General features: G+C 56.7%; 52 protein-coding genes (1 of these 52 running past the window's edge). 30 read left to right on the forward strand and 22 right to left on the reverse strand.

Features of this window, described 5'->3' with window-relative positions; all coding sequences use genetic code 11:
- Positions 1–1,133 (forward strand): hypothetical protein (locus tag WCS52_04465; GenBank protein ID MEI6166425.1); only part of this gene is annotated, 1,133 nt, incomplete at its 5' end.
- Between the two features lie 563 nt (positions 1,134–1,696).
- Here the strand turns inward: WCS52_04465 and WCS52_04470 are convergent.
- Together WCS52_04470 and WCS52_04475 are read right to left on the reverse strand one after the other, a co-directional pair.
- The gene (locus WCS52_04470; GenBank protein MEI6166426.1) at positions 1,697–1,984 is read right to left on the reverse strand and encodes a hypothetical protein; all 288 of its coding nucleotides are present in this window, start codon (positions 1,982–1,984) and stop codon (positions 1,697–1,699) included.
- Positions 1,981–3,231 carry an XRE family transcriptional regulator gene (locus WCS52_04475; GenBank protein MEI6166427.1) on the reverse strand — a complete coding sequence of 417 codons (1,251 nt, stop codon included), beginning with the start codon at positions 3,229–3,231 and terminating at the stop codon, positions 1,981–1,983. Before WCS52_04475 ends, WCS52_04470 begins: the two co-directional genes overlap by 4 nt.
- Positions 3,232–3,550: 319 nt before the next feature.
- Between WCS52_04475 and WCS52_04480 the strand changes: the two genes are divergently transcribed.
- Together WCS52_04480 and WCS52_04485 are read left to right on the forward strand one after the other, a co-directional pair.
- A complete protein-coding gene (locus WCS52_04480) occupies positions 3,551–4,783 on the forward strand; it encodes a pyrophosphate--fructose-6-phosphate 1-phosphotransferase (GenBank protein MEI6166428.1) in 1,233 nt (410 codons plus the stop codon).
- Positions 4,784–4,892: 109 nt separating this feature from the next.
- The gene (locus tag WCS52_04485; protein ID MEI6166429.1) at positions 4,893–6,098 is read left to right on the forward strand and encodes a 6-phosphofructokinase; all 1,206 of its coding nucleotides are present in this window, start codon (positions 4,893–4,895) and stop codon (positions 6,096–6,098) included.
- Between the two features lie 22 nt (positions 6,099–6,120).
- Here WCS52_04485 and WCS52_04490 read toward each other — a convergent pair whose 3' ends face one another.
- From WCS52_04490 to WCS52_04510, 5 genes are all read right to left on the reverse strand, one after another.
- The gene (locus tag WCS52_04490) at positions 6,121–7,347 is read right to left on the reverse strand and encodes a PHP domain-containing protein (GenBank protein MEI6166430.1); all 1,227 of its coding nucleotides are present in this window, start codon (positions 7,345–7,347) and stop codon (positions 6,121–6,123) included.
- Positions 7,348–7,517: 170 nt separating this feature from the next.
- Positions 7,518–9,203 carry an alcohol dehydrogenase catalytic domain-containing protein gene (locus WCS52_04495; GenBank protein MEI6166431.1) on the reverse strand — a complete coding sequence of 562 codons (1,686 nt, stop codon included), beginning with the start codon at positions 9,201–9,203 and terminating at the stop codon, positions 7,518–7,520.
- A 22-nt stretch (positions 9,204–9,225) separates the two neighbouring features.
- A complete protein-coding gene (locus WCS52_04500) occupies positions 9,226–11,259 on the reverse strand; it encodes an SDR family NAD(P)-dependent oxidoreductase (protein MEI6166432.1) in 2,034 nt (677 codons plus the stop codon).
- A gap of 118 nt (positions 11,260–11,377) precedes the next feature.
- The gene (gene lpdA, locus WCS52_04505) at positions 11,378–12,787 is read right to left on the reverse strand and encodes a dihydrolipoyl dehydrogenase (GenBank protein MEI6166433.1); all 1,410 of its coding nucleotides are present in this window, start codon (positions 12,785–12,787) and stop codon (positions 11,378–11,380) included.
- 10 nt (positions 12,788–12,797) lie between these two features.
- Positions 12,798–14,342: a 2-oxo acid dehydrogenase subunit E2 gene (locus WCS52_04510; GenBank protein MEI6166434.1), complete on the reverse strand. Its 1,545-nt coding sequence runs from the start codon at positions 14,340–14,342 to the stop codon at positions 12,798–12,800.
- A gap of 141 nt (positions 14,343–14,483) precedes the next feature.
- On the opposite strand from WCS52_04510, the gene WCS52_04515 reads away from it, so the two are divergent.
- The 4 genes from WCS52_04515 to WCS52_04530 are packed head-to-tail and all read left to right on the forward strand — an operon-like array spanning position 14,484 to position 21,664.
- Positions 14,484–15,335 carry a DeoR/GlpR family DNA-binding transcription regulator gene (locus WCS52_04515; protein ID MEI6166435.1) on the forward strand — a complete coding sequence of 284 codons (852 nt, stop codon included), beginning with the start codon at positions 14,484–14,486 and terminating at the stop codon, positions 15,333–15,335.
- A 22-nt stretch (positions 15,336–15,357) separates the two neighbouring features.
- Positions 15,358–17,826, forward strand: a complete 2,469-nt coding sequence (locus WCS52_04520) for a thiamine pyrophosphate-dependent enzyme (protein MEI6166436.1) — start codon at positions 15,358–15,360, stop codon at positions 17,824–17,826.
- A gap of 40 nt (positions 17,827–17,866) precedes the next feature.
- The gene (locus WCS52_04525) at positions 17,867–19,378 is read left to right on the forward strand and encodes an FGGY-family carbohydrate kinase (protein MEI6166437.1); all 1,512 of its coding nucleotides are present in this window, start codon (positions 17,867–17,869) and stop codon (positions 19,376–19,378) included.
- A 21-nt stretch (positions 19,379–19,399) separates the two neighbouring features.
- Positions 19,400–21,664 (forward strand): hypothetical protein, encoded by a 2,265-nt coding sequence (locus WCS52_04530; protein ID MEI6166438.1) that lies wholly within the window; start codon positions 19,400–19,402, stop codon positions 21,662–21,664.
- Positions 21,665–21,791: 127 nt separating this feature from the next.
- On the opposite strand, the gene WCS52_04535 is transcribed toward WCS52_04530, so the two are convergent.
- From WCS52_04535 to WCS52_04555, 5 genes are all read right to left on the reverse strand, one after another.
- Entirely contained in the window at positions 21,792–22,064 is a 273-nt protein-coding gene (locus tag WCS52_04535) for a hypothetical protein (protein MEI6166439.1), read from the reverse strand.
- Positions 22,061–23,527 carry an amino acid permease gene (locus WCS52_04540; GenBank protein ID MEI6166440.1) on the reverse strand — a complete coding sequence of 489 codons (1,467 nt, stop codon included), beginning with the start codon at positions 23,525–23,527 and terminating at the stop codon, positions 22,061–22,063. The genes WCS52_04535 and WCS52_04540 overlap by 4 nt, the downstream gene beginning before the upstream one ends.
- A 79-nt stretch (positions 23,528–23,606) precedes the next feature.
- Complete coding sequence (locus tag WCS52_04545) at positions 23,607–24,530, reverse strand: hypothetical protein (GenBank protein MEI6166441.1); 924 nt, start codon at positions 24,528–24,530, stop codon at positions 23,607–23,609.
- A gap of 35 nt (positions 24,531–24,565) precedes the next feature.
- A complete protein-coding gene (locus tag WCS52_04550) occupies positions 24,566–25,705 on the reverse strand; it encodes a DUF362 domain-containing protein (GenBank protein ID MEI6166442.1) in 1,140 nt (379 codons plus the stop codon).
- A 205-nt stretch (positions 25,706–25,910) separates the two neighbouring features.
- Positions 25,911–26,777 (reverse strand): AraC family transcriptional regulator, encoded by an 867-nt coding sequence (locus tag WCS52_04555; protein ID MEI6166443.1) that lies wholly within the window; start codon positions 26,775–26,777, stop codon positions 25,911–25,913.
- A gap of 125 nt (positions 26,778–26,902) precedes the next feature.
- On the opposite strand from WCS52_04555, the gene deoC reads away from it, so the two are divergent.
- Positions 26,903–27,667, forward strand: a complete 765-nt coding sequence (gene deoC / locus WCS52_04560) for a deoxyribose-phosphate aldolase (GenBank protein MEI6166444.1) — start codon at positions 26,903–26,905, stop codon at positions 27,665–27,667.
- A gap of 58 nt (positions 27,668–27,725) precedes the next feature.
- Here deoC and WCS52_04565 read toward each other — a convergent pair whose 3' ends face one another.
- The 4 genes from WCS52_04565 to WCS52_04580 form a co-directional block, all read right to left on the reverse strand.
- Positions 27,726–28,673, reverse strand: coding sequence for a ketose-bisphosphate aldolase (locus WCS52_04565; protein MEI6166445.1), 948 nt, complete (start codon positions 28,671–28,673; stop codon positions 27,726–27,728).
- 102 nt (positions 28,674–28,775) lie between these two features.
- Entirely contained in the window at positions 28,776–30,137 is a 1,362-nt protein-coding gene (locus WCS52_04570; GenBank protein ID MEI6166446.1) for an MATE family efflux transporter, read from the reverse strand.
- Entirely contained in the window at positions 30,130–30,882 is a 753-nt protein-coding gene (locus WCS52_04575; GenBank protein MEI6166447.1) for an RNA methyltransferase, read from the reverse strand. The genes WCS52_04570 and WCS52_04575 overlap by 8 nt, the downstream gene beginning before the upstream one ends.
- A gap of 52 nt (positions 30,883–30,934) precedes the next feature.
- Complete coding sequence (locus tag WCS52_04580; protein MEI6166448.1) at positions 30,935–31,771, reverse strand: PTS sugar transporter subunit IIA; 837 nt, start codon at positions 31,769–31,771, stop codon at positions 30,935–30,937.
- Between the two features lie 373 nt (positions 31,772–32,144).
- Between WCS52_04580 and WCS52_04585 the strand changes: the two genes are divergently transcribed.
- The 7 genes from WCS52_04585 to WCS52_04615 all read left to right on the forward strand — a co-directional run bounded on the left by WCS52_04585 (position 32,145) and on the right by WCS52_04615 (position 38,669).
- Positions 32,145–33,515 carry an ammonium transporter gene (locus WCS52_04585; GenBank protein MEI6166449.1) on the forward strand — a complete coding sequence of 457 codons (1,371 nt, stop codon included), beginning with the start codon at positions 32,145–32,147 and terminating at the stop codon, positions 33,513–33,515.
- Positions 33,516–33,564: 49 nt separating this feature from the next.
- Complete coding sequence (locus tag WCS52_04590) at positions 33,565–33,906, forward strand: P-II family nitrogen regulator (protein MEI6166450.1); 342 nt, start codon at positions 33,565–33,567, stop codon at positions 33,904–33,906.
- An 89-nt stretch (positions 33,907–33,995) separates the two neighbouring features.
- Complete coding sequence (locus WCS52_04595) at positions 33,996–34,793, forward strand: hypothetical protein (GenBank protein MEI6166451.1); 798 nt, start codon at positions 33,996–33,998, stop codon at positions 34,791–34,793.
- A 100-nt stretch (positions 34,794–34,893) separates the two neighbouring features.
- A complete protein-coding gene (locus WCS52_04600) occupies positions 34,894–36,612 on the forward strand; it encodes a carbohydrate binding domain-containing protein (GenBank protein ID MEI6166452.1) in 1,719 nt (572 codons plus the stop codon).
- A 79-nt stretch (positions 36,613–36,691) separates the two neighbouring features.
- Positions 36,692–37,042, forward strand: a complete 351-nt coding sequence (locus WCS52_04605) for a cupin domain-containing protein (protein ID MEI6166453.1) — start codon at positions 36,692–36,694, stop codon at positions 37,040–37,042.
- Positions 37,035–38,201 (forward strand): iron-containing alcohol dehydrogenase, encoded by a 1,167-nt coding sequence (locus WCS52_04610; GenBank protein MEI6166454.1) that lies wholly within the window; start codon positions 37,035–37,037, stop codon positions 38,199–38,201. The genes WCS52_04605 and WCS52_04610 overlap by 8 nt, the downstream gene beginning before the upstream one ends.
- Positions 38,202–38,294: 93 nt before the next feature.
- Positions 38,295–38,669 (forward strand): hypothetical protein, encoded by a 375-nt coding sequence (locus WCS52_04615; GenBank protein ID MEI6166455.1) that lies wholly within the window; start codon positions 38,295–38,297, stop codon positions 38,667–38,669.
- A 54-nt stretch (positions 38,670–38,723) separates the two neighbouring features.
- On the opposite strand, the gene WCS52_04620 is transcribed toward WCS52_04615, so the two are convergent.
- Positions 38,724–39,356: a hypothetical protein gene (locus tag WCS52_04620; protein MEI6166456.1), complete on the reverse strand. Its 633-nt coding sequence runs from the start codon at positions 39,354–39,356 to the stop codon at positions 38,724–38,726.
- 397 nt (positions 39,357–39,753) lie between these two features.
- On the opposite strand from WCS52_04620, the gene WCS52_04625 reads away from it, so the two are divergent.
- From WCS52_04625 to WCS52_04635, 3 genes are all read left to right on the forward strand, one after another.
- Positions 39,754–40,365: a DUF6088 family protein gene (locus WCS52_04625; protein MEI6166457.1), complete on the forward strand. Its 612-nt coding sequence runs from the start codon at positions 39,754–39,756 to the stop codon at positions 40,363–40,365.
- Complete coding sequence (locus WCS52_04630; protein MEI6166458.1) at positions 40,365–40,574, forward strand: hypothetical protein; 210 nt, start codon at positions 40,365–40,367, stop codon at positions 40,572–40,574. The genes WCS52_04625 and WCS52_04630 overlap by 1 nt, the downstream gene beginning before the upstream one ends.
- 871 nt (positions 40,575–41,445) lie before the next feature.
- Positions 41,446–42,054 carry a PIN domain-containing protein gene (locus WCS52_04635; protein MEI6166459.1) on the forward strand — a complete coding sequence of 203 codons (609 nt, stop codon included), beginning with the start codon at positions 41,446–41,448 and terminating at the stop codon, positions 42,052–42,054.
- Positions 42,055–42,062: 8 nt separating this feature from the next.
- On the opposite strand, the gene WCS52_04640 is transcribed toward WCS52_04635, so the two are convergent.
- Complete coding sequence (locus WCS52_04640) at positions 42,063–42,350, reverse strand: hypothetical protein (GenBank protein MEI6166460.1); 288 nt, start codon at positions 42,348–42,350, stop codon at positions 42,063–42,065.
- A gap of 312 nt (positions 42,351–42,662) precedes the next feature.
- Here WCS52_04640 and WCS52_04645 point away from each other — a divergent pair, with 312 nt between their 5' ends.
- The gene (locus tag WCS52_04645) at positions 42,663–43,952 is read left to right on the forward strand and encodes a LacI family DNA-binding transcriptional regulator (protein MEI6166461.1); all 1,290 of its coding nucleotides are present in this window, start codon (positions 42,663–42,665) and stop codon (positions 43,950–43,952) included.
- Positions 43,953–44,280: 328 nt separating this feature from the next.
- On the opposite strand, the gene WCS52_04650 is transcribed toward WCS52_04645, so the two are convergent.
- Positions 44,281–44,727, reverse strand: a complete 447-nt coding sequence (locus tag WCS52_04650) for a hypothetical protein (protein ID MEI6166462.1) — start codon at positions 44,725–44,727, stop codon at positions 44,281–44,283.
- Positions 44,728–45,239: 512 nt separating this feature from the next.
- On the opposite strand from WCS52_04650, the gene WCS52_04655 reads away from it, so the two are divergent.
- Positions 45,240–46,559 (forward strand): ATP-binding protein, encoded by a 1,320-nt coding sequence (locus tag WCS52_04655; GenBank protein MEI6166463.1) that lies wholly within the window; start codon positions 45,240–45,242, stop codon positions 46,557–46,559.
- A 773-nt stretch (positions 46,560–47,332) separates the two neighbouring features.
- The gene (locus WCS52_04660) at positions 47,333–48,412 is read left to right on the forward strand and encodes a hypothetical protein (GenBank protein MEI6166464.1); all 1,080 of its coding nucleotides are present in this window, start codon (positions 47,333–47,335) and stop codon (positions 48,410–48,412) included.
- Positions 48,413–48,472: 60 nt separating this feature from the next.
- Here WCS52_04660 and WCS52_04665 read toward each other — a convergent pair whose 3' ends face one another.
- Positions 48,473–49,048, reverse strand: a complete 576-nt coding sequence (locus tag WCS52_04665) for a hypothetical protein (GenBank protein ID MEI6166465.1) — start codon at positions 49,046–49,048, stop codon at positions 48,473–48,475.
- A 265-nt stretch (positions 49,049–49,313) separates the two neighbouring features.
- Between WCS52_04665 and WCS52_04670 the strand changes: the two genes are divergently transcribed.
- From WCS52_04670 to WCS52_04710, 9 genes are all read left to right on the forward strand, one after another.
- On the forward strand, positions 49,314–49,820 hold the full coding sequence (locus tag WCS52_04670) for a hypothetical protein (protein MEI6166466.1): 507 nt from the start codon (positions 49,314–49,316) through the stop codon (positions 49,818–49,820).
- Positions 49,817–50,026 carry a helix-turn-helix domain-containing protein gene (locus tag WCS52_04675; GenBank protein MEI6166467.1) on the forward strand — a complete coding sequence of 70 codons (210 nt, stop codon included), beginning with the start codon at positions 49,817–49,819 and terminating at the stop codon, positions 50,024–50,026. Before WCS52_04670 ends, WCS52_04675 begins: the two co-directional genes overlap by 4 nt.
- A complete protein-coding gene (locus WCS52_04680) occupies positions 50,023–51,297 on the forward strand; it encodes a site-specific integrase (protein MEI6166468.1) in 1,275 nt (424 codons plus the stop codon). Before WCS52_04675 ends, WCS52_04680 begins: the two co-directional genes overlap by 4 nt.
- Positions 51,298–51,691: 394 nt before the next feature.
- A complete protein-coding gene (locus WCS52_04685; protein ID MEI6166469.1) occupies positions 51,692–51,991 on the forward strand; it encodes a hypothetical protein in 300 nt (99 codons plus the stop codon).
- Between the two features lie 11 nt (positions 51,992–52,002).
- Complete coding sequence (locus WCS52_04690; protein MEI6166470.1) at positions 52,003–53,487, forward strand: DNA polymerase III subunit beta; 1,485 nt, start codon at positions 52,003–52,005, stop codon at positions 53,485–53,487.
- A gap of 71 nt (positions 53,488–53,558) precedes the next feature.
- Positions 53,559–53,774 (forward strand): hypothetical protein, encoded by a 216-nt coding sequence (locus tag WCS52_04695; GenBank protein ID MEI6166471.1) that lies wholly within the window; start codon positions 53,559–53,561, stop codon positions 53,772–53,774.
- A 10-nt stretch (positions 53,775–53,784) separates the two neighbouring features.
- Positions 53,785–54,201: a hypothetical protein gene (locus tag WCS52_04700; protein MEI6166472.1), complete on the forward strand. Its 417-nt coding sequence runs from the start codon at positions 53,785–53,787 to the stop codon at positions 54,199–54,201.
- Between the two features lie 53 nt (positions 54,202–54,254).
- Positions 54,255–55,112: a PD-(D/E)XK nuclease family protein gene (locus WCS52_04705; protein ID MEI6166473.1), complete on the forward strand. Its 858-nt coding sequence runs from the start codon at positions 54,255–54,257 to the stop codon at positions 55,110–55,112.
- A 5-nt stretch (positions 55,113–55,117) separates the two neighbouring features.
- Positions 55,118–55,309, forward strand: coding sequence for a JAB domain-containing protein (locus WCS52_04710; protein ID MEI6166474.1), 192 nt, complete (start codon positions 55,118–55,120; stop codon positions 55,307–55,309).
- Between the two features lie 75 nt (positions 55,310–55,384).
- Here the strand turns inward: WCS52_04710 and WCS52_04715 are convergent, their stop codons facing one another.
- Positions 55,385–55,960, reverse strand: coding sequence for a hypothetical protein (locus tag WCS52_04715; protein ID MEI6166475.1), 576 nt, complete (start codon positions 55,958–55,960; stop codon positions 55,385–55,387).
- 44 nt (positions 55,961–56,004) lie between these two features.
- On the reverse strand, positions 56,005–57,671 hold the 3' portion of the coding sequence (locus WCS52_04720; GenBank protein MEI6166476.1) for a penicillin-binding protein 2. 22 nt of this gene lie beyond the right edge of the window; 1,667 of the gene's 1,689 nt are visible here — the last part of the coding sequence; the start codon falls outside the window, past its right edge — the gene reads right to left on this strand; its stop codon occupies positions 56,005–56,007.

Raw genomic sequence — 57,671 nt, forward strand, 5'->3', positions numbered from 1 at the left:
TCCTCACCTTGGTCTTTTCCTTTCCCAAAGTGACAACCTATTTCAGGACGCGACCCGCCACCCCGGTCTCCCGTCCCTTTATGTTCACGGCCACCGGCACCTGCGGGGCCGCCTCCTACGCCGTCCTGCAGGTGCAGGATGGGGCGACCAGCTATGGGCTCCTCACCAACACCTTCACCTTCGGCGCGCCCAGCGTCACCTACACCCAATATTTCGACAGCGTGACCGTCCCGGCCCTCCCGGCCGGCTGGACCACGACCACCTCAGGGATCGGCGTAGCGTGGGTCACCTCCACAGCCACTCGCGACACCCTGTCAAACTCTGTCTTCGCCTCCGAGGCCGATGATATCGGACTGAGCTACCTGATATCCCCGGCCATCCCCATAACGACCACCTCCGCCCAACTTGATTTCCGCCATAAGTATTCCCTGGAGAGCGGATATGATGGCGGAGTTCTTGACATCAGTATCGGCGGGGGCGTCTGGCAGGATATTCTGGCCGCCGGGGGCTCCTTTATCTCAGGCGGTTATACGGACGTCATCACGTCCGGATCCGGCGATCCCCTGGCCGACCGACAGGCCTGGTCCGGAACCTCCATCAGCTTTACGGGGTGTTCCGTCCTCCTGCCAGCCAGCGCCTCCGGCCATACGGTTCAATTCCGGTGGGGACTTGGTTCAGATAACTCCACGTCCCAATTGGGATGGTATCTGGATACCCTCAGCATCTCTATCCGCTCCTGCCCGGACGCGCCTGCTCCGTTTCAGGCCTGGCAATTCCGCAGTTTCGGCACCATCACGGGCGCCAACACCAGCGCCAGCGCGGACTGGGATCACGACGGGTTATCCAACACCAACGAGTTTCTGTGTGGCACCCTTGCGACCAATCCCGCCAGCCGCCTGAATATCGAGGGGGTCAGCTTCGTCAGCTCCAACCGGTACGGCCTCACCTGGCAATGCGTGACCGGGAAGAGCTACCAGATTGCCTATGCAGGGGCAGTAGCCGGCACCTGGCTCACCAACCTCCCCGCTTCCCGCGTGACGGCCGCCGCCGGCATGTCCATGATGAGCTACACCGACACCACCGTCACAGCCTCCACCTCCAACCGGTTCTATCGGGTCCAATTGAGCCCGTAGATTTTCAGCACATCACGCTCAACCAATGTTTACAAGCTTTAGCACACTCATTAGTCTGCCCGCGGTGGCAGCCGACGTCCTCGGCGGCTGATTGACGACAACTACGTGAAATCGGTGGTGGCAGCCGACGTCCTCGGCGGCTGATTGACGAAAACTACGTGAAATCGTTCGCCGGGACGTCGAACGCCACCTGGAGATGATGAACTTGATGGGGAAAAGCCAACCGGAAAGGCCCGCAGGCGCACACGTATGCGGGCCTTCTATCCGGCACCCCAGCCGCGATTTCGCTGCCGGCATACTGGCTGACATGAAAGGCCCGCGCGCACATGTACGCGGGCTTTAATTGAACCGAAATACCACCGCGGCTACGTAGCCGCCGCTGTTAAGCGGTGGCCGGATCATGTCTGGGTCCTGATGCTGGCGGGGTCACAAGCATCGAGATTGCCTCATCCCTGGCCAATCAAAATGGGTCAGTTTGGCAATCCAGTCGACTGGACTGGAATTTCAATTTTCCTAGAAAACTGTGGCAAAAAAGGGCTCAAAACCGTTGGAACCAGATTACCCTAGCCGACCGACAGGATGACATCAAGATTAAAGTATTCGACCAGATAAGTTTTCCCGTCCAAGGCAGTTGTTGCATTTTTTGCAACAACTGATCCCCGGTTTAACTCATTCTGTTTGAATATGTTGGAAATATGGCGCGAGACAACGAACTTATCGCGATCAAACAAATCAGCGATCTGCTGTAGGTTCAGCCAAAGCGTCTCACCCCGGATACTGATTTCCAATTCAGGCCGACCGTCCTTGGCGCGGTAAATAACTATTTCATTCTGGGCTTCCGTCTTCTTCATGTATTCACCCCTACCCTCTTGGATTCATTCCCGTTTTTATCCACGGCGATCCCCTCCGACAACCCTTCCATCTTCAACCCCCGCAGGGTCCGCCCAATGGCGGCGGCCTCTTCGGCGGTCTCCTTGTTACGGGAGGCGATGGAGAGCAAGTCGCCCAGTCGGCCGTTGGGTGACAGGATCCGGCGGGTGGCATCGGGTTCACCATACCCTGTGCGCTGATAGTGCGCCTCAATCCGGCCCTTCAACCCGGTGGCCGCCTTTTCGTCAATCAACTGCAACTCACCTAGCCGGATCAAAAAGGATTGCGCCGAGACACCGAAGCGGTGCTTGAGGCGCAACAACAACTCGTAGGTCCAGCCGTCCGGCTTGATCCCCAATTGCGCCACGCTCGCCCGCACCGCCGTGGCCGGCATCAGGAACAAGGCCGCAAACTGACGGGCCGCATGAATATCATCCAGCAGCCCCGGCCCCGCCTCCCCCGCCGGCAGTCCGCCATAGGCGCTTCGCGTATGAATGTAGATGCAGGCCAGCCGTTTGATGAGTTCGAATAACTGACGCTCGGCATTCATCCCCTGCCTCACCAGCAGGAAAGCGTTGGCATTCTTGGCATCGTAAAACGACACACTCTGAAGCCGGTCGGGCAAAGGACAAAAAACGATCCGTAAGCCGGCATTCTCCAGGAGTTCCAAATAATCGAACACCACGGCCGGCCCGACCCCCAGGACCTGCCGGACTTGCTGGGCCCACATCTCCACCCCGGATACGGTACGCGAAAAGGGAACATAGAGCGGAATATGGGCAATCTTCTGCGCCCCGCACAGGTCTTCCAATGCCAGGAATGACCGGATGACCAACTCCACATTTGCCCGTTCGCCCTCGCCCAGCGCCGGATCGTCAGGGAGCGCCGCCATGACGGCCGAAGGCCAGGCCCCTGCGGCCGATGCCGCACCGAAGGAAGCCGTAGATTCAGCCACATACCTCGGCACAGCGGGCCCGGCGGACTCCGCCTGACGCGCTCCCAGGCCGAGCAGGGAATCCACACTGGTATCGAGGACTTCGGCTAGGCGATACAGAACGCGGCCGGACGGAATATGCCGCCCCTTTTCCAACGCATTCATCGGGCCGGCACAAATGCCGATCCGTCTGGCCAATTCGGCCTGCGTCAGGTGGCGAAGCCGCCTTAACGCCTTGATCCGCTCCCCTATGACCGCCCCCAAGGGATCAGTTATCAATGTCGCTGTATTCATGTTTGTGTTTATTGCACTAAATACTATTAATGTAAACATTAATTTATTACGGATGCAGCCTTTTATTTTGGCTCCCACTGTGGGGTGGATGTCCCCATCCACTGATTGCCAGTTGGGTCTGGAGACAGGAGGATGAGGACATCCGCCCCACAACTTAGAGAGGCGCTCAACCCTCGCTCCTCTTTAAAGCAATTTTGTGTATTTTGTTCACTCTGTCGAAATTTCTTGCTGAAGTGCCTGTATCCGTTCTTGTAAAAAAAGTCCCTTTTTTCTATAAATTCCGCTCCTCGAATTGGAAAATTTACATAAAGGAGCATCTATGAGTAAGCAGGTTAAAAAAGTCGGTATTTTAACGGCAGGCGGTCTGGCCCCCTGTCTGAGTTCAGCCATCGGGTACCTGATCGACGAATATAGTCGCGTCGCCCCCCACATTGAGATCATCGGCTATGTCAACGGCTACATGGGCCTGCTGAAAGGCCAGAGCATCACCGTCACCCCGGCCACCCGCGCGAAGGCCCTCTATTTGACCGAACACGGGGGCAGCCCGATCGGGAACAGCCGCGTGAAGCTGACCAACATCAAGGACTGCATCAAGCGGGGTCTGGTCAAGGAAGGTCAGGATCCGCAGAAAGTGGCCGCTGACCAGCTCGTCAAGGACGGCGTGGATGTCCTGCACACCATCGGGGGTGATGACACCAACACCGCCGCCGCTGACCTGGCCGCCTTCCTCGCCAAAAACAACTACGGCCTGACCGTGGTCGGACTTCCCAAAACCATCGACAACGACGTCTATCCCATCCGCCAGAGCCTGGGGGCCTGGACCGCCGCCGAAGAAGGCGCGCGTTTCTTCGCCAACGCGGTGAAGGAAAACACCGCCAACCCGCGCATGCTGATCGTCCATGAGGTCATGGGCCGTAACTGCGGCTGGCTCACCGCCGCCACCGCCGAGGCCTATCGCAAGTTGATGGACAGCTTCCATTACCTTCCCGAATTCGGACTGACGCGTGAACGCGAAGAGGTGCATGCCGTCTACGTGCCTGAAATGGCCTTCGACGTCAAAGCCGAAGCCGCCCGCCTGCGCCAGGTCATGGATCAGAACGACTGCGTCAATATCTTCGTCTCCGAGGGCGCGTGCCTTGACAGCATCATCGCCGAGCTGGAGGCCAAGGGCGAAGAGGTGCCCCGTGACGCCTTCGGCCATGCTCGCCTGGACAAGGTGAATGTCGGCAACTGGTTCGCCAAGCAGTTCGGCGACATGCTGGGCGCCGAGAAAACGATGGTCCAGAAGAGCGGCTATTACAGCCGCGCCGCCGCACCGAACGCCAAGGACAAGGCCCTGATTCAAACCTGCGCCAAGAAAGCGGTTGAATGCGCCCTGGCCGGCATCAGCGGGGTCGTGGGTGAAGATGAGGACAAGAACAACGAATTGCGCGCCTGCGAATTCCCCCGCATCAAGGGCGGCAAACCGTTCGACATCGCGGTCCCCTGGTTCAAGAACTTACTGGCCGCCATCGGTCAGCCGGCAGGAACCAAAGTCGCGGTGAAACACTAAAGCTGAAATTTCCTTCCTAATCGTAATCTTAATCCTCTCTGGGGCATGAGATTAAGATTAAGATTAAGATTAAGATTAAGATAGAAAACCAAACGAAAGAGAACTGATCATGGCCAAGGGAAATATGTTAATCGGACAGAGCGGTGGACCGACCGTGGTAATCAACCAGAGCCTGGTGGGCGCCATTCTTCAAGCCAAGAAGATGAAGGACATCGGCGGCATCTACGGGGCCCTGCACGGCATGAAGGGAATCCTGGAGGAGAACTTCATTGATCTGCGGAAAGAAAGCCTCAAGACGCTTGAGCAGGTGGCCAATACCCCGGCCTCCGCACTCGGCTCCGCCCGTAAAAAACCCACCGACGAGGAGTGTGCCAAGGTGTTCGGCATTCTCAAGAAGTATAACATCCGTTACTACTTCTACATCGGGGGTAACGACTCCGCTGAGGCCACCCACATCATCAATGAGCAGGCAAAGAAAGTGGGTTACGATCTGCGTTGTTATCATATCCCCAAGACGATTGATAACGACCTGCGCGAGAATGACCACACCCCCGGCTTCGGCAGCGCCGCCAAGTTTGTGGCCACCGCCATGATGGGCGATAATCTGGATTGCCGCGCCCTGCCCGGCGTCAAAGTCAACGTCATCATGGGCCGCAACGCGGGCTTCCTGACCGCGGCCGCCGCCCTCGCCCGTGTCTATCCGGATGATGGCCCCAACCTGATCTATCTCCCCGAACGCCCGTTCTCCATGGACAAGTTCACGCAGGACGTCGCCGCCGTCCACAAGAAACTCGGACGCTGTGTGATCGCGGTCTCGGAAGGGATTGCGGATGCCGATGGCACCCCCATCGCCGCCAAGTTCTCCAAGGAAGTGGATTCCCATGGCAATGTCCAGCTCAGCGGCACCGGCGCCCTGGGTGACCTGCTGGCCACGGAGATCAAGAACCGGACCTCCATCACCCGCGTGCGGGCCGATACGTTCGGCTACCTGCAGCGCTCCTTCCCCGGCGTCGTTTCGGAGGTGGATGCCAAGGAAGCCCGCACCGTCGGCATGCTGGCCGTCAAGGCCGCCCTCAACGGTAAGGAACCCAGCGGTTCCATCGCCATCCGCCGCAAGCCGGGCAAAAAGTATGCGGTATATTTTGAGCGCGTGCCCCTGGCCAGCGTATCAAAGGAAACCCGCCACATGCCGGATGCCTTCATCAACAAGCAGGCGAATGATGTCACCCAGGCCTTCTTTGATTACGCCCGTCCCATCGTCGGCAAACTGCCGGAAATCGGCCGTTTCAAAGGTGTGAAAGTTAAAAAGAATTGAGATGACGTGGTAGTGGGGTCGATCAGGCCGCAAACTTGCCGGGGAACAACTGATTCGCCACGGTCAGGACCTCTTCGGGATGGCCGGGATCCATGGCTGCGCCCACCTTGGCATAAACCTGTATCCGGTCGGCCAGGGGCACGGCGGCATAGGGATTCGCCGGATGGAAAAGATTGAACCGCACCTCAAGACTCGCCAGTTTTTCATGGGCAATCAACGCCCAGGTGGCCCCAATCAAGTGGCGGAAAGCCGGCTGCATGATCTCGGGACAACTGAAGGACTGACGCGAGGAATTGATATCCACCCCTGAAATTTCCATCAGGCCATGCCGGGCACACAGGCCCTGCACCCGCTGTAACTGGACCAGACTGTTACGAGGAGGCATATAGGTGACCGCCCGGAAGCCCAGCGTCACCAATTCTTCAAACAGCAGATCCAGATAGTCATCCTCAAACTTCTCGGCCTTCTTATCGCCCGTGGGCGACGCCGTCACATCACCCAGATAGGCATAGGCGGGGATCGCCCCGATCTGGAGCGCAAAATTCACCGCCTGCCGGACGGGGATACATTCATCGGACCCCGGTTGGATAAAAAAGGAGGGCAGGAACGAGGCTTTCAGGATACCCAGCAGATCGTAGAGATAATGCGGATTCGCCGAATCACTCAGCACCGCCACCATCTTCGCTGGCAACTCGAGTTGCAGGGAGTCCTTGAGAAACCCTACCACCCGTCCCTCGCACCCATACCGATCGATCAGTTTCCGGGCCAGCGCGGCCAGAATATGCCGCTCGGTGATCGCCCCGCCTTGCGCCGCCAGGGAGTGGGCGTAGACATCGCGTTCAAAATCTATCACCGGAACACCTAAGGCATTCAGGCGTTCGTTCAGCAGGGCCACCATGGCCCGATTCCGCCGGTTGCGGGCGTGTTGCATCGGCTCCAAAAACCGGGCGACCCGGGGTATCGCCGGACGGGGAATCCCGTGAATCGCCATGTAGGCAATGGATAGGGAGTCCGGGTTATTTATTTTGCGTCCGGCCAACCCTGTATTAAGGCAATCGACACGCAGTTCAAACCCCGCCGTGGACCCGATCCCGATAATCTTGCAGGCCTCCAGCATTTCCTCCGCTCCGGCAATGGAATCGTGGTCCATGATCCCCGCGGCCTTGAGCCCGGCCTGCGCCGCCTGCCAGGCGGCCGCCGTGGGCGAATAGGGCGAGAACGAGTACCGGGTATGGATGTGATTATTCACTTCCTCCGTACACGGCAATGCAACCCCCGCGTCCCGCTGCGCCTGCACCATTACACGCAAATGCTGAAGCCGCGATTCTTTCGAATCACTGTTTAGCGAAGCTAAGGTCATAAGTTAACGTCCCCTCACCCTAGCCCTCTCCCTCAAGGGGAGAGGGAATAGAGACACTCTTATTTTGCACCCTTCAGCAGTTCCTGTTCCGCCGCCAGCGACCAGTTGCCATGATCGAGTTTTGCAGCCACCGCAGGGTGGTCCTTGGCCAGGGCGTTCAAGGGGACCAACCCGAGCGAATGCAAGGCCGGATAGATCACAATCTTGCCCGCCAGGGTCCGGTTCTCAACCGCCGCCAACCCTTCGAGGGCACCTGCCATGCCGGAAACGGCATCCACCGAACTGTTGGTATCCAACTGCCCGGCCACCACTTTCCCCAGCACAATCTTCATATCCCGGATCGTCGAACCACTGGTCCCGAACATGTAACACCGGTTCCTGATATAGGTATCGAGATCCAGTTCGTGTTTCACATTGGCAGGGATTCCCGCGAAGATGTTGATCAGACTCCCCGGGGCACTGTTCTTGATCGCATCGGCCACCAGGGCCCCGATCGGCGCCATCACCACCTGATAGGTGAACGGCCCCTTCAGGGTTTCGTTTTTCGGGTTCAACGTGCCAATCGTCGCCTGATGGGCCGCCGCCATCGGCCGCGCCTTATTCATCAGGTTGGCCAAACGGACATCATCAAAGTCAACCGCGGTCATCACCACTCCAGGCTGACCGGCACACAAATCGCGAATGACATGCATCTGCCCCATCGGGCCGCCGGCCCCGGTCACGCAGATCGTATCGTTCGCCCGGATTTCACCGGTCGGGGGAATCACCTTGTAGGAGTCAGCCGCGGACGTTGACGTCGTCCCGATCCAGCGCGTCATCCCGTAATGAACCCGGCCCACGCCGAGCGACACCGGTGCGCCAATCCGCCCCCCGCCGGTGACAATATTGATCAGGCCGCAGGTCGCCAATTTATCACTCAGCAGCTCGATGATCTTTTTGTCTTTGCCAAAATAGATAATATCGTCAAAGGATTCATTGGGAAGTTCCGCCACCGTATTCACGCGTGTGACCGGGACCTTGAACTGCTTCGCCAGCGTCTTATCACATTGATCCGCACACACGGCCACGATTTCCGCCGGCAGTCCCTTGGGCGACAGGCTCTCCGCAATCCCCGCCATCCGGTGGTCGCCATCCACCACCACCGCGAGTTTCCCGCCCGCCTTGATCGTCTGCCGCTCAGGAGTGACATACGAGTTCTCGACACAGGCCCAAGGCTCAACCAGCGCAATGGCCGAGGCACTGAGGGCCTCGGGCGCGGGAATCAGGAAACGTTCGCCGGAAGCCGGGTCCACAATCACCCGCTCATCCATCACCACATACTCCTGAAGGGCCCCTTCAAAATTATATCCGAACGCCGCATTCGATCCGGCGGTCAGGAACGGCCGGTAGTCGGTCTGAACCAGACACCGCTCGCCGACCTTGTGCTGCTTCACCTTGTCCCCCACCGCCACGATCCGGATCACCGTTTCATGGCCGGGCACCGTCGGTTTCCCGCCGGGCACATAGCTGGGAATTTCCTTCAGAACCTCCGGAGCCAGGCCACTGATGACCTCGCTTTTCCGGGGATGCTGGGAAAACTGTTTGAGGAGTTTCAGGTCGGAAAAACACAGGCAGACGGACTCAATCTGGCCGAGCACCTGATAGGGACCGGGCGCCACCACGGGTTTGGCGGTATTGAGCGTGAGCTCACCGGGTCCGACGAGTTGGACGGCATACTGGGTTTTGGGAAGAGCGGTTGCGGACATAGGGGTTCTCCTTATTATTTAATTAAGACAGCATCACCTGGCCACCGGTTACCGGAACCGCCTGACCCGTTTCATACGTTTGTTCCATGATATAATAAATCGCCTTCATCACATCTTGAGCCATACAGCCACGGCGCATCGGCACCTTGTTCTCATAAAAACGCCGCACGTCATCAATCGTTTTGGCGCCGGGCACCTTTTTGGTGTTCAAATACTGGACAAACAACCCGTTCACCGGATCGGACCAGAGCGGGCCATCAAAGAAATTGCCGGGGCAGATGGCGTTCACCTTGATGTTGTCCTCGATCAACTCCATGGCAAAGGACTGGGTCAGGCCGATGCCGCCGAACTTGCTGCCGGCATAGGCCCCGTTTTTATTGGATCCCTCCAGCCCGGACTTGGAGTTGATCTGAATAATGTCGCTCCAGTATTGCGGGTTAGCCAGATGCTGAACCGCCAGCACCGGCGCGGCCTTCTGCACACACAGGAAATAGCCCTTATAGTTCACCGCAGTCACAAAATCGAAATCCTCGGCCTTCAGTGTTTTTACACTTCCCGCTTTAAGCACTCCTGCATTGGATACAAAGGCGTCAAATCCACCGAAGGCCCGGATCACCACCTGCATCGCCGACTCGATGGACGCCGCATTGGTAACATTCGCCGCGACCCCGATCATGCGACCCGCCCCATATTGCTGCGCCAGCCCCTCGGCCGCCGCGACCGTGCCGCCCACATTCAAATCCAGCAACGCCACATGGGCTCCCTCGGCCGCCAACTGTTTTGAAATTTCGAAGCCGAAACCCTGCGCCGCGCCGGTCACGATGACCACCTTGCCTGCGGCCCGCCCCGCCTTACGACCCGCCTTGGCAATCTGCTTCCGATAGGACTCCACTTCCCAGTCCTCAATAAAGGAGCGCTGTGCCTCGGGCAGATATTGGATGCCGCCCAGTGTCGCAACCCCGGCCATGATCGTGAGGGCATCCGTATACACCTGCCGCGTGGTAGTCGCCTGGGCGATATCATCACCTGCCGCAAACATTCCCACCCCGCCCACCAGGACCACCCGGGGATTGCAGCGATAGCTTTTGACGTAGGCTTTGACCGCTTTGCGCAAGGCGTCCACCACATTGGCCGCCGTCCGCTCTTTGGGACAATCGAACCACAGGGGAAATGAGTTGCAGTAGACAATATGATCGGGCGTCAGGGTGCCGGACGTCACCCATTGTTTGCCCTTGGGATGCGCCACCACACTCTTCACGGCCTCGGAGTCATCAAAGGCCACGATCTTGAGGGTTTCCCCCTCCGCCAGCAAACCGCGCAAGGCCGGGCCAATCAGAGTGATGGCCTGCGCCGTTTCCGGGGTCGATGCAATCAACTGCGTTTCGGTAGGGCGAGGCGTCCCTGCCGAGCCGTCTTTGATCTTGCCCGTAATCGTGGCAATCAGTTTGTCGGTATGCGCACGAATTTCAGCGGCACTGTCGCCACAGACAATCAGCCCATGGTTCTGGATGAACACCACCGGCGGAAACTTTCGCCCGGTACGTCGGAGGTAGGCATTCATCTCCTTCTGCACTAATTGCGCCAGCACAAACCCGGGATCGCAGACGGGGATCCAAAGCACGTCATCCCCGAACCAGGCGCGGGTCAATTTGGCGCCACCCTTGGAGCAGGTCAGCATATTCACCAACGTGGAATGGGTATGAACCACCAGCGTGGAGGGCAGTAGATGATGGAGAACGCTTTCAACTGAAGGACGCTGGTTTTTCTCAGGATAAATGCGGGCGGCCAAAATGGCGGCCTTGAATTGCTCTTCCCGGCGCCGGGCATTGGCATCCAGTTTGCTTTCAAGCAGGACGGTCAATGCCGTGCGATCGAGTTCCACAAACCCGTCTTCGGTAATGGTGGCCAGGGCATGACCACTGGCTTTAACAAAAAGCCGATCGCCCACCTTAAGGGACGTATTCCCCCCCCCAGCCAATACAAAACTGGAATCTACCCCGTAAAAGCGGGACAGCTCAATCAACGAATCCAAACCCTGCTGTGTTTTCTTCGCCATTTTCATTTTCTCCATACTCGTAATCGTAATCCTAATCTTAATCGTAATCTCTCTTACCTAATGCCTAATCAGAACCGATTAGGATTAAGATTACGATTAGGATTAGGAGTTTATTTTATCACCCTGCCGCCACCCGCAACACCTTACGGGGCGGCAAATGCAACGCCATACCCAAGGCATCCTCGGCCGCCTCCTTGACACTCTCGCCGATCGTCGGGTGGGCAAAAACCACCTCGGCCAATTCCTGCACGGTCACCTTCTTATGAAGCATGGCCCCTGCCGACGCGATACACTCGGTGGCATTGTGCCCCAACATGTGAACGCCCAGCAGTTCGCCGGTCTCCCGGTGACGGAGCACTTTGACAAAGCCTTCGGTGTGACCGACCGCAATCGCCTTGCCCAAGGCCGCCAGAGGGAACAGACCAATGGCAATCGGAATGCCGGCCTTTTTGGCCTGGGCCTGCGTCAGTCCCACCGCACCGATTTCCGGGAACGTATACACCGCCGAAGGAATCGGCGACGTGAACGCGTGGGCATGGCCCATGGCATTCTCCACAGCGGCCACCCCCTGTGCCGAAGCGGCATGGGCAAGCAGACAGCGGCCATTGGCATCCCCGATGCAGTAGATGCCTTTCACGGGGGTTTCCATATGATCATCCACCCGGACAAAACCACGGTCCGTAGTCAAGCCGACGGTTTCCAGCCCGATGTCGGCGGTATTGGGGCGGCGCCCGATGGAGAGCAGGACGCGGTCGGCCTCCACCGTCTGCCCATTGCTGAGCACGGCCTTGACCGTGTCACCCACCGTCAACGTCTCGACCTTGGTGCCGGTGAAACATTGGATGCCACGCTTGGTAAAAGCCTTCTGGAGGGGCTCGCCCAGACTTTCATCCAGTTCGGGCAGAAGCCGGGGCATCAGTTCAACGACCGACACCTCTACGCCGAATTCACGCATCATACAGGCAAACTCACAGCCGATCACGCCCCCGCCGACAATCAGGAGGCGGACCGGGAGGGTCTTCCAGTGCAGGGATTCGTCACTGGTGCAGACCCGCTCGGGATCGGTGGGCCAACCGGGAATCCGCGCCGGAATGGAACCCACGGCCAGGATAATTTTGGCGGCGGTGATCTCTTCAGTACCGGACTTGGTTTCAATGGTGATTTTACCCGGCCCATTCAGCTTTCCGCGCCCCTGGATGAAGGTGGCTTTCCGCGCCGCCAGCAGGGACTTGATGCCTCCCCGCAGGGTTTGCAGAACCTTGTCCTTGCGGGCCTGGATCGCCGGCCAGTCAAAGGTCACCTCGCCCGCGACCTTGACCCCCATCGACGCCGCGCCGCGGATGGAATGAATCAATTCCGCGGACGCCAGCAGCGCCTTGGAGGGAATGCACCCCACGTTCAGACAGGTTCCCCCGAGATGGCCCTGTTCCACAATCGCAACCGTTGCCCCCATTTGGGCGGCTTTCAAGGCGGCCACATACCCGCCGGGACCGGCGCCCAAAACGACCATGTCAAAGTGTTTGCTCATAAGAATCTCCTTACACCAACTGCGCCGGGGTCTCCAGCAACTCCCTCAACCGGGCCATGAATTTTGCCGCCGGCAGTCCATCCACCACCCGGTGATCGGCGCTCAGGGTCACCGTCATCACCTTACCCGCCCACATCGCGCCATCCTGCACCACCACGGTTTCCCGCATGGCCCCCACCGCCAGAATAGCCGCTTCAGGGGGGTTCACAATGGCCGTAAACTGCTCGATGCCGAACATCCCGAGATTGGTGATGGTGAAGACGCCCTTGCCCATATTTTCGATCTTGCCGGTTTTGGCAGATTGGGCCAGACGCCGCGTTTCAGAGGCCAACTCCTTGATGGACAGCGTATCCGCCCGCAGGATCACCGGAACCACCAGCCCTTCATCCATCCCCACCGCAATCCCGATGTTGACGTCGTTGAACTCCACCATCTCATCATTTTCAATCCGACTACGGAAGGCGGGGAATTCCCGGACCGCCTTGGCGCACGCCTTGGTCACAAAGTCGTTGAGCGAGCATTGATACTTACTCTTTTCCGACTTCTGCAACTCGGCCATCGGCACGGCATTGACCGTCATCTGCATATAGAAATGGGGAATATTCTGCTTTGAGGCCAGCAAGTTACGGGCGACTGCCTTGCGCATCGGGGTCAACCGGCGGCGCGACGCCTGGCCCGTCACGGCGGCAGGGGCCGCCGCAGGGGCGGAGGACGACACAGAGGGCGTCCCGCCAGCGTTGGAAGCAGGTACCGCCTGGGCAGGAAGGTCGCGTGATGTGATACGGCCACTGGGGCCGGAACCGGTCCCGACCGAGGCGAGATCAATCCCGCGCTCTCCGGCGATCTTGCGGGCGGCCGGTGAGGCTTTAACCGGACCGGAGGCCGGCGTCACAACGGGTGCCGTAACGACCGGCACGGACATGGCCGCCCTGGGCACAGCGGAAGCCACCGGCGCAACGGACTGGGCGGCGACATCGGCCGGAATGGCCGCATGAGCATCCCCGATCAAGGCGATGCGCGTGCGGATCGGCACCGTGGTACCGGCTTGAACCAGAATTTTACGAAGCGTGCCCTCATGCCCGGCCTCGACTTCCACCACCGCTTTATCCGTCTCCACTTCGAGCAGAATCTCCTTGGCCTGAACCTTGTCTCCCTCACTCTTCAACCAACGGACAATGGTCCCCTCTTCCATCGATTGCCCGGCCTGGGGCATCAGCACATCCGTCATCGTCCCGCCTGTTGCAGCGGCAGGCGCGGGCGCAACCGCAGGGGATGGGGAAACGGATGCGGCAGCGCCGCCCTCGGCAGGAATCGGTTCATTGGCCTCGCCAATCAAGCCCACTTTGGTACGGATGGGGACCATTTGACCCACCGGGATAATGATTTTCCGCAGGATTCCGTCATGCCCGGCTTCCACCTCCACTACGGCCTTGTCGGTTTCCACCTCGAAAAGAATATCCTTGGCCTGAACCTTATCGCCTTCGTTCTTGAGCCACCGGACGATGGTTCCTTCTTCCATGGATTGACCGGCCTGAGGCATTTGGACTTCAAACATAAGCTGCTTCTCCCTGAAAATTACGAATTTCGTGATGTCAATGAAACCAGTTCTACTTGAATAATGGTGAAACTATGCCGTTGCGCTGTGAATATGTCAAACAAATATTTGCAACATTTTGTTGACAAACATGCAACACTTATGGCAAATATTGACACAGTTTTCACGAAAAGGGAGCATTTAGCCGTGGTTTACTCAGGAAAACAGCGAAAAGAGTACATTTTGGAGCGGATCTACCGGAACGGTCATGTTCTGGTTAAAGATCTGGCCACCGAAATGGCTATTTCCGAGGCGACCGTACGGCGCGACCTGAAGACGATGGCGGATGCGCAGGAAGTGGAACTGATCTACGGCGGTGCCACCCTGAAACGCCATGCTGATTTTTCATTCCGATCGAAAAACATCCGGAATATTGAAGCCAAGCGCAAAGTGGGTGAACTGGCCGTCACCCTGATTCATGATGGCGACCAGATTTTCCTCGATTCAGGAACCACCACGTTCCAGATGGCAGGCCTGTTGAAAGGCAAGCGCAGTTTGTCCGTAATCGCCAATTCCATCCGACTGGCCGAGGAATTGTCGCAAATCCCGGACGTCAATTTCATCATGCTTGGCGGCCAATACCGGGCGGACCGCATGGACACCATCGGCCCCCTGGCCATGGAGGCCATGGAACAATTGCGCGGCTATCGGGCCTTTATCGGGGCCGACGGAGTGGGCATGGATTTCGGACTGGCGGCGAGCGATATCGAAAGCTCACATCTCTACCGGCTCGCGGTCCGCCATGCACGGGAAACGATCCTGGTCCTGGACCATACCAAATTCGAATCGCCCTCTCTCTATAAGATTGTAGGCTGGGATGCGATCTCCACCGTGGTGACGGATCAAATGCCCACGCCCGAGTGGCAGAATTTCTTTAAAGATAAGAACGTGTCGTTGGTGACGCCAGAAGTGACAAAAGAGAATTCAGAATTCAGAATCCAGAATCCAGAATAAACACAGAAAAAAGGAAACCAGAATGCCTAAACATCAGATGATCATGCCGGACGACGTGCGCCGGGCCGGGTTTGTCGAGTTCCAACCGATTCCCGTGAACCAATACAACAAGACGGTCAAGGACGAGGTGAAGCAGTACGGGAAGGATGAACTGAAACGCATCCAACGCGACATGGTCGTCATCCGCGGCTTCGAGACGATGTTGAACGAGATCAAGCTGCAGGGCGCCTACAAGGGCATTGCCTATAATCACCGCGGGCCGGCCCATCTCTCCATCGGGCAGGAATCCGCCGCCGTCGGGCAGGCCTATCTGCTCGATGTGGATGACCACATTTACGGCAGCCATCGCAGCCACGGCGAAATTCTGGCGAAGAGCCTGTCGGCGATCCAGAAACTGGACGATGACACGCTGCTGAAGATCATGAAGACGTTTTTTGACGGCGCCTGTCTCCGCGTGGTGGAGAAGGGCTTTAATGGCAGCGTCAAGGAACTCGCCATTGACTTCCTGCTGTACGGAGCCCTCGCCGAGATCTTCGGACGCGACGCCGGCTTCAACAAGGGCATGGGGGGCTCCATGCACGCCTTCTTCACCCCGTTCGGCGTCTATCCCAACAACGCCATCGTGGGCGGCTCGGGTGACATCTCGGTGGGCGCTGCCCTCTTCAAGAAGGTGAACCGCCGGCCCGGCGTTGTGGTCTGCAATATCGGCGATGCCTCCGCCGCCTGCGGCCCGGTCTGGGAAGGACTCTGCTTCGCCACGATGGATCAGTTCAAGGAACTCTGGGACGGTGCCCACAAGGGCGGTCTGCCACTGATCATGAATTTCTTCAACAACTTCTACGGGATGGGTGGCCAGCCGGTGGGCGAAACCATGGGCTTCAAGGTCCTGGCCCGTCTCGGCGCCGGCATCCGGCCTGACCAGCTCCACGCCGAACGCGTGGACGGCTTCAATCCCCTGGCCGTGATCGACGCCATCCGGCGTAAAAAAGAGATCCTGGCCCGCGGCGACGGCCCGGTCCTGCTCGATACGATCACCTACCGCTACAGCGGCCATTCGCCCTCCGACGCCAGCTCCTACCGTGATAAATCGGAAATTGAAGCGTGGCAGAAGATCGACCCGCTCGTGACCTTTGCCGACCAGCTCGTCAAAGCCAAGGCCGCCACCGAGGGCGAACTCAAGACCATGCAGGAGCAGGTGGACGGACTGATCTTCAAGGCGTACCAGAAGGCGGTTGACCTGACGATCTCCCCGCGCTCCGACCTGAAGAAAAAGGGAAGCCTGCTGGAGCAGACCATGTTCTCCAACCAACGCGTGGAAAAAATGTCGGACGCGACACCTGACACCCTCATGGCGCTGGCGGACAATCCCCGCGTCAAGCAACTGGCCGGGCGCAGCCGTTCGGCGTTTGATGAAGCCGGGAACCGGCTGTCGAAGAGCCGCTGCGTCGTGTTCCGCGACGCGCTGTTCGAGGCGATCATCCACCGCTTCTACACCGATCCGACGCTCGTCGCCTATGGCGAGGAAAACCGGGACTGGGGTGGCGCCTTTGCCGTGTATCGCGGCCTCACCGAGGCGCTGCCGTATCACCGGCTGTTCAATTCGCCCATCGCGGAAGCCGCGATTGTCGGAACCGCGGTCGGCTATGGCCTGGAAGGCGGCCGTGCCCTGGTCGAGTTGATGTACTGCGACTTCATGGGCCGCGCAGGTGACGAACTGTTCAACCAGTTGTCCAAATGGCAGTCCATGTCCGGCGGCGTGCTCAAAATGCCCGTGACGGTCCGTGTTTCCGTTGGCTCCAAATACGGGGCGCAACACAGTCAGGATTGGGTGGCATTGGTCGCGCACATCCCCGGCCTCAAGATTGCCTTCCCGGCGTCACCCTATGACGCCAAGGGATTGATGAACTCGGCCCTGGTGGGTACCGACCCGGTGATTTTCTTCGAGAGTCAGCGCATCTATGACATTCCCGAGGAGTTCCACAAGGGCGGGGTGCCGGCGGATTACTACGAAATCCCGTTCGGCGAGCCGGATGTCAAGAAGGCCGGGAAAGACCTGACGATCCTGACGATCGGTGCCACGCTCTACCGGGCGCTGGAAGCCGCGAAAACACTGGAAGAGAAGTTCGGGATGTCCTGCGAGGTGATTGACGCCCGCTCGGTGGTCCCGTTCAACTACGAGAAGGTGATCGAGTCGGTGAAAAAGACACGCCGGATCCTGCTGGCCAGCGATGCCTGCGAGCGGGGCAGTTTCCTGCATACCATGGCGAACAAGATCAGCCAGTTCGCGTTTGATGAACTGGATGCCCCGCCCGTGGTGGTGGGCGCCCGCAACTGGATCACCCCGCAGGATGAGGTGGAGGATGCCTTCTTCCCGTTTGAGTGTGATATCATTGACGCGGTCCATGAACACATCCAGCCGCTGAAGGGGTATACCGTCAGCCGCGACTGCAGCAATCAGGATCTGATGCGCCGCAGCCAACTGGGCATCTAATCCTAGGCAGTAGGCAGTAGGCAGTGGGCAGTGGAGGATTATGAAAATAACACGGGTTTTTGCAGGCGATTTCGGTGCATCGGGCGGCAAATGTTTTGCGGGAATTTTTGAAGGCGGAACCTTCCGCCTTCATGAAATCCACCGGTTTGCGCATGAATCCGTGTCGTTTTTCATTCCCGACGCGGCGGGTAACCTCACGGAGCGCACCTACTGGGACGAGGGGCTTCTCTATCAGAATCTGGTGAAGGGGTTGCGCGAATACCGGCGCACCATGGCTGACACCCTCGACAGCATCGGTATCGACACCTGGGGTGCCGACGGCCAGATGATGTCCGCCGAGGGCGATCCGCTCGGGAAGTTTTACGCCTACCGTGACCATCGGCTCGATACCATGGCGGAAAAGGTCAAGGCGAAGGTGGGTGCCAAAAAGGCCTATCAGTTGACGGGCATTCATTTCCAGCCTTTCAATGTCAGCAACCAGCTCTACTGGTTCATGCTCAACCGCGGCAAAACCATTAAGCCGGGGGCCTATTTCCTGCCGACCCCTACCCTCTTCTATTATTTTCTCGGGGGTGTGAAATCGGTGGATTCCACCTTTGCCAGCGTCACACAGCTCATGGATGCCCACACCCAGACGTGGAGCCCTGAACTCCTGCGTAAGCTGAAGATTCCGGCGGCGGTCATGCCCCCGATCGTGGCGCCCGGTACGGTAATGGGAACGTTGTACGCCGAACTGGCGACCCCGCTCGGACTTAACCGGCCACCCCTGATCGCCGTTGGCGGGCACGACACCGCCAGTGCGTTTGCGGCGGCTCCGGTGGATAATCCCGAGGAAGCCCTGATTATCAGCTCCGGGACCTGGTCCCTGGTCGGCAAACTGATTCCCACCGCCATCACCAGCAAGGAAGCCATGGCGTACGGACTCAGTAACGAAGGTGGTATCGGCAATGTCCGCCTGCTCCGCAATTGCATGGGAACCTGGCTGGTCCAGGAACTCAAACGCGGTTGGGAGAAAGCCGACGGGCATGAGCTCGCATGGGCGGAACTGGATCGTCTGACGAAGGATGCGCCCTCCTTTACAGCCTTCGTGGATCCCGATGACACCAGCTTCTTCAATCCGCCGGATATGCAGACCGCCATTATGGATTTTTGCCGCCGCACCGGCCAACCGGTCCCCACGGATCGGGGCACGATCCTGCAGGTCGTCTTCGAAAGCCTGGCCCTGAAATACCGCCTTGTAAACAACATGCTCACCCAGGTTTCTGGGACCCCGAACAAGGTGGTCCATATTGTAGGTGGTGGCTCCAAGAACGAAAGGCTTAATCAGTATACGGCCAACGCCATCGGCCTGCCTGTCTGCGCCGGCCCGGAAGAAGCCACCGCCATTGGAAACTGCATGGTGCAGGCGATGGGGCTTGGACTCATTAAATCCATGAGGGAGGCCCAACCGTTCATTCGCGAAGCCTTCCCCATCCGGGAATACAAGCCCCGGGATGAAGCCCGCTGGACGTCTGCCTACGCCACCTTCACGGCGTTGCTTAAAAGCCAGTAATCTGTCATATTTCCCCTCTGTATGACTAAATCTGTAATGGGATGGGTATCTCTGGCAGGGGTGGCTGTATTTGCCACCACCACCGTCCTACAGTATCGCGAGAACACCCGTTTGCACACCCAACTGGCCGCATTGCAAAAAGCCGAACTGGAAAGCCCTTTATCTCCAGAAATACCTCCGGCCGGCCCCGCCCTAGCTGAGCCACACGGCAGGGCTCCGGCTCAGTTACCGCCGGCTTCCGGAAAGAATAATCCGGCTCCAGTCAAAGCCACGTCAAAAGGGGCCCCTTTCTCTGAAATTTCAGAGCGGATTCAGGCGCTCTCCCGGAATGGCACCTCGCGCCAAAGCATGGATTGGCAGAAAATAATCGCCGACGTCCGCCCGGAAGACATCCCGCGCGTCATGTCGCTGATTGAAAAGGAATCCCAGCGTTCGGTGCGTGAATCCGCCCGCTACCAATTACTCCGTCGCTGGGCCGAGAGTGACCCGGCTTCGGCCATCGCCTACGCCTCCAGCATCACAGGGAAAAACGCACATGACGGAGCCATCTACTCGGTGATCAGCGTCTGGAGCGTGAATGACCCCGCCGCCGCTGAAGCCTGGGTCCGGACCCTGCCATCTGGCTCACTCCGTGAGCAGGTTATGAGTTCAGTCATCAGCGGGCTTTCCGAAAAGAATCCACAGGCCGCCTACGACTTATATAAAGAGTTCATCAAAAACCAGCGGCAGATGGGGTCCATCTACCAGATTTTTTCTAACTGGGCGAAATTGGACCCGGCCACCGCCCTGGTGAAGGCGGGCGAATTATCCGGCCAGCAACGCGGTCAGGCCTTGCAGTCCATTGCCTCCGCCTGGGGCCAGAAGGACCCGCTGGCCGCACTCGTCTGGGCGAATACCCTGCCCCAAAGTCAGCAACGGAACGGGATGATCACCTCTATTATTGCGCAATGGGCGGATAGTGATCTGAATGCCGCCCTTGCCTGGACGCGCGAATTACCGGATGGCCCCGTCAAGGAAACCGCGACCAGCCAGCTGTGTAATCAGTGGGCACAAACCGATCCCAAGGCCGCCCTGGGCTTCGCCCAAAGCCTGCGTTCGGGCGCAAAGAAAACCCAGATGCTGGGTTCGATTCTAGGTCAATGGGCCCAACAGGACTCCCAGGCCACACTCAGTTTCCTGCAAACGATCCCGGCCGGCAGTGAGCGGAACAACCTGATCCAGGCGGTCGTCCAGCAACTCTCCTGGCAGGATCCCAAAATGGCCATGGCCTTCGCCGCGTCGCTCCCGCCCGGCCCCCTGCAAATGAAAGCCATTGCCCCCGTCCTCAGCAGCCTCGCCAACACGGATCCGGCGGCGGCACTGGAGATGTACGCCTCACTCCCCGAAGGTTCAGCCAAACGGAATGCCCTTCAAGGTCTCTCCTGGTCACTGGGACAATCGGATCCGAAGGCCACCGCGAAATTTGCCGAGACGCTCCCCCCCGGACGCGCGCGCACTGAGTTCATCAATAGTTTAGCCAGCACCTGGGCGAACGGGGATGTCACCGGGGCGATTGAATGGGTTCAACAACTCCCTGACGAGAAGTCCATTCAGGAGGCTCTGGGACGAATCGTCCCGCAATGGGCGCAGAATGATCCCAAAAGCGCGATGGACTTCGTGCAATCCCGGCCTGAAGGGAAGTCTAAAAACAGCATGCTGAATACGGTCGCCAGCACCCTGGCCGCCACCGACCCCAAAACCGCCATGGCCTTTGTCTCGCAATTGCCGGAAGGAGAGGCCCGCAATGCCTTTGCTGAAGGACTCGCGTCAGGGTTGGCGCGAAATACCCCGGAGGAGGCAGCGGACTTTGTCGCCGCCCAGCCGGCCGGCCCCTCACAGAACCGGGCCGCCCAGGCAGTCGTATCGCAATGGGCCTCAGTCGATCCCCAGGCCGCTGCGGCCTGGGTAAACGGCTTTCCGGCAGGCGAGACCCGTGATAACGCACTCCAGCAAGTGACCTCCAGCTGGGCCTATAATGATCCGCCGGCCGCCAGCCAATGGCTCGCCTCATTACCTGCCGATAAAACCCGTGATCGTCTGGTCCAGTCTTTTATCAGCAGCACGACCCACGAATACCCGGAGGTCGCCGCCACCTGGGTCGACACCCTCCCGGATGCCAAACAGCGCGCTCGCACGATTGAAAATATTGGCCGCTCCTGGCTCGAATCGGACCGGTCCGCCGCGGAAAAATGGATTAATCAGACGTCCCTGCCGGACGACAAGAAACAGCAGTTGCTTAAGCAGTAATCCGCCCAAGGTGGCGTTCGACGTCCCCGGCGAACGCATCGCCCTTGGATGAGCCCTTTATGAGCCTGCAGCCGTCGGGACGCCGGCTGCCACCTGTGCCTTGCGCTTCTCCAATACCGTTAAACAACTAAGGTTGCCTTGCTACCCACCGCCGGTGGAGTCGACCGCCCACAAACTGGCCCAGGAAAAAGGCGCCAATCAGCACGGGAAAAGTACTTAACTGCCAGCCCAGGTGGGACACCAGCCTGAGTGCGATCACCAAAGGCACAGGCAAATGGATCGCCAGTATCCAAGGCCATGAAAACTTTTTGACACTATCCCGCCAAAACCCGAACGGGATATTGATCACCCCTACGGCGACGGCAACCACCACAATCGTTGGCAGGGTTCCTACCGTCATATACTTGCTTTGGCCTGACGCAGCTGCAACTTGCTGTGCCGGTGCCCATAGGTGAAATAGATCAACAGCCCCAGCGCCATCCACAATACCAACCGGATCCAGGTATCCCTCGGCAACGCCACCATCTGGGCGCCGGTAAACACAATCCCCAGAATGGGAACCAGCGGCACCCAGGGAGTCCGGAAGGGACGGGGCAGTTCAGGCTTGGTCACCCGCATCACCCAGATCCCCCCGCACACCATGGCAAAGGCCAGTAGGGCCCCGATCGAAACCAACTCCCCGAGAAACCCGATCGGGAACAGGGCCGCCATCAGGAGCGACACCACTCCCGTGATCGTCGTGGCCAACCAGGGGGTTTTGAATCGGGGGTGAATGGCTGCGAAGGCGGCGGGCAGCAGGCCGTCTCGCGACATCGAGTAAAAAATCCGGGATTGCCCAAGCATCAGAACCAGAACCACTGAACTCAAGCCGGCAATCGCCCCCATCTTGACCCACGGGCGCAACCAGGCCAAGGCCGGGCCCGCCGCATCAATGCCAACCGCGATCGGATGCGGCACATTCAACTGCTTATAGGGAACCAACCCCGTCAGCACCACTGCCACCGCCACATACAGCACGGCACAAACGACCAGCGAAACCATAATCCCCACCGGGACATCCCGCTGAGGCCGTCGCGCCTCCTGCGCGGCCGTCGAAACGGCGTCAAATCCGATATAGGCAAAGAACACCACTGCGGACCCCCTCATCACCCCGCTCCACCCATATTCACCAAAGATTCCGGTATTCGCCGGAATGAAGGGGGTCAGATTCTCGAGTTTGACGTAGTGCATTCCCAGGAAAATAAACAGCAGAATCACCGTGACCTTGATGATCACAATGACATTATTGAAGTTCGCCGACTCTCTGATGCCGATCACCAGAAGCGCCGTCACCACCGCGATAATCAACACGGCCGGCAAGTTGAACCAGGCCCCCGTCAAGTGGAGCCCCGCCTGTGGTGTATAGGAAAAGGGCGCATTACATAAGGCCGCCGGAAGCGTCACCCCGCAATCATTAAGAAAACTCACCACATAGCCGGACCAGCCTACCGCCACCGTGGAGGCACCAAAGAGATATTCCAGAATCAAATCCCAGCCGATGATCCAGGCAAAGACCTCGCCTAGCGTGGCATAGGAATAGGTATAGGCGCTGCCCGCCACCGGGATCATGGACGCAAACTCACTGTAACAGAGGGCGGCAAAGGCACAGGCCAAACCTGAGATCACAAATGACAACGCGATGGACGGTCCCGCATAATTGGCGGCAGCCTGCCCGGTCAGCACAAAAATACCGGCCCCGATCACCCCGCCAATTCCTAGCAATGTCAAATGCCATGACCCCAGCACCCGCGGCATCTGATGCTCCGCATTCTCCACATCACTGATAATTTGCGCCTGCGACTTGGTTTTAAAAATGGTTCTCATCGTTTATTCCTTTTCACCGGCGCCGACAGAGCGGCGCCCTCCATTGAAATCTAAATGGAGGGTTTTGCTCCGTCAAAACCTATTCCCGGTGGTCACTCGGTGTCGCCTCCACCGGTTCCAATACCCATCGTTTGTTGTACCAGAACCACTGCTCAGGCTTTTCCATGATCGCTTCCGACACAATATCCATGACCTTCTGACTCATCTGCTGGATATCCGTATCCTTGTCTAGCGACGGATCAGACCATACCGGGGGATAGATATGCGCCACATGTTTCGCCCACCCCACCCGCGTGACAATGACTGGAAAAATCGGCACATTGGCATGGCGCGCGAACATGGCCATCCCGCCTCCGATATTGGCTTCCTTCCCGAGAAACCGGACTTTGACCGCCTCGGTTCTCATCCTCACATCCGGCAGAATCGCCAGCATCTGGCCTGTCTTCAGGCGCCGGATGATATCCTTCAGGGTTGAGGCCCCGCGCATGAGAATGGGCATCCCTGATTTTTCCCGGGTGCTGTTTAAATAGTAATCGAACAGGGGATTCCGCTGTTTACCGGCGACAGAGAAAAAAGGGACCCCGCGCAGCGTCATGGCCCGTCCGGGAAGCTCCCAGGCCCCCATATGCGGCAGGGCAAAAACGCCCCCCTGTCCGGTTTTGTGATGCTCCAACATCAGGCTGATCGGCTGTTCATAATCTGAAATTTTATCCAGTTGCGCCTGGGTGATGAACGGGGTCCGCATGATGTCCACCGCCGTGAACATCACATTACGCAGGGATAACCAGGCAATCCTCCGCCTTTCGCGAGGCGTAAAGCGGTCTCCAAAGACCTCCCGGATGCGCCGGTCCGCTTCGGCCCGCCGGAACCGCACGACATGGAATCCCAGCCAGGCCCATTTCCAGCCCACCAACAAGGCCATCCGATAGGGCAGCACATTCACAAGCCAGGCCATGGCCTTCAGGAACCCGTATTCGATGATATGTTTGACGCGATATTTCATTTACTGCCCTCTGCCAACTGCCTTCTGTCCTCTGCTCACTGCTTTCGTCCTGCGGTAAATTTTCTGGCAAACCTGAAAAACGGACTCGGCTGCATCTCAATGGCATGAACCGGGCACATTTCGTGACAGCAACAGCAGGCAATGCATTTGGCCGGTGTCAGCAACGGTTGCTGACCGGGCAAGATCGTCAGGGCTTCGGATGGACAGGCCTTCACGCATTTCCCGCAGAACACACAGTTGGGCAGAAACCGCGGCCGATGCCAGATATACGGTTCCACCCAGCGGATCAGCCAGCGGGGCACATATTGAATCGGCACCGTTGAGGGCCGCCGATAGGCCCGTGGGGCCAGGGCCTGGATCGCCACATCCCCGCCCACCGCGATCTGACCCCAATCCTGCAGGCCAAGCCCCGCCTGCCGTGCCAACTCGAGATGAACCACATTGCGGGGCTCAAGCCCCAGGGTCCGGCAGAGGACCACATCCAGCGCGACGGCATCCGCCGAGGCGCCCAGAAAGCCAAGCCGGATCGGCAGCCCCGCAGAGGGACCATTCCCCTCCATGCCCACCACCCCGTCTGCCACCGACAACACCGGTCTGACCTGGCGATAAATGGCCACCAGCAGGCGGGCAAAGTCCTGAGGATAAGGATAGCGCTTGTGGAACGCCGTCTTCTGAAGGCCCGGCACGGTTCCATAGAGGTTTTTCATAGCCCCGGTCAGCCCCGTCAGAACATGTGTTTTCACCTTGGGTACGGTAATAATGGCATCCGCTTCCAGCACCGGCGTGGCAATCGTGAAGTGAATCCCATTCTCCTCGAAACTCCGGGAGCCCGCCTTTTCCAGATTCACCAGCGGCACCTGTTCCTGATGGCACACCGCCTCGATGCCGGTCCGCTCCCAGACCCGCCGCAAATCAGCAATGATGGCAGGACTGTCCGCGACCCACGGGGTGGCCCCGGCGGACTTGACCAGCCGGATCAGGGCCCGAACCACCTCGGGGTGGGTGGTCACCGCATCATCCGGGGTGTGGTCCGAAAGGAGATTCGGCTTAATCAGCACCGACTGACCCGGCTTCACAAACTGCCCCATCCCCCCCAGCCCGTCCATCAGGCGCGACAAGGCGTCCGGTACAGAAGCATAATCGGGGCAGTTAACCAAATTTACAGACTGGCGCATGGGACAGGAAGGTACCCTGTCGGGAGGCTGCGCTCAAGAGCAAAGGAACCCCCGTTCTGAAAGGGCGCATATGAACTCAGCAGGGGGCCGAAAACACTTCATAATCGTAATATCCTGCCCCAAAGAGGATTACGATTAAGATTACGATTACGAAAAACTCCCGGGGAGTTCATCCGCGCCCCTGCCCCCGCGAAGAAGAAAAGCGTCATTCCCATTCATTTCGATGGTAGACGACGTCGGAGGGCGGATACCCCAGAGTTCTGCGGAAGGCTCTGGAAAAATGGTAGGGATTGGCGAAACCAAGGGCTTCACTGACTTCGCTCACCCGCATCTGCTGATAGCGCAACATGGCCACGGCACGGCTGACTTTCATCCCGAGCAATAGACGTGCGGGAGAGGCTCCGAAAAGCTTGCGGCATTGGTTGGTGAGTTGACGGGGACTCACTTTTAATTCGGCCGCGAGTGCGGGCAGGCTCTCGTGCTGCTCCAGGTGGCGATTAAACAGATCCGTGATTTCTTCCCTGCGGGCTTCATCGATCGGAATGGAACGATATTCAGGGCTGAGCGCCTCGACCGGAAGAAAGCGGACCCACCGCCAGAAAAGCGCGGACATCAGGCCATCCTGCACTTTGGCGCCATAGGGTCGGCCCTCCGTTGACTCATGCTGGATCTCATCAATCAGCTTGAGGTCCCCCGTTAAGGGCCCTTGTGAGATTTGATGGTGCGGACTCACCTGAGATGCAAAAAGAGCCGGAACCGGTCCTCCCTGGGGGTTTGTCAGGCGAAAGTGAAGGACGGCGTGACGTTGGCCCTTGCACAGGTGGTCCTGGTGACGGTCTCCCGGCTTCACCAGAAGGGTCTGGCCCCGTTGAATCCGGAGGTCCTCCCCATTGAGGAGACAGCGGTAAGTGCCGGCCTCGACCACAATGGCTTCATATCCGTCATGCCGGTGCAGTGGATACTCGTAGTGCGACATCATGCGGAGGCGATGAAAATCCTCGAAGCCCACCTGAATGCCGAGTGGCGAGTCCGGGGCAGGCACCCGTCGAAAGCGGATTTTTTGAAGTTCCATAATACTCCTAAGGATATCTTATTAGATAATATTGCGTAAAGTTATAATATTCTGATTTCCTAAATAGATATTTAATTGCCGGTACAGGCATGGTGTTTCAACTTAGGATGGGATAGGGTGTGTACATGAAAACAACCCTACCTCCTGTAGCTGAGCTGGCGAAAATGATTGATCATTCCCTGTTGCACCCGACCATGACCGACGCGGATCTGAAGGCGGGATGTGAATTGGCGGCACGCTATGCCGTCGCGACCGTCTGCATCAAACCCTATGCCATTTCAATGGCCAGGGATTTGCTGAACGGAAGCGGTGTGAAGGTGTGTGCGGTCATCGGGTTTCCTCATGGCAATTCAACCACGGGGATAAAAGTGATTGAGGCGGAGAGCGCCGTTCTGGCGGGAGCACCGGAAATCGACATGGTCGTCAACATCGGGAAGGTGCTGGGTGGCGATTGGGCCTATGTTTCGCGCGAAATCCACCTGATCAACGAAGCCGTGATGGCTCATCAGGGAATTCTCAAGGTGATCTTTGAAAACGACTATTTGAAGAACGACCATATCATCCGCCTTTGCGAAATCTGCTCGGATCACAAGGTGGCTTTCGTAAAAACCTCCTCTGGCTACGGCTTTATCAAGCAGGCTAATGGGGATTACAACTACAAGGGGGCGACGGAGGAACACCTCAAGCTCATGCGGAAACATAGCGCTCCGGAGGTGCAGATCAAGGCGGCCGGCGGCGTGCGCACGCTCGATGATTTGATCAAGGTCCGCGAATTCGGGGTGACCCGCGTCGGGGCGACCGCCACCGCCGCGATGATCAATGAAGCCCGGAAGCGGCACGGCATGGCCCCCGTTGAGGCGTGTGCCACGCCCTCATCCGCTGGATATTAATTCGACAAAAAAAGGCGTCCGGGGTAACCCGGACGCCTTTTGAATCAGCGGAAATCGCTTACTTCACCAGCTTGCGAACTTCGTCGAGCTGCCCGGCACTGCCAAGCTTCTCGTTCTTCGCGGCGATGAACTTCGCGTATTCCTTCATGAAGACCTTGCCCGGAGGACGAAGGTCGAAGTTCTTGGGATCATTCTTGAACGCCTCGCGGTGGACGCGGCACCAGACCAGGCGGCCATCCGTATCAATATTGATCTTGGTCACACCGAGCTGCGCGGCGCGCTTGAACTCATCCGCGTTGACACCCTTGGCGCCACTGATCTGGCCACCAGCGGCGTTGATACGGGCGACTTCGTCCTGCGGCACCGAGCTGGAGCCGTGCATGACGAGAGGGAAGCCCTGCAACCGCTTCTGGATCTCGGACAACACGTCGAAATGCAGCCCCTGTGAGCCACTGAACTTGAACGCGCCGTGACTGGTACCAATGGCGCAGGCCAGGCTGTCACAACCGCTCTTCTGGACAAACTCTTCCGCCTGGGCGGGATTCGTCAACTTGGCATCAGCCTCGGCCACCGAGACGTGCTCTTCCACGCCGCCAAGTTTTCCGAGTTCGGCTTCAACGGAAATGCCCTTGGCATGCGCCGCATCCACCACGCGCTTGGTGATTTCGATGTTCTTCTCGAATGACTCCGCGCTGGCGTCAATCATGACCGAGCTGTAGAACCCGCTCTTGATACAGTCCATACAGGTCGCTTCGTCACCGTGATCCAGATGCACGGCAAAAATCGCGGACGGGAAGATTTCATCCGCCGCACGGATCATGGCTTCCAGCATCGCCTTGTTGGTATATTCACGGGCCCCCTTGGACAACTGGATGATAAAGGGCGCCTTGCTGTCAATACAGCCATTGAACAAGCCCATCGTCTGTTCCAAATTGTTGATATTGTATGCACCAATGGCATATTTGCCATAGGCATGCTTGAATAACTGCTTTGTCGATACGATCATGATTTTCTCCTTAAATGAAGCCTTACGGCTTGTTGAAAGGTCATATACTTTACGGAGGAACCGCCTCACGTCAATACTAATTGTTAAAGAATAAACGCGAAATCACACCTGTTTATGTTTCCAGCGGCCGGTCATAAACCAGGCCGTGACCATCAGGCCATTGACCATGATGGCGAGGCCGACGGACCACCAGATGCCGTCGGTCGGCGAGGCCATGTGGCGTGCGAGGAAAAGGGCCAGGGGAATCTGCACGCCCCAGAGGCCCACAATCGTCGCCACCATGGGCGCCACCGTATCCCCGGCCCCCTGCAACGCACGCCCCAGCACGATCGAGAGCGCCGCGAAAATATGGAAGAACGAGGCGATCCGGAGATAACTGGCCCCCTCCTGCACGACTTGCGGTGCCGCATCAAATAACCGGATCAGTGGCGCGGCAAAGACGGTCAGCCCGATGGCCAGCACCAGCATGATGACGGCATCCAGGCCGGTGGCCATCCAGGCCACCCGCTGGGCCCGGTCCGGCCGACCGGCCCCCAGATTCTGACCCACGATCGCCCCCGCCGCATTCCCCAATACAAAGGCCGGCATCAGGGCCATCATATGGAACCGGACGCCAATACCGTAGGCCGCCACCGCGACCGTCCCATACTTGGCCACAATCCACATCAAGGCCACGCTCATCAGGCTGCGGGATAACATCTGGCCCGAACTGGGGATGCCGACTTTCATGATGCGCCAGATCGGCTCGAACCGCAGACGCCAGACGGCCCGCCCCACCTTCACCCCGCTTTTACCCCGGGCCAGAGCATGCAGCACGATGACCATGGCCACGCTTTGAGCCAGCACCATGGCCAGCGCCGCCCCCTCAACCCCCAACCGCGGCATGCCCAGCAGGCCAAAGATAAAAATGGGATCCAGCACCAGATTGAGCACCGTCGCCAAAACCATGGCATACATCGGGATGACGGTATTCCCTGACGCCTGGAGAATACTGTTGCCAATAAAGAGAATAAACACGGTGAAGCAACCGAGGAATGAAATGCCCAGATACTGGGTACCTAGCCGGGCGACTTCGCCGGTCGCCCCCTGCCAGCGGCACAGATCCCCCGCCCAATACCAGCCGACCACGCCGGCAATAACCCCGCAAATCAGCGCGGCCAGCAGGGATTGCCCCCCCACCTCCGCCGCTTCCTCCGGGTTCCCCGCGCCCACACTCCGCGAAACAATTGCCATCGTCCCGGTGGACAAGCCCATGACCACGGGAAACAGCATCATCAGCAGGGTGCCGCTCATCGCCAACGCCGCGACGGATTCAGAGCCTAACCGTCCCACCCAGAACAGGCCGATAACGCTCTGAAGATTCTGCAGGGTCGTGCTGACGAACATCGGCCAGGCCAGCCCCATCAGGCCTTTCCACACCGAACCGGTCGTCAGGGAAGGGGCCGGGGATGAGGACTCACTCATGGCCGGGCGATCCCGTCGGGCCAATCCCGCCGCCTTGCCGCGCCTTCCAGAGCGTCTGCCGGGCAATGCCCATAAGAATATTCACATCATCAGTGGTCAGCGGGGAACGCGAAAAGATCCGGCGCACCCCCAGCATCATGTGATCCGCCTTCTGATCATTCATGAACCCCACCTCCATCAACATGTCGCGCCACATCCGGAACATGTGCTCGCGGGTCGTGGTGGAACATTCGGGCGATTTTTCAGCAGGGGGCTCAAAGGTGCCGGAGGCCACGTACAGTTCGTAACAGCAGATCAAAACCGCTTGAGAGAGATTCAGCGAGGGATATTCGGGCGAGGTGGGAATCTGGATGAGGTTGGTGCAGATGGCCAGCTCCTCGTTGGTCAGGCCCCAGTTCTCGCGACCGAACACCAACGCCACCTTATTGACCGTCGCCGAGGCCAGAATATCAGGAGCCCATTCCCGCGGGGTTCTGACATGCTGCCGGTAAAGCCCGGGACGGACGGTGGTCCCCATCACCAGCCCGCAGTCGCCCACCGCCTCCTCCAGCGTGGCCACCACGTTCCGCTTCTCCAGAATGTCACCCGCCGCCACCGCCATCATCCTGGCTTCAGTGTAGTCAAGGGTTTCGGCCGGCGCGACCAATGTCAGTTCCGACAGCCCCGTATTTGCCATGGCCCGGCACACCGAGCCCACATTCCCACCATACAAGGGGCCCACTAACACAATTTTGATGTTGGCCATAGGGAGTAGCTCAAGTAGTCAGGATTCAGGATTCAGAATCCTGAATCCTGGATTACTGCACCGTCTTCTTGGTCAGCTTGATCAGCGACTTCCACAGTTTCTCGGGAGTTTCCTCGGCGCTCAGGACCTTGCGGGCATCGGCATCCGTGAAGGTTTCCGCCAAGCCGGCCAGCAACTTCAGGTAAAACGCGCTGGCCGCGGTGGGAATGACCATGAAAAAGATGATCTTGGTCAGCGTCTTGTCATTTTCGTCAAACTTGATGCCCTTGGGACTGATCCCGAGGCCCAAGGTAAGACCGCCGCCTTCAACACCACGGACATGGGGAAAAGCGAGCGAATGCTCCAGGGCCGTACTGACAATGGTTTCCCGTTTGAGCGCCGATTCGACAAGTTTGTCTGCCGCATCCACTACACCGACTTCCTGCATCTTCTGGGCGAGTTCACGGATCGCCTCATCACGCGTCGTAGCCGCCATGCGGGGAATCATGAGCGCAGGCGAAGAGAACCGGGCGATCCCCACCTTGCGGGGTTCGGTATGCTTGGCCGCCTTGCCGACATTCCGCGGCAACCCCTCCTGGAAATACAGGAGACGTGTACAGATGGGGCACACCTGTAACTGATCCGACACCTTGACCTGCTGCACATGACTGGTGGGCAACCGCATGCCGCACGCGTTGCAGGCCCCATTGGTCATGGGCGCAATGATGATCGAGTCGCGCTTCTGCATGCGCAACACCAAGGCCTGGATTTCAGGCGACAGCTGCGAGGTGAGGTCATTGATGGCCGCCGTGAGTTCATCCAACCGGTGCCCGCCCCGGTGGGCCTTCTGTTCAGCGCGAATTAAAGAAAGTTCCTGTAACTGGATTAAATGATTAATTTTTGGATGCATATCAAACGAGAGTCCTTTTACATATCGATGCAACGCTTGCAAAACACGTGAGCATTATGAGCTGTATTAGCGCATGTGTCAATGAAATGAATGGATATGGCGGACTGGCTGCGGCTGCGGCATGGCTGCGGATGGCGATAAATCCAACAAAGATACTTTTTTGCATCTTTATTGATTTTGAATACAATTTTGTAGTTTAAATATATCGCCGAACACTTGTGTATTTTTTTATTTTACGCCATAAGCGATTAACCTATAGAAAGTTACGCATATAAACCCTCCCATCAACCGCGACTTGGCACGGATCATGGTAATAAACATTGGCACAACGGAACTTGATTTTGAAACAACAACAAGAGAAAGAGGAATACACGTGAAAAGGTCAGGATGGATAGCAGGGATGATGGGAATGGGAATCGCATTGGCGGGCGCCTTGCCCGCTCTGGCGGAAGAAGCCGCCACAACGGTAGCTGCTGCGGTGACGGCCACTCCGGTGGCGGCCGCGTCGGCGGTAAATACAGGCGACACCGCCTGGGTACTGGTAAGCACGGCCTTGGTCATGCTGATGACCATCCCGGGCCTGGCCTTGTTCTACGGGGGCCTGGTTCGCAAAAAGAATGTGCTCTCGGTTTTGATGCAATGCTTTTTCCTGATGTGCGCGGTGAGCTTGCAATGGGTGATCTTCGGTTACAGCTTGTCTTTCGGGCCCGACATCAACGGGTGGATCGGTAATCTGGACTGGGCATTCCTGAAGAACGTGGGGCTGGAACCGAACGCCGACTATGCCGGCACGATTCCGCATCAAGCCTTCATGATCTTCCAAATGATGTTTGCCGTGATCACGCCCGGCCTCATTATTGGCGCCTTTGCGGAACGCATGAAGTTCTCGGCCTTTGTGGTGTTCATGCTGCTCTGGTCCACGATCGTCTATGATCCCGTCTGTCACTGGGTCTGGGGTATGGGCGGTTTTGTCCGCAAGATGGGTGCGCTGGATTTTGCTGGCGGTACCGTGGTTCATATCAACGCGGGTGTGGCGGCCCTGGTCGCGGCCCTGGTGCTGGGACGGCGTTTGGGTTACCCCCACAAGCTCTCCCCTCCCCATAACCTGCCGTTTGCAGTCATGGGCGCGGCCCTGCTGTGGTTCGGCTGGTACGGGTTCAATGCCGGAAGCGCCCTGGGCGCAAACGGGTTGGCGACCAACGCCTTTGTGGTGACGCATGTGGCCACCGCTGTTGCAGGTCTGTCATGGGCGATCATGGATGTGGTGTTTAACCGCCGCATGACCGTACTCGGACTGATCTCAGGTGCCGTTGCTGGACTGGTGGCCATTACCCCGGCCGCTGGATTCGTCACCGTCGGCGGAGCCATCGGGATCGGCTTGGGCGCAGGCGTGATCTGCTACCTGTTCGTCAGCTTCGTGAAAGAGAAGCTGGGTTATGACGACGCCCTGGATGCCTTCGGCGTACACTGCGTAGGCGGAATCTGGGGAGCACTGGCAACGGGTCTGTGGGCAACCACCGCCGTTAACAGCGCGGGCGCGAACGGTCTGTTCTACGGGAACCCCGCTCAGTTCATCATCCAGCTCAAGGCGGTGGCGATCACAGTGGCCTATTCAGGCGTGGTCAGCTTCGTCCTGCTGAAACTGGTTGACCTGGTGATCGGCCTGCGGGCGACGGAACAATCCGAGCGCATCGGCCTGGATCTGACCGACCATCGCGAAACCGGTTACACCATGCTCGACTAAGAAAGCAACATAACAGCGATTAGTGAATGACGAAATTAAGGAAAAAATTATGAAATACATCATAGCAGTGATTCAACCCGATCGGATGGATGAAGTCCTCGAGCGGTTAACCGACAAGAAAATCGACCTGGTCACGGTCACCAGCGTCATGGGGCGCGGTCGCCAGGGCGGTATCGCCCAGGTCTACCGCAGCCATAAAGAGGCGGGGACCCTCCTGAAGAAGATGAAACTCGAGATTGCCGTGAACGACGAGTTCGTCAAGCCGGCCATCGAGGCCATCACCGGCGGTGCACGGACCGGGGAAGTCGGGGACGGCAAGATCTTTGTCCTCGAGATGTCCGAATGTATCCGCATCCGGACCGGTGAAACGGGAGGCGCAGCGATCGGGTAAATAACTATTAGACCGCGGGTGGCGGCTCCAAAAGAAAAGCCGCCACCCCGACAAAAAACGTATAAACAAAAAAGAAAAGAGAAAATATCATGAATAAAGTATTACGAGGAATGATGGCAGGGGTTCTCTGTGCGGGATCAGCAACGCTCGTTCTGGCAACCCCCTCTACACAAATCTGGATTCCCTCAACGGATATTCAGCCTTATAATGTCTGGCATCTGGGACTGGATAATTATGTGCGGGCCACGGATAAGAGTCATTTTGTTGAAGGGCAACGTGACCCGAACATTTTCGATGCCGGGCTCACGGTGGGTGTGCTCCCCTTTGACGCCGTGAAGGCGGAAGTGGGCGCCGACTACCTGGTGAATGGAACATCCTACGACAGCGATCCGTTCTACTTCAATGCCAAGGTGGGGACGCCGGAAGGGACGCTCTACACCAACTCCGTCGGCCTAAATTCGCCCTCTATCGCAGTGGGTGGCTTCGGCTTCGGAACTAAAAAGAGCGGAGCAACCCGTACCGATCAGAACATCGTTTACGGCGAAGTAGGACAGACCATTCCCGCCTTCGGGGCCATCCCCTCCCTGGGCCGGTTCTCGGTCGGTTACTATTCAGGGAACAAGGAGGTGCTGCTGGGCAAGGACGGGGGCGCCGCCAATGACGGGATCCTGGCCTCTTGGGATCGCACCATGAGCGAGATCTCGGATAAACTGTGGGTCGCCGTTGACTATATGGGTGGCGGAAACTTCAACAGCGGCCTCAGTTTCGGAGCGGCCTGGGCGTTCTCCAAAAACGTATCTGTAATCTTGGGATACGACAAATGGGCTGAACCTTCCCTCGCGGGCGCCGACACGTACACCGCACAGCTGGACATCAACTTCCCTTGAGTTGACTGCCTCGCTGGAACAGGCCGCCCCCGGAAAGGGCGGCCTGTTTTTTTTGCTTTGATATTTGTTTTTATCAGCCAGCGGCGTAGGATGAGTTCATATGAAAATGAGTCACTCATTCCTCGCTAGCCTGATGGCGCTCACTTTGCTCGCCACGGAATCACACGGGGCTCCTGCCGCGCCCCTTCCCCACAGTTGGCTTTACCTGCAGACGGGCTTGCTTCCAGAAAAACACATGGCTGAAACCATGGCGTTGCTGCAGCGGATTGCCGCCGAGGGTTATACCGGCGTGGTATTCAATGATTTCAAATTCATGCGCTGGGATTCTGTCCCGGATATCTACCGGAAGCATTGGCAAGAGCTGCATGACACCTGCCTCCGGCTGAAGCTCGATCTGGTGGCTGCGGTCATGCCCATGGGCTATTCCAACAGCCTCCTCAGCCGCGATCCGAACCTGGCCGAGGGGCTGCCGGTACAAGGTGCCCCCTTCATCGTCCGCAACGGAACCCTGGTCCCGGACGAACGTATCGATTTCCGTAATGGTAGCTTTGAGACGTTTCATGCCAACACCCCGGAGGGCTGGAAATTCACCGACGAGCCCGGCTCGATTTCATTCAGGGATACGAATGTCTTTCACGAAGGGCACGCCTCACTCCGCATGCAGGAGGTGGCCAAATTCGATCCTAAACACCGGCACGCCCGGGTCTGCCAGACCCTGCACCTTCAGCCGTTCCACGCCTACCATGTGTCCGTAGCCGTCAAAACACGCGACTGGGTCGCAGACGATACCCGTGTCATGGTCCTAGGCGAAAAAGGACAAACCCTGAATTTTCAAACTCCCGTGTTCGAGCGGACTCAGGATTGGAAAACCGTCGACATCACCTTTAATACCCTGGACTCCTCTACGGTGACCCTCTATCTGGGTACCTGGGCGGGGGAAAGCGGCACCATCTGGTGGGACGATGTCCGGATTGAGCCGGCCGGATTCATGAATGTACTCCGGCGGCAAGGGGCCCCGCTACAGCTCTCCAGTGCGGATGGCACCGTGAGATATCAGGAAGGGCGCGATATGGAACCCGTATGCGACCCGCTGATGGGAATGGATCCCTGGGCAGGCGACTACAGTTCGTGGCATGCCAGACCGGTCGTTCGCCTTCTCCCCGGCGGAACCCTCAAGGAGGGACAGCGGGTCCAGGCCGACTATTACCACGCCGCCATCATTTATGATGGCCAGGTCCCCTGCTGCATGAGCGAACCCAAGGTCTACGAGATCCTGACCGAGCACATCAAGCAGGTGCGTGATGCGGTTCACCCGGATGGCTATATGATGATGCATGATGAAATCCGGATTCAAGGCTGGGATGACTCCTGCAAACGGCAAGGAGGCGAACCCGCCCGGATTCTTGGAAACAACGTCCGCCATTGCGTCGAGATCATCAAGGCGGCCGATCCCGGGAAGCCCCTTTTCATCTGGTCCGACATGTTTGATCCCACCCACAACGCCCGCAAGACGGGTGCCTATTACCTGGTGAAGGGGGAGGGTCCCTGGTATGGCGCCTGGCAGGATCTCCCCGCCGAAGTGACGGTGGTGAGCTGGCAAATGGACCCCAAAACCCGGCGCCAGTCGCTGGAACATTTTGCCCGGCTCGGCCACAAACAAATCCTGGCCGGCTATTACGATGGCGATCCCAAAATGATTGCCGCCTGGCTCAAAGACACCAGCGGGCTTCAAGGGGTGGACGGCGTGATGTACACCACCTGGCAAAGTAATTTCAAGCACACCCGGGAGTTCGTGGACAGCGCCATCCAGTCACCGTAATGCCCTCTTGGAACCCTGCATTCGAATCTTGCCGTTCACTCCTCAAAATGGCAGGGTTGAAACTCATAGGGAGAGCACCATGATTCGAAAATTTGCAGAGAGAACAGTAGAGAGCCGGCCCGCCATGAGAGGGGGGGCAGGAACGGTAACGATCCGTCACTATTTTCAAAAAGAGGAAATTACGGCTAAAACGCGGCTCTGCGCCGCCCTGACCATTCCCCCCGGCGCGAGCATCGGCCCGCATCAGCACGAGGGCGAGGATGAGGTCTATATCGTCACCAGGGGGACCGGATTGCTGGATGACGGAAAAACCCAAACCCCCGTCACGGTCGGGGACGCGATCCTGACGGGAAATGGAGAATCTCACTCCATCTCAAACACCGGCGTGACCGATCTTGAAATCATTGCCGTCATTATGTGCTATGCCTGAGCGCCCACCCATCTTGCCCAACACCCTGGTATTTCCTGAAAAGACCCTTACAGGGCGTGGCATGCGATTCTTGTTATTCCAGGAATGCCGCCGCTTCGGCTTGCGCGGACTGGTCGTCCATGGCGCCGCCCTGGAACATCAGGGAGGGCTGTCCGCCCTGCTCGCCAAAAGTCCAGACGACATGGTCATCCAGACCCTCCGCCATCAGGGCGACGAACCCACCCTGCAGCAGGTTGCCGCGCTGATCCAAATGGCCCAGGCCCATCAGGCCCACTGGATCGCAGGCATCGGAGGAGGCAGCATTATGGATCTGGCGAAGGCGGCCGCCGCCCTGGCAGGGGCCCCTCACCCACCCGCCTATTATCATGACGGCGGCCCGATCCCGGAGACTGGCCTGACGTTCATTGCCATCCCCACCACGGCGGGAACAGGCGCCGAAGCCACCCTCAACTCAGTACTGACCAATGAGATCAGTGGCACCAAGAAATCCATCCGCGCGGCAGGCATGATGGCCCGCATCGTGATCCTGGATCCGGATTTGCTGGCGTCCTGCCCCAAGGCCGTGATCGCCGCTTCAGGGATGGATGCCTTGACCCAGGCCATCGAGGCCTATACCAGCCGCCATGCCACGTGGTTGAGCGACGCGCTCGCCCTGGAGGCGACCACCCTGATCGCCACCCATCTCGAACCGGTGTACCAGAATGCCGCCTCCCCGGATGCCGAGCCGCTGCTGGTCGGAAGCTATCTGGCCGGAGTGGCACTCTCCTTTGCCCGCCTTGGCGTCGTGCATGGCATGGCCCATCCGCTCGGCTCACTCTATCACCTGCCCCACGGCGTGGTCTGTGCCGCCTGCCTGCCCTATGCCATTGAGCTTAACCGCGCCGCCTATGCCTCCAAGTATGACACCTTGAGTTCAGTCCTGAACGGGGATCTGCTGGAAAGTATCTTGACTCTCAAGAAGCGGCTCCAGATGACCTCCCCGTTCCGGGCGCGCCCCCTGCGTGAAGCCGACCTCATTATCCGGGAGACACTGGCCTCCGGTTCGACCCTGGCCAACCCCAAACTCATCACCCGTACGGATGTCGAGTGGATGCTGGAACGGATTTTCAGTGATGACTCCACGAGATCTCCGAGAATCTTCCCAAACGAAAGCCTATGACCCGAACCCGCTTTGCGTTATAGTTTTTCCGCGCCGAGAAGATAACGCCAGCGGATACGTAGCGCGCCAGGAGATAAAATGACAGGAGATACCATGAAGCAATTGATCAGATTAACCGGGGGGATACTGACACTCCTCCTGATCACCTCTTGCTCCACCCCCATCCTGAAGTCAGGTACCTCGAGTCTGGCAATCCATATTCTGCCTGAGCCAAATAATCAATGGCAAACGGCTAAGATTTTCCTGAATGGACAATGCGTAGAAACGGCGTTTCCAGATGACAACCTGAAAACATTTGATCTGGCCCCGGGGAAATACGACGTAAAGATTGTCACCCCTGGCTACCAGACGTGCACTGAAAGCGTGTCGCTGATTGACGGCCGGAAACAACAATATATTGAATTCCGCCCGAAAAAGGGGAGGGACGAATCCCTCAACGCGGCCATTGATCGATTCTTCAGTAAATAGCCAAGGAGTCGGTGACCCGGAAATATCCAGAAGCCCGAGGGACGGGTCCCGGGACTATTTCGAGCGGAGGCGAACGCCGCAATCCATGAAGTAAACCGTAAGGGTACGACCATCCCTATGGAAGGACTCCGGAATGGTGGTGAATGGGCCTGGAATTGATGAGGGGGCCAAACCGGCCGGATTATCCAGAATCCAGCCACAGTCCAGAACCGTTTTGAGGCACTGGCGGTAGTGTTCAAGGGTTACGTGATTCACCACGACATTACACAGCCAAGGGCCTTCAGTGGGAAGGATGTCCCCTTTAAAATAGGCCTGCGGCCAAAGCTGGCGCAGTTTCTGGATCTCGGGACGCTCTTCACGTTGCACGACGGGTTTCGGGGGCAGATCTGATTGATGGGTTAGGTCATAGGGCAGGCAGATTGTGTCGACGACTGCGGAGAGCGCACCATCGCCAATACAGAGGGGAATTGCAATGGGCGAAATGAACACCATGAAAGGCCAGGTTTCGCGATCGAAAAGCCCCTTAGCGAAGGTCACTGTCAACCCGCCATCGACCCGGGTGCCAGCATAGAGTCCCTCGGTTTCTTTCCCGGTAATCGCCCCTGTTCGGACTGAATAGGATGCGCAACCGGTGGCGATAATGAAGCACACACAGGCCAGCGCCAGGTTAACAAGTCCAAGTTTCATCTGTCTCATCGCTAACCTCGCTGCCCTGTTGATTCAGGAAGTGGCCTCGCCACATCCAGCCCTACCCCTCCTTCAGATAACGCGAGGCCCTAGGCATAATCCGAATGACTCTGCCACATTCAATCGCTAGCTTAAAGCTTATTTTAGCTAGTAGTTATGTGGCTTTAAGCCTGAATTTGCCCAGAGAGGCGATAAAGGAGCTGAAACGCATGCCCGCGCCGTCAGAGGAGGCCGGAGCGGCATGGGCGAAGATGCGCGACCGGGTTGTAACATTAATGCGGAAAGTTAAGGAGATGGTTGAACCTCAGACAGTCGAGGTGATTTACGTAGCGGAAAATGAGGCTTGCGTTTGTAAGAAGAAATAGGCATTTTTTCTTACAGAAATCAGGTTACAGACATGCATCAAAGCATTGAAAACAATGTGGTTAGCAGGATTTACGGCAATGGGAGGGGTTGGGCCTTTTCCCAAACCGATTTCAATGGTCTTGGCACACGCAGTGCCATCGACGTCGCCCTATATCGTCTTTTGGAACGGGGGACCATCCGCCGAGTGATCCGGGGGATCTACGACTATCCGAAATACAGTGAAGCGTTGTCGCGTGAACTGAGTCCAGATATAGATCAGGTGGCGCGCGCGCTGGCACGGAAATTCGGCTGGCGCATCCAGGCAACAGGCCCCGCTGCACTCAATCTGCTTGGATTGTCCACCCAGGTGCAGGGGCGTATCACCTACCTCTCTGACGGACCGGACCGGACTTATACCGTGGTAAATCAGGAACTTGGCTTCGAGCACACGGTTCTCAAGGAAGCCGGCTTCAAGTGGCGGGAGAGTTCCTTGTTGGTCCAGGCGTTAAAAACACTTGGGCCAGACAGAATCAACGCAGACACTGTGCTGAAGCTGCGCCGAATCTTTGATGCCGCGATGAGGGGGAAGATTTTGAAGGACACGCGGACAGCGAGCGGCTGGATCCATGATACGATTCTACGCATCTGCCAGGAGGAAATCTGATGGATCGCATTGCCACATGGCCTGCAAGAGACCGCGCGGATCTGATGCGTGAAGCTGGCGCGATGAAAAGGATGCCGCCGGAGCATGTGATGAAGGCGGTCGTGCGGGATTACGACGGAATGCGCCTCATGATCTACGGGGAACGTCCGGATTTCGATGAGATCATGACCGGATTGAAGGCACTCGAAACGAAAATCAATGCGCTCTGATCCCGTTGACCGGTGGGCATTGCAACACTGAGCGCGTCCGAAACCCGTCACAAACCCTTCAAACCCGCCACGAGTTCCCCTGCCGGGTGTTTCGAATTTAGACGCACTGCGTCTATAATTGAACAAGGATCACAGGAATGACCTATGAATTCGCTTCCCCAAGCCTGAACGTATTCCGTTTAGCGCTATTTTTTTGAGTCTCATGCAATACACTCAAGCGTACTTGCGTCTCATGAAGTGGCGTTTCACGAGACGCAAAGAGGGGATGGCTCATAATTGGCTCAAACGGCTCATTTGGCAATGGTGCGGCCAGCGATCTGGCGCAAGATGTTCTCTCCAGTATATGCGGGCGTATTTCAAAAGTTTCAATTTAGGGACGCAGTGCGTACCGAATTGAGTTGGACGCACTACCTCGCATTATTGCGCACGGCAGACGCCGCCCGCTAAACTGGACATTAACCGGACAAACAGGACATCGGCGGATTTCCAACTGTTAAAGCGGGTTGATTAATTTGGTATTCTTCCCTCCATGAAAACCACTCAAATAACGAATACTGTGCAGCATGTTGGGAACGACAATAACTGGACAACCTTTAGAGGAGGAAATGTGCCCGCACGAGCGGCGGCTGCTTACCTGGGCGTCACCCTTCGGGAGCTCAAAGGCCTCCGAGCCCGGCGGGCGATCGCCTTCTACCGCATCGGGCATCGCACTGTGACTTACAACCTAAGGGAACTCGAAGCGTTCCTGAAAAAGTGTCGAGTGGCACCTGCGGGTGAGGCAATCGGAGCAGGGTGGAATTTGCAATGAACGCCTGATTGAAATCAGCCATCGCCTGTGCCAGACTGTCGCCATTCTTGGGGAGAGAGGCACATGGCGAAAACCAACTACGTCCTGATCGACTACGAAAACGTCCAGCCGAAGGAGCTCACGCTCCTCAATGATGGATCATTCAAGGTCAAAGTGTTCGTTGGCCCGAATCAGGGGAAGATCCCGCTCGGCCTCGCCATGGCACTCCAAGAGTTGGGCGGCAATGCCGAGTATGTACTGCTCGAAACGGCTGGGCGGAACGCGCTCGACTTCCATATCGCCTACTACATCGGCGCGCTGTCGGTCCAGGATCCATCTGCGGGATTCCACATCATCTCGAAGGACTCCGGGTTCGATGCGCTGATCAAACATCTTGCGGGGAAAGGCATCGTGGTGAGCCGATCAGCCGGCATCGCCAGCATTGCCCGCCCGACCCCACAACCGGCTCTCGACACCCAGGTTCAGACCGCCGTCAAAGATCTGATTCGACGAGCCGAAACCAGGCCGCGGACAATGAAGACGCTCCGCAGCACATTACATGCACTATTCCGGAAACAGCTTTCCGAACAGGAACTGACAGCCCTTCTGGATGCTTTATGCAAGGAAGGCATGGTAAAGATCGACGGCCTGAAGGTGGCATATGATTTGCCGGGCAAGGTTGAAAAGACGTAATTTGTAATTCACAGTCTGACCCCGGCCACGGCAAAGATCACACCATCCGTAAAGTATCGCACCCGACAGCGCAGCAGCTCATTTATCGGTAATTTCCCCTTCAGCGCCACAACCTGCTCGACCGTATCCATGCTGAAGCCTGGCCGTATCGGTCTCCCCGCCGCCGTCACGCCTCGCGTTTCCCCTTTGATATAAAGTAATTGACGGTAACGCCCGGCCAGCTCGCTCCAGACGCCAGGCTCCCCTAACCGGTCAAAATCTAGTAGAAAATACCGCAGTTGGTCTTTCCTAGACACCTATGCCGCCGGGACGTCGGCATCCACCAAATCTGCAAGCCGGCGAACTACCGGAAACGGGGCGGCTGGGGACACCTATTTTATTCTGCTACCGCCGGCACGGCGGTTACTACAAAAGGACAAGTGGCAATCTGATGACCGCCCGGTGAATTGTTGGGTTGCTAGGGAGAAAACCGAAGGCCCGCGTATACGTATACTGGCGGGCCTTTGTCGTTGGCGACAGGCCGATTACGGAAGCCTTCAGGGACAAACAAACTATTCGCAAAATCATCGGCTTGACTATTTGCGCAATACGTTTTATCAGTATTGCGCATGAATGATTATGTTTCGCTTGATCGCATTGCGCAGGCTGCTGGGGTTGCCGTTTCAACGGTTTCACGGGTGCTTTCGGGCAGGGGTAATTTATGTAGAATCACACCCGAAACCCAGAGGCGAGTCCAGATGGTGGCTCAGCAACTGGGGTATCGGCGGGCGGCAAATGTACGGTTTACCAAGATGGCCAAACCCGCCATGGCTCCAGTTTTGTCTGCAACTCCGGCAACGAGGGAAATCGGCCTGGTGATTTCCAGGAATAGCCCCACCGCCACCTTGTCCCTCATCCCGGACTTAGAGCCGGTCCTTGCTGGAGGCGGTCTGAAACTGGTCGTGGTGACACTCCCCACCGAAGCCGGGGCGGGGCGTCAGCGTATCGCCAGATTGATCCAGGAGTGCGTGGGGATCATTTGCTGTCCGAGTGTCTATACGCCTGTCTCGACGGCCATCGCCAATCAACGCCCGGTCTTTGTTCTCTGGCAAGGCGCAGGGGGAGCGATGATGAAGGCGCTCGGCCTCTCGTCAAATGTCACGCCGGTGGAAGCCGACCCAGCGTCCACACCGGCCTCTGAGCCGCCTCCCGTCGTGACGCCACCGCCCGTGGCCGAACCGCCACCCGCGCCGGTGACACCGCCTTCGGAGCCACCCCCGGCCTTGCAGCCCAGCATCACACCCGAACCGCCTCCTGAACCGGTGGCAGAGGTCACGCCGGTGGAAGCCGACCCAGCGTCCTCACCGGCCTCTGAGCCGCCTCCCGTCGTGACGCCGCCTCCGATGACCGAACCGCCACCCTTGCCGGTGACACCGCCTTCGGAGCCGCCCCCGGCCTTGCAACCCAGTGTCACACCAGAGCCGCCTCCGGAGCCCGTGGCAGAGGTTACGCCGGTGGAAGCCGAGCCGGTGTCCGCGCCGGTCTTCGTGCCGCCTCCCGTCGTGACGCCACCGCCCATGGCCGAACCGCCAACCGCGCCGGTGACGGAACCGCCGTCGGTCTTGCAACCCAGTGTCACACCAGAACCGTCTCTGGAACCCGTGGCGGAGGTTACGCCGGTGGATGCCGAGCCGGTGTCCGCGCCGGCCGTCGTTCCGCCTCCTGTCGTGACGCCACCCCCGATAGCCGAACCACCCCCCGCGCCGGTGGTACCGCCTGCGGAACCGCCGCCGGTCTTGCAACCCATTGTCACACCAGAACCGGCTCCGGAACCCGTGGCGGAGGTTACGCCGGTGGAAGCCGAGCCGGTGTCCGCGCCGGCCGTCGTTCCGCCTCCGGAGCAAAGCCCTCTGGGATAGATAATCTATCCTCAATCATGAGCTCCAAATGCCGCCGGGACGGCGGCATCCACCTCGGAAAGTGAGTCTGAATACGGCGAATGGAGGTCTGCGCAATACGCTTTATCAGTATTGCGCAATGTGAAAATGGGCTCACCAAGCTCAGGGCAGTTGATTTGGAGTGCGGCGGCTTGACGCCGCTTTCCCACAGCCTGGCTCGACAGGTTGTTGCCTTGTGCAGAGAGGCTGGACTGATCGAAGAACGGCGCGTCAAGCCGCGCCGATGAAAAGCGGCGTCGAGCCGCCGCACCCCAAAATAAACAACTCCAGGTATAACTCACCGAATCAGTTAGGTCATCCGCTCGATCGACGCCCGTTTGGCCTCGTAGGCTTTCCCTAGGCCGAGGGCGATCGCTTCATCGCACAAGGCCAGCGCCTGCTCGAACTCCCCACCGTCAATCGCCAAAGCGATTCCCCGCTCGAACAGCCGGATAGAGAGGAGGTAGGCACGGAAGGCAGACGGCATCTCATTCTGGGCCACCGGCAGATACCCCACCGCCGTAGTGGCCGCCACGCAGCAGGCTTCACCGTCCCCACATTGAAAGGCGTCCTCGGCCATCAGGTCGAACAGGAAGAACTTCACGGCATTCGGGATCGAGTTGGCCTGCCCGACGAAGTTAAGCAGGTACTTCCGCGCTTTCTCCGGGCCGTAGAATAAAGCCTCCTGATGCCCCGCCATGAGGTCGGCCAGTATCTCGTCAGGCGTCTTGCGTATCGGATCTTTTCGGTTGGACATAGCGGCAGGGTGCCAAAGAATGGAGGCGAACGCAAGGGCGGTGGCATTGAGCTAATCGGTCATATACCTCCAGCCCAGCTCCTTTCACCCCCCTCTGCCTACCCCCATAAGAAACATTTACATTATCGGGCGGTAAATGGACGGCACCCCCTGATAGCGGTATAATTCAGGTAATGGGAGACAGAAAATAAGTGAGAAAGAGTCTCCCAGAGAACGAGCGGCATCAGGTAGGCAAATCACAGATGCCGCTCTTATCATTTGAGTCCTACCCTACCCATAAATTGCCTTATTCATTGAGAAATGATGGGACTGTTTCAAGACGTTAAACTTATCAGCCGAACATTCTCTTCCACTGCACTTGACGAATTTGCACTAATAACGCAAACGCAGTCTCCAAGAGTTGCAGTCAATCAGTCAAAAGGAGGAAGCCGCACAACAAATCGGCTTTACATTACCGTAATGTGTATTACAGTAATGGCTATGACGATGAAATCATGTGGAATGGGGGATGGATGAAGTTTTATAACCGTGAACGTGAATTGGCTGAACTCAAGAAGCTCTACACGCAGACCGCCACTCAAGCAAGAATGACGGTTATCACGGGCAGGAGACGGGTGGGCAAGACCTCTCTGGCTCTGGAATTCGTTAAAGACCATAAGCGCCTTTATCTTTTTATCTCCAAGAAGCCCGAAACGCTTCTCTGCATGGAGTTTCTTGAAAATATCAAAGATACGTTTGATGTTCCTGTGGTCGGAGAAATCAAGACCTTCAGGGAAATCTTCCTGGTGCTCATTGAACTGTCCAAAAAGGAACGCTTTACGGTCATTCTGGATGAGTTTCAGGAGTTCTATAATATCAATCCTGCCGTCTATTCAGAAATCCAGTACCTTTGGGATGTGAACAAGACAAAGTGTAAGATGAACCTGATTTGCATCGGCTCTGTTTATTCCCTGATGCACAAGATATTTGAAGAGAATAAGGAACCCCTCTTTGGCCGGGCTGACCGGAATCTTTTCCTCAAACCTTTCCCCATTAAAACCATTAAGGAAGTTTTGGGTGATAACGGCGCAAAAGGACTCAAATCACTCTTTGATGTTTATGTGCTGACGGGAGGCTTGCCAAAATATCTGGAACTCCTGACAACCAATTCCGCCCTGACCTACGATAAAATGATGGAATTTGTATTGCAGGCGGACTCCCCTTTCATCAACGAAGGAAAGAATCTGCTTATTGAGGAGTTTGGGAAGGAATATGCGACATACTTCTCCATCCTTGAACTGATTTCTATAGGGAAGACCGCCAGAACGGAAATTGAGTCTCTTTTGGAAGTGGATATTGGCGGGTATTTGGATCGGCTTGAGAATGACTTCGGGTTGATATCCAAACACAAGCCCATTAATGCCAAACCCAACTCCCGAACACAGAAATACAAGATACGTGATAATTTCCTGAATTTTTGGTTTCGCTTCATCTATCGGAATCGGTCAGCCATTGAGACGGGGAACTTCCAATATATTCGTGATATCATCAATCGGGATTATGATGCCTACTGCGGGGTTCTATTAGAGCGGTGTTTCCATGAACTTTTGGCGGATACAGGGAAGTTCAATCAGATCGGATCATATTGGGAGCGGGGTAACCTTAACGAAATTGACTTGGTTGCCATCAATGACCTAAAGAAGCGCATTGTTATTGCCGACATCAAGCTCAACAAGGCGAAGCTCAATATCGGGGCACTGAAGGTAAAAGCGAAGGATCTACTGGCTTCCTACCCCGCCTACGAGGTTGAATGGCTTGGACTGAGCATTGAAAACATTGCCGACTACGTCTAACATGGCTGAAAGTCGTTCTTATGACAACGCCCTACTTCGCCCTGCGGCGGGTACGCCTTGTGCTTCGAAGGGCGACCATCCTTCGCTCTGCGCATTGGTCTTGGTCATAGACCATCCGTAGCTCAAGCCGTATGGCGCTCTAGGCTCACCGCCCTACTTCGCTCTGCGCCTGTGTTCTTGGTCGTAGACCATCCGTAGCTCAAGCCGTACGGCGCAGAGCGAAGGATGGTCGGGGCGGCGGGATTTGAACCCGCAACACCAACCAAGCCTGTATTGAAAAGTGAGGGGGGTGGGACTGAAAAAGGGACTCACTCTTTCCGAAACCCTCCGGATCTGCAACAAGTCGTCGATTCCTGGGCCATGCTCCCCGCCCCTCTCAAAGCCGCCGTCATCGCTATAGTCGGTAGCGCCACCGGAGGTGCGCGGTGAACAGTCCCATCGCCCAGAGCCGAGCGGCGTTTGAGCTCCGTAGCCCAAGCGAGAGACGCGCCCCGCCTGAAGAACAAGCGTCTCCGAGCGCTGGAAGTTTCGGCCCGCCCGGTCAGGGCAACCAACGCCACATTCAAAGCTGCTTTCCTGATGTTTCCTCGTCAATCGTCAGCGAATGTCCTGACTTTTGGGACGCCGCAAAAGTTCGGATTAATACAAGCAAGGCCATTAATGAGTCTACACCATGGACGTCGTGCCCCCGCGGGTTGGATGCTTCGCAACGCGAAGCATCACCCGCAGGGGGGCGCACCTGCTTGTCTATAGGTGCATACTGGCACGCAGCAATGGATAAAATACAGACTTCAACGCTCGAAATCTATTCCGCGGATGTCGTGATTAAAAGGTGGAACAATCAGAATAATGCAGGGAAAAAGCAAATAGGCGCAGCGCGTGGAATTATCGCAGGATTTTCAAGTGGAAGTGCTAGGGAGTTCTGTCGGCAAGTGCGCAATCAACCTTTACTTAATAGGACAGGTGTGTCGGGGATGGCTACTGCAACGTATGGGACAAATATCCCGAAAGATTCCCTGACAGTAAGACTTCACATAAAACGTATGACTATGAGGCTTACCCGCGACGAAATAGGCGGCTATTACATGATTGAATTCCAAGAAGCAAGAAGGGCAATCCATGTCCATTGGATTTTGTCGCAAGCTATCGAGCCTCAAGCGTGGGGTATGATGTGGGTTGAAGCAAGTGAGCAAACGCATGACACGGATGCTGTTAGCGTGGCCTGTCATAAAAAAAGCAGTCAAATCATGAAATCTGCCAGGGGTGCTTCCTTCTATGCATCGAAATACGCGTCAAAGGCTGGCCTTCAAAAGGTTGTCCCAGACGACTTCTCTTGGTCGGGTCGGTGGTGGGGGCATTGGGGAATTCCTATTGTTAAACCCGAACGCGTGGAGCATGCTTCCGCGGTCCATCATGCCTCCTTCCGCCGACTGTTTCGTCGTAAAGCAAGATCGGAGGCACAATCTTACTACCGCTCAAGGTTGGTTGGTCAATTGAACCATGATTTCAGAGTGGATAATCTCATCTATTGTGGGAATTCACTCAAGGATGCAGTAATGTATGCCGCTCAAGGTTATGGGGGGAATTGGGGCGCATTTAATCATCAAGGGCATTATCTCTGGGGTTGGAGTGCCGTTTCAAAGCAACTCCGGCAGGTGATGGCAAAAGAGGGAATCAGACCCCCAAAACGGTCAAAGGACTGGAACAAACTCACGCTATACGGGCAAGCTGGTTTTGTCCGAAGCAATGAGGAAAGAATTCAATCGTGTTGTTATACCCCAGAGACAAAAACCGTAATGAATTTCTTTCAGGGAAAATTAACAGGATCAATAGATAAAAATACAACTCATTAACGCTTCCATTGATGCGCGAGCGTTTAGCGAGTCGCGTCAAATGGCGTGTTCGCCTTTAATTTATGGCCCCGGTGCGTGAGTAGCCTTTTGTTTTTCGAGTTTATCATCATTCGCAATATCTAACCCGCAGAAGCCTAAAAGAAAATCGAGACATTCAAGAGGATTTAGCCCCACCCTGGCAGCGACTATACCTAACGTAACACCTGCTTCAAAATCCGTGGCTCGGTGGAATCCGGACTCACCGGGGTTCCGCATTGGTGACCAGTTCAGCCACTTCTCGTTTTTTTCTGCAAGACTCTGTTGTGACCAATCCATACAAGTGCGGTTATACGAATATGCCCATGGTGAGTCCGTCATGAAAAGTGCAGGGAAGAATACTACAGGATAATAAATCTCACCCTCTTGCCAAACGCTATAAACGTTTCGTGATTCACTACCCACTCGATATGTCTTAGCCAGAATGCCAACTGATGGATGTACAAGAGCGCCTAGGCCAACATCTGCGCCTAGCCCGGCCCCCACTCCTATGGAAATTTTCCCGCAGTCACGCAGATCTGCCAGTCTCCCGGTAGCACATCCGGAAAAAATAGCGGCGATGACTAATAGGGCTAAGGTGTTGTTCCGAATCTTCTTCATTCTTTGAATTGGCGAACTAGTTATTATGCCGATCCCGTTATCCAAGTTTTTTTCCGGATGAGCGGTCGTAACCAATCCGCTCCATCCGTTTCATAATTCGAGTGTAACGTTGAGCAAAGGACTGTAAAGATTATTCACCTCATAATCTCCACAATGGACCGATGCAGAGTCATAGGCAAATTAACGGAAAGAAATATACTTATAAAGAAGATTGACTACTTTGCCCACTACGACTACATTGCGATTAATAAATCAGGAGGCTACTATGGATTGCGATGACAAATTGAATGAAATGCGTGAAGGACTTCTCGAATTTGCAGAGAGCGGACCCTCGAGGGCAAAGCACGGCCTTATTACTGCGCTTTTCCCGTTTATCTACCAAGCTGCCAGACGGATAAGCACAAGAGCGATAAGCCGATGGCTTGAAGAGACTCATCAGACTAAAATAAGCCCCGCAGGGGTTTCAAAGTCGCTTCGTGAACCTGAGCGACACTGGGAAGGGTATTGGGAACTAATCGAACCCTCTGCAAGAATATTCGAAGCTCACAACCCAGCGGCAATGGAATCCTTCCTGTTCGATCGTGAACTCTTTGAAAAAATGGCTGCTGAAAATCAAAATCTTGAGGGAGATAATCAGGATGATTACTGGAATGCGATAGAAGCCCTCCAAAAAGAATGGTTCGCATTGGATGATAAGACATTGTCGAATATGTGGAAATATGTCCCAAAAGTCGTCCATGACGATGATAATCTAAAGGAGAAAACGCCATGAACCCGTCAACGAATGAAACCGAAGCTTTATTAACCGTCAAAGAAGTCGCCAAGCGATGGAACATGTGTACAAAGACAATTCGTCGCTATGTTGATCAGGGCCTCCTTAAACAGGTTCGCTTTTCGGCAAGGTGCATCCGTTACAGGGCTTCGGAAGTTGCTGCGGTACTGGCAACAATGAGTGGTGAAAACAGGAGGGCATCATGAGTGCGGTATTTCGACGATCAAGAAGGCGTAATGGGGTGAAGGTGAAATCATTGAAGTATTATACGCGGATCGGTCGTAAAAGCGTTAACCTAGGCGTCACTGATAAGCAGGTTGCAGAGCAAAAGGCTGCGGCCCTGGTGCGTGAGGTCGAACGTGAAGGGGTGGGCCTCATTCTGCCCAAGCCAATGCGTCTGGCTGCATCTAGGCCGCTTACAGAGCACGTTGAGGAGTATATCAAGGATCTAACCGTGCTCGGTCGTTCTGAGAAGCATATTAACCTTGTAGAAAGTCGTGTGCGCCGTCTCCTGACCGAATGCGGTTGGTCAGTCCTGGGCGAAATAACAGCGGATAGTTTCCAAACGTGGCGAGCCAAACAAAAAGCTGCCCCGAAAACAATCAACGAATATTTAAACGCAATTCGTGCCTTTTGCAATTGGATGGTCGATCAAAACCGCATGACATTGAATCCCCTGATGCGAATAGTCCGAGTCGAGACACGCGGCATGCAAGTTGAACGGCGGGCGCTTACCGTCGAGGAGGTTTCCGGCCTTCTATCCATTTCGGGGAGCCGTTCGCTATTCTATCTGGTGGCAGTCCAAACGGGTTTGCGGCGGGGAGAAATCGAGGGGCTTAAATGGGGAGACATTGATTTTGACACCATAGCGCCCTGCATCCGTGTTCGGGCCTCCACGACAAAAAACCATAAATCGGCTGTTATCCCGCTTCATGATCAACTGACTGCGGCGCTGTCGGCCTTTCAGCCTTCTTTCGTGGATGCCGGCGAACTGGTCTTCCCAGGCGGATTACCCCGCATGCGCGCAATGCGTATGGACTACAACGCGGCGGGGATCGCTGCACAAGACACTCAGGGCCGCCTGGTGGATTTCCATTGTCTGCGTAAAACATTCGACACGCGTTTGCAAGTGAATGGTGCGGGGCTCACAACAGTCATGAATCTGATGCGGCACAGCGGCCCAAATTTGACGGCCATAACCTACACGGATGCATCACTCTTGCCACAGGCGCAAGCGATTAATGCCCTGCCCTGGTATGGCAAAAAAAAAGGGACTGAAAAAGGGACCACATCGATAGTCAAAACGGGTTCCGAAGGGTCTGCAACTGTCCACAACACAAAAACGCAAGACCAACATGAAACCCCTGCTAACATTGATCAGAGTCGCGATTTGTCCCAACGTGTCCGCAGGGGTCTAAAAAGGAAAATGGTCGGGGCGGCGGGATTTGAACCCGCGACCTTTTGGTCCCGAATCTAAAAGGCATTATTTTTTGAGTTCAAACCACCCATCACGAGTCGTTTGAACTATTTGCAAAATGCATAACTACAACTATTTACGACTAATCTAGCAAAACACATGGTTTCAGCAACAGTCGGAACGAAATTGGCAGAACCCGCGATCACAGCAAATAAAAGCCAAACATTTCAGGTGGTTCGATTATGGATTTCACAGAAGGTATGCAGTGACAACCACAGAACCATGAAATCCCTAAACGCTTCCACCAGCACGCGGCATCTTTCCCCACCCGCCTCCGAGTAAATTACCCTCCTTTCCGAGTTATAATACTTAGAGGGAGGCGCTTTCTTTTCGCCTCACCGGCAGTCTCGTCGACTGCCATTTCATCAACCCCCAACCCCCACAAGGAACCCCCATGAACTATCGCGAAATCATAGACCGTATCCGACGCCTCAATATCCCCGCTCGCGCTAAAGCCGAACTGCTGATGCTCTACCACCGTGCCCGCAGCATAGGCGAGCGCATCCTGCGTTTTATCGAGCGTCACCGGGAATTTGCTGAGGCCATGCTGCTGGGTGCCATCGCAGCCTATCTCGTGGCCCACGTACCCTGGATCGGCGGCTTTCTGGCGCTTTGCACGCTTATCACGGCGGCTGCTATCGGCGTCATGAAGCAAATGCACGAGGACCTCTCCCAACTGTTTGCAACTACCTGAAAGGAACCGCCATGGAACTTACTATCCCCCGTTCTGAATTGAAAACCGCCGTCACCGGCTTATCCAAGATCATCCCCGGAAAGGTAACGATCCCCATCCTGGGCGCGGTTCGATTTGAAGCCAAAAACGGCTTAACCGCCACCGCCACCGATCTCGACCAGACCGCCTGTTTCAGCTTTCTGAACGCGACCTGCTCTGAAGAAGGTGGGTTTATCATGCCCCTCAGCACACTGAAGGAATTAACCAAGGGCGCGGACCGTGATCAAATCCGCCTCGTCACCGCTCCCGGCAACCAGATCGCCATTACCAACAATGTAGCCGGCAATGCCATCCAGTTCACAGTGAATGCGCTGGATCCGGCCGAATGGCCTGAAACGAAGATAGACGTGCAGCATTCGCCAGCCGATGGTTTCCTCGAAACCTACCGCCGACTTGCGCCATTCGTTTCAACCGACCCCACCCGCTACGTGCTTAACAGCATCTACCTGGATGTCAGCGGCACTGGTGACCGCCCCGGCTGCATGGTTAGCGTGGATGGCCGCCGGTTGTCAGTGTGGAATAGCATGCGTTTTGACCTGAAAAGCTCATGCCTGATCCCTGCCAGCCGCTTTCTCACATGGGCGGGATTAACCGGCACGCCCTTCATCGGCTTACGGGAGGAAATAACGCCAAAAAGTGGCAAAGTTCCCGAATTCCGTAAAGCCTGGTTCGGCCTGACGGTGGGAGCCTGGAATTATACCGTTAAGGTTCCTGATGGCACCTTTCCGAACTGGCGTCAGGTGATCCCCGACTACTCGCTTGATCCGAATCTGCAACGCTGCTGTTTCACCGACAAGGACGCAGAAGCGTTGCGGAAGATTCTGCCCGGTTTCCCTGGGCATGATTCTGACCATGGGACCATCGTACTGGTGGGCAAAGAGAGCCGCTTGAGTATCAGTGGTCGGGGCAAGGATGCCGCCACCGATACTGTGCTGACACTGGAGGGCGGGTCTTCGTATGAGGGAGCGGGCGGTGAGATTGGCCTGAACCGGACGTATTTGCTTGAGGCGCTCGCCGCCGGCTTCAGGACGTTCAGTTATGTGGCTGAGATGAGTCCGCTCAAGAGTGTGGATGATCGCGGTGGCACGCACGTCATCATGCCGGTTCGAACAGGACGTGAAACAGTGAAAGTACCTGAGGTGAAAGTAACGGTGGCTGCCGAGAATGAAACACCAACGGCTATACCGGAAGCGGTGCCGGTTATTGAAGGAAACGAAGTAACGGTCCCAGTGACCAATAAGGAGAATGTAATGCCTGAAAAGACAGAAGAGTTGAGCGCGCTGGATAGACTCCAGGCGACGTATGAGACAGCCAGGTTGAAAGTCAGGGAGGCCCAGGCCACTCTGGCTGATCTGGCCGGTCTGATCAAGGAAGTGGCTAAAGAGGACCGTCAGCGTAAAGCCGAAGTGGAGAGTGTCCGCTCGGGGCTGGCGAAACTGCAGGCTATCAAGGTTTGAGGCCTGAGAGATAAACATTGAGGGGGCCGTGGGAGCAATCCTGCGGCCCTTTCGCATTATAGGAGCAAACGATGAGCAGATTCGACGTAGTAATGGAGGTCGCCTGTGGATCCGAGTATCGGACTGGGCGCCAGATCGCCATTCAGGTGAGTGGCACGGACCGCTTGGATGCCGCCTTACGGGCGGAACGAGTGGCCGATAAGGGGTTGAAGGAGAACGAGTACGCCCACGCAACCAGCGTGGAACCGACTGACGATCCCCCCGCGATGATGGCGATGGCAGCCTGAGGAGAAACAAATGCTTAAAGCTATCGTGTCATACGCAAAGAAGTTACCGGTGCCTGGCGCTGAATACTCCAGTCAGGGATTCAGCCTTAGCCTGGAGACAGAAATCAGCGAGCGGGATCCGGCATTGATCCAGGCTAAACTCCACGAGACCTTCGAGCTGGTTAAGAACAGTGTCGAAAGTGAACTCGTAAAGCAGTCCAGTTTACCCACTCCGACAGCAAGCATGAAGCCTGCTCCGTCGCCGGAGAAGGCCAGCAACAAGCAGATCAAGTATCTGACCGACCTGGCTCAGCAGAAAAACATTACCCTTTCGGATCTCAATGCGACGATCCGGAAGCAATGCGGGGTAACGGGGCTGTACGACCTCTCCCGCAAGCAATGTTCGGATCTGCTGGATGAGCTGAACGGTAAACGCAAAGCAGCATAACCATGGCGGGGCGGGGACATTCCCCTCCCCGCCTCAACCGAAGGACTTTTTTTATGTCTACCCTGTCAGAATATCGAGATCGGCCGCACTGGAGTTTCAGCGCATTGAACCAATTTCTTAACATTTGCAGCTTACAATATGCGTTCCAACGCATCATCCGACTGCCTCAGGCGTTCACATCTGTTAACTTGAGCTTCGGGTCGGCCTTCCACCGATGCCTGGAGTGGATCCAGCTCACACGCAAGGATGGCCAGTCAGTGAGGCGGGAAGAAGCCGCCGACCTGTTCCAAACCCTATGGTTACGGCAAATCAAGGAGGATCGCCTTATCCGGTTCGATAACGACCAGAACGCTGATGATCTAAGTCGGCAGGGGCGAGACATGGTCGCCTGCCTCGTCGACCGCCTGGATCCCGAGGAGAAAGTCGTATCAATCAGTGAGGCTTTTGCTGTACCGCTAGTTGATCAGTGGGGCGAATCGCTGGAAACGCCCATGATTGGGGAAATTGATACCGTCGTTCAGAAAGCCGGCCGTAAGACGCTGGTGGACTGGAAAACCTCGGGCGCCCGATGGCCCAAGCAGAAGCCACACCTGGACCTACAGCCGACCGTATTCCTGTATGGCTACCAGCATACCCATGGCGAGACACCGGACTTCAGGTTTGATGTCGTAGTAAAATCCAAAACCCCGGTCCTGGAACAGCACCTGACCACCCGTACCCAGGACCAATTTGACCGGATGGTCTGCCTGGTTAAACGGGCAGAATCGATGATCGCAGCTGAGCACTGGTTACCCTGTGAGCAGTCGTTCTATTGCGGCAGCTGTGGGTTCCAGGAGGCATGCCGGGGGTGGCACCGGCAACAAGCACGGACCATTAGCATTGGAGGTAACGATGTCAGGAATGCAGCTTAGTTTAATTGGCCCAGTGCGGATCCGGGTCACGATGGAACCAGGGAGGTTACTCCTCCCCAGAAGACCTACTAATCACCCGGCAGCTCATCCAAGCCGGCCAGATCCTGAAGATCGGGGTGCTTGATCACGTTAACCTGGGCGCAACCGGACAGTACAGGTCACTGAAGGATGCGGGGCTGGTGGAGTTCACCGCTTAAAGTACTGGGGGAGTCGGCATGTCCGACTCCCCCAGTATCGCGGGCGCAGGGTACGCCGTTTGTTAGCTATCGCAGTCAACCCGTAACACAATTACACATACCGCCCTGCCGTGGCTCCCATCCAGGATCTTCAACCAGCAAAGAGGCAGGATCCTCAATAAGATCAGATTCACCATTGCCGTTGATCAAATTTTTACACCAACCCGAAACATAGATTAGCGCAGATGCACACCCCTGACGCAGGAACTCCAAATCACCAATATCTCCCTCTGGGGCAAAGGCCTCATCTACCTCAGCCGATTCCGGAAAAACTGGCACATACGCCTCCGGTATCGCACACATGGCAGCGACAACTTCTGAAGCCTTTTTCGTAAGTTCGGCATCTGTCAGGCTCGGTAATGCCACGTAAAGATCATAGGCATGGCCCAGGATGCTGAAATAGAAATAATTCCCGTACTTAACGACTTCCGGATCTGTATCGAACCCGCCAGCATCGGTTGCCCACATCATGAACCTCTGATTGGGAGCCATGCCGGAAAGATCGAGTTCAGGAATCACGTCACACTTATCGCGTCCGGCATCCAGAAGCTGACCGGCCAGCAGAACAACATTCTGAACCAGTTCCCTGATATTGCCCGCTTCCAGAACCATGGCGTCAATCCGGGGATCATTTTCAAACCTGTTGATTGATTTCGTCAAAATGTCTCATTACTTTCCGGAGAGGTAACATTACGGACAGGCTCATTTTCAGTTGGAATGATATCCAAATAACGTACGACCTGTTTAGCGATTTCACCGAATACGGGAGCAGCGACGGCACCGCCAGTGTGCAATGGCTGCGGCTCATCAAACACCACTATCATCCCGATTTCAGGCTTTTCTGCCGGTAGGAACCCGACAAATGAGGCCATGTAATCGGTCTCGGAATAATGACCTCCTTTGACTTTTTGCGCAGTTCCGGTCTTGCCAGCCACCCGGAAGCCATCCACATGCGCCTTCGTCCCGGTCCCACCCACCTCGCAAACCCGGGCCAGAAGGGAACGCATCAGCGCGGCCGTGTCCGACCTGATCGCGTGGCCTAGCTCCTCGGGCTGCCGCCGCAATAGTACCGTTCCGTCGGCAGCGACAATCTCCCGTACCACATAAGGCTTCATCACCACTCCATTATTGGCGATGGTGCAAAGGATGCTCAGCATTTGGAGCCCCGTGACCGAGACCCCCTGCCCAATCGCGATCCGGCTGGAACTGATGGGAGCCCACTTGGCCAACCTCGGATAAATACCGTATTCTTCACCAGGAAGGTCAATCCCCAGCTTGCTTCCGACTTCAAAGGCACGTAGATACCGGTCCATATTTACATTTCCTAACTGGATGGCGATTTTGGCAGCACCGATGTTGCTCGATTTCTTAAGGATGTCCGCGACATTCAAGCGAGGATAAGAGTGGTAATCCCGGAGGATCTTACCCTGGTAAAGCCATCGCCCGTTCTCGGTTTCAAACATCGTTTCCGGCTTAACGATTCCCATATCCAGCGCCGCTGCGATCACCGATACCTTGAATGTAGAGCCTGGGTCATAAACATAACCAATTGCCCGGTTCAGTTTCTGCAGGTCATTCGCCTCCCGGTATCGGTTGGGGTCAAATCCTGGACGGCTGACCATGGCCAGAATTTCCCCAGTGCGGATCCGTTGAATGATGACAAAGGCCGCTGTGGACCGGTTAACTACCATGGCCGCATCTACGGCCTTCTCCGCAATATACTGGATGTTCTGGTCAATCGTCAGGAACACGTCAGCGCCGTCTTGTGGGGAGATCTCCTGGATGCGCCGGTCAACCATCTCCCGGCGGTGCCCATCCAACCGGCTCTCGATTAACCCGGCACGCCCCTTGAGATAGTTCTCCAAAAGTTGCTCGACGCCTCCAGACCCAACGCCATCGCTAGTCACATACCCAAGCACATGGCACAACATGCCATTCTGGGGGTAGAACCGGATTGAGGCATCGTTCATGTGGACCCCCGGCAACTTGAGACTTGCCACTTGTTCCGCCGTCGCCTCAGGGACTAGCCGGGCAACATAGGCGAACTGGCTGTTCGTCTTGGACAACCTGGCGGTGACCTCGGCAATATCGAAATCCAATAAGGCCTTCAGGCTCAACACGGTGGCATCAACACGGTTACTCGCCATCAGCAAGGAGGGATCAGCCCAAATGTTCTGGACGCCAATATTAAGCGCAAGAATGCCAGCCGACGTACTGCCGTCTAGAATGCGGCCCCGGGAAACAGCTAGGGTTTGTTTGAAGGTACGCGTTTTGGCCGCCGTGCCCCGCTCAGGCGCGCCAATACCAAGATGGAGCACCACAA

The sequence above is a fragment of the bacterium genome (assembly GCA_037128595.1).
Taxonomy (GTDB): Bacteria; Verrucomicrobiota; Kiritimatiellia; order CAIKKV01; family CAITUY01; genus JAABPW01.

What these genes read in the sequence shown, in the direction of transcription:
- WCS52_04715 (MEI6166475.1), bottom strand. Translation starts at nt 55,960, where the DNA reads ATGGTTCTGGAAGCGGGCAATATCAGGGAACTGGTTCAGAATGTTGTT.
- WCS52_04645 (MEI6166461.1), top strand. Translation starts at nt 42,663, where the DNA reads ATGAATGATTATGTTTCGCTTGATCGCATTGCGCAGGCTGCTGGGGTT.
- WCS52_04700 (MEI6166472.1), top strand. Translation starts at nt 53,785, where the DNA reads ATGCTTAAAGCTATCGTGTCATACGCAAAGAAGTTACCGGTGCCTGGC.
- WCS52_04695 (MEI6166471.1), top strand. Translation starts at nt 53,559, where the DNA reads ATGAGCAGATTCGACGTAGTAATGGAGGTCGCCTGTGGATCCGAGTAT.
- WCS52_04595 (MEI6166451.1), top strand. Translation starts at nt 33,996, where the DNA reads ATGAATAAAGTATTACGAGGAATGATGGCAGGGGTTCTCTGTGCGGGA.
- WCS52_04680 (MEI6166468.1), top strand. Translation starts at nt 50,023, where the DNA reads ATGAGTGCGGTATTTCGACGATCAAGAAGGCGTAATGGGGTGAAGGTG.
- WCS52_04495 (MEI6166431.1), bottom strand. Translation starts at nt 9,203, where the DNA reads ATGTCCGCAACCGCTCTTCCCAAAACCCAGTATGCCGTCCAACTCGTC.
- WCS52_04590 (MEI6166450.1), top strand. Translation starts at nt 33,565, where the DNA reads ATGAAATACATCATAGCAGTGATTCAACCCGATCGGATGGATGAAGTC.
- WCS52_04520 (MEI6166436.1), top strand. Translation starts at nt 15,358, where the DNA reads ATGCCTAAACATCAGATGATCATGCCGGACGACGTGCGCCGGGCCGGG.
- WCS52_04675 (MEI6166467.1), top strand. Translation starts at nt 49,817, where the DNA reads ATGAACCCGTCAACGAATGAAACCGAAGCTTTATTAACCGTCAAAGAA.
- WCS52_04665 (MEI6166465.1), bottom strand. Translation starts at nt 49,048, where the DNA reads ATGAAGAAGATTCGGAACAACACCTTAGCCCTATTAGTCATCGCCGCT.
- WCS52_04625 (MEI6166457.1), top strand. Translation starts at nt 39,754, where the DNA reads ATGCATCAAAGCATTGAAAACAATGTGGTTAGCAGGATTTACGGCAAT.
- WCS52_04630 (MEI6166458.1), top strand. Translation starts at nt 40,365, where the DNA reads ATGGATCGCATTGCCACATGGCCTGCAAGAGACCGCGCGGATCTGATG.
- WCS52_04690 (MEI6166470.1), top strand. Translation starts at nt 52,003, where the DNA reads ATGGAACTTACTATCCCCCGTTCTGAATTGAAAACCGCCGTCACCGGC.
- WCS52_04580 (MEI6166448.1), bottom strand. Translation starts at nt 31,771, where the DNA reads ATGCATCCAAAAATTAATCATTTAATCCAGTTACAGGAACTTTCTTTA.
- WCS52_04475 (MEI6166427.1), bottom strand. Translation starts at nt 3,231, where the DNA reads ATGAATACAGCGACATTGATAACTGATCCCTTGGGGGCGGTCATAGGG.
- WCS52_04500 (MEI6166432.1), bottom strand. Translation starts at nt 11,259, where the DNA reads ATGGCGAAGAAAACACAGCAGGGTTTGGATTCGTTGATTGAGCTGTCC.
- WCS52_04655 (MEI6166463.1), top strand. Translation starts at nt 45,240, where the DNA reads ATGAAGTTTTATAACCGTGAACGTGAATTGGCTGAACTCAAGAAGCTC.
- WCS52_04650 (MEI6166462.1), bottom strand. Translation starts at nt 44,727, where the DNA reads ATGTCCAACCGAAAAGATCCGATACGCAAGACGCCTGACGAGATACTG.
- WCS52_04575 (MEI6166447.1), bottom strand. Translation starts at nt 30,882, where the DNA reads ATGGCCAACATCAAAATTGTGTTAGTGGGCCCCTTGTATGGTGGGAAT.
- WCS52_04510 (MEI6166434.1), bottom strand. Translation starts at nt 14,342, where the DNA reads ATGTTTGAAGTCCAAATGCCTCAGGCCGGTCAATCCATGGAAGAAGGA.
- WCS52_04535 (MEI6166439.1), bottom strand. Translation starts at nt 22,064, where the DNA reads ATGACGGTAGGAACCCTGCCAACGATTGTGGTGGTTGCCGTCGCCGTA.
- WCS52_04550 (MEI6166442.1), bottom strand. Translation starts at nt 25,705, where the DNA reads ATGCGCCAGTCTGTAAATTTGGTTAACTGCCCCGATTATGCTTCTGTA.
- WCS52_04480 (MEI6166428.1), top strand. Translation starts at nt 3,551, where the DNA reads ATGAGTAAGCAGGTTAAAAAAGTCGGTATTTTAACGGCAGGCGGTCTG.
- WCS52_04570 (MEI6166446.1), bottom strand. Translation starts at nt 30,137, where the DNA reads ATGAGTGAGTCCTCATCCCCGGCCCCTTCCCTGACGACCGGTTCGGTG.
- WCS52_04685 (MEI6166469.1), top strand. Translation starts at nt 51,692, where the DNA reads ATGAACTATCGCGAAATCATAGACCGTATCCGACGCCTCAATATCCCC.
- WCS52_04660 (MEI6166464.1), top strand. Translation starts at nt 47,333, where the DNA reads ATGGATAAAATACAGACTTCAACGCTCGAAATCTATTCCGCGGATGTC.
- WCS52_04605 (MEI6166453.1), top strand. Translation starts at nt 36,692, where the DNA reads ATGATTCGAAAATTTGCAGAGAGAACAGTAGAGAGCCGGCCCGCCATG.
- WCS52_04600 (MEI6166452.1), top strand. Translation starts at nt 34,894, where the DNA reads ATGAAAATGAGTCACTCATTCCTCGCTAGCCTGATGGCGCTCACTTTG.
- WCS52_04670 (MEI6166466.1), top strand. Translation starts at nt 49,314, where the DNA reads ATGGATTGCGATGACAAATTGAATGAAATGCGTGAAGGACTTCTCGAA.
- WCS52_04610 (MEI6166454.1), top strand. Translation starts at nt 37,035, where the DNA reads ATGCCTGAGCGCCCACCCATCTTGCCCAACACCCTGGTATTTCCTGAA.
- WCS52_04555 (MEI6166443.1), bottom strand. Translation starts at nt 26,777, where the DNA reads ATGGAACTTCAAAAAATCCGCTTTCGACGGGTGCCTGCCCCGGACTCG.
- WCS52_04705 (MEI6166473.1), top strand. Translation starts at nt 54,255, where the DNA reads ATGTCTACCCTGTCAGAATATCGAGATCGGCCGCACTGGAGTTTCAGC.
- WCS52_04545 (MEI6166441.1), bottom strand. Translation starts at nt 24,530, where the DNA reads ATGAAATATCGCGTCAAACATATCATCGAATACGGGTTCCTGAAGGCC.
- WCS52_04485 (MEI6166429.1), top strand. Translation starts at nt 4,893, where the DNA reads ATGGCCAAGGGAAATATGTTAATCGGACAGAGCGGTGGACCGACCGTG.
- WCS52_04515 (MEI6166435.1), top strand. Translation starts at nt 14,484, where the DNA reads ATGGCAAATATTGACACAGTTTTCACGAAAAGGGAGCATTTAGCCGTG.
- lpdA (MEI6166433.1), bottom strand. Translation starts at nt 12,787, where the DNA reads ATGAGCAAACACTTTGACATGGTCGTTTTGGGCGCCGGTCCCGGCGGG.
- WCS52_04635 (MEI6166459.1), top strand. Translation starts at nt 41,446, where the DNA reads ATGGCGAAAACCAACTACGTCCTGATCGACTACGAAAACGTCCAGCCG.
- WCS52_04620 (MEI6166456.1), bottom strand. Translation starts at nt 39,356, where the DNA reads ATGAAACTTGGACTTGTTAACCTGGCGCTGGCCTGTGTGTGCTTCATT.
- deoC (MEI6166444.1), top strand. Translation starts at nt 26,903, where the DNA reads ATGAAAACAACCCTACCTCCTGTAGCTGAGCTGGCGAAAATGATTGAT.
- WCS52_04470 (MEI6166426.1), bottom strand. Translation starts at nt 1,984, where the DNA reads ATGAAGAAGACGGAAGCCCAGAATGAAATAGTTATTTACCGCGCCAAG.
- WCS52_04540 (MEI6166440.1), bottom strand. Translation starts at nt 23,527, where the DNA reads ATGAGAACCATTTTTAAAACCAAGTCGCAGGCGCAAATTATCAGTGAT.
- WCS52_04525 (MEI6166437.1), top strand. Translation starts at nt 17,867, where the DNA reads ATGAAAATAACACGGGTTTTTGCAGGCGATTTCGGTGCATCGGGCGGC.
- WCS52_04530 (MEI6166438.1), top strand. Translation starts at nt 19,400, where the DNA reads ATGACTAAATCTGTAATGGGATGGGTATCTCTGGCAGGGGTGGCTGTA.
- WCS52_04615 (MEI6166455.1), top strand. Translation starts at nt 38,295, where the DNA reads ATGAAGCAATTGATCAGATTAACCGGGGGGATACTGACACTCCTCCTG.
- WCS52_04565 (MEI6166445.1), bottom strand. Translation starts at nt 28,673, where the DNA reads ATGATCGTATCGACAAAGCAGTTATTCAAGCATGCCTATGGCAAATAT.